Origin of the sequence: Vibrio kasasachensis, from assembly GCF_050337565.1 — a bacterium.
GTDB classification, from domain to species: Bacteria; Pseudomonadota; Gammaproteobacteria; order Enterobacterales; family Vibrionaceae; genus Vibrio; species Vibrio kasasachensis.
This window is the reverse complement of sequence record NZ_JAKJTB010000014.1, coordinates 112,697-170,367: the sequence shown is the minus strand read 5'-3', so window position 1 is coordinate 170,367 and position 57,671 is coordinate 112,697. Positions and strand designations below refer to the sequence as shown.

The window sequence follows — 57,671 nt, the reverse complement described above, 5'->3', positions numbered from 1 at the left end:
ATGCTTCGGCTGCTGGATCAAAAAGGCTCTCTGATACAGGGCGACCGGAAACTGCCTGCATGGTCAGCGGGGTAATGAACTCTTTTGCGGCGTTAGTCATGACAACTTGGACTTGGGCACCTCGCTCAATTAAACGACGAGTCAATTCAGCGCATTTATATGCGGCAATACCACCGCTAATGCCGAGTAAAATCTTTTTACCTGCGAGTGTTTGCATTGTTAATTCTCCAAAATATTGCGGCAGATAATATCATATACCCAAGAAACTTGAAGATGCAGGTAGGCGGCAAGTAAGAAAGTTCCCTGAGCATAAGCGAACTATGTGATTGGGGCGCACGAACACAGCCAACACAGCTGCAATTTATAGCCTGTCTTTGGATTAACTTTGCTTGCTCAGCAAGATATGAATCTCAATCAAATAAGTGAAGATTAATTGTATAAATGGAAGTTTGTCATTGTCGGTTGCTTTCTCTTTCTATCGAGGAATAGATAAGCCAATAAATAGGTGTATATAAAAAGAGCTATATAAAGAGGGATAGTTTGAGCTTGGCAAAACTTGATGAGTTTGACAGTTACATGGTGCTGTTAGGTTAAATGAAAAGTTCGAAAGTCGATTTCGGCTTTTGCTTTTTATTTTGTCCAATGATGAGGTTGTCTTTACTTGAGAGAAAAGTGCAATGGGTATAAAAAATTTACCTGATGCGGTGATGCCGAGAGAAAAGTTACTTTCTCATGGTCCTCAATCGTTGACTGATGTTGAACTACTGGCCATTTTCCTTCGCACTGGTACGCAAGGGAAGAATGTATTGGAACTTGCCGACCACTTGATGGCTGATTTTGGTTCGTTAAGAAAACTATTTGCGGCGTCTGAGATAGATTTTTGTACTCATAAGGGGCTTGGTAAAGCAAAGTATGTTCAATTACAAGCGTGTTTAGAGATGTCTCAGCGTTATTTAAGTGAAACTTTGCAGCGCGGAGAGGCATTAACCAGCCCTCAACAAACCAAGTTGTATTTATCGAGTTTGCTGCGCGATCGTCAGCGAGAAGCCTTCTATATACTATTTTTAGACAATCAGCACCGCGTTATTCATTCTGAAGTGATGTTTGAAGGCACCATCGACTCAGCTTCGGTTTACCCGAGGGAGGTAGTTAAACGCGCTTTAGAGCAGAATGCGGCTGCATTGATATTGGCACATAATCACCCTTCAGGTGTTGCAGAGCCTAGTCAGTCCGATCGGCGAATAACGCGACGTTTGTGCGATGCATTAGCATTAGTTGAGATAAGAATACTGGACCATTTTGTGGTTGGAGATGGCGAGGTAATTTCGTTTGCGGAGCGCGGTTGGATATGAATCACAATTTTAGTTGTGAGTTTGGCGAAATCTGAGTACAATCCTCCGACATTTTTTAGACTAAATTCAGCTCTGCTTAAAAAAAGATCACCGAAATCTGTAAAAAGGATCTGTTCGGGTCTTGAGCAATGCAATGCAAGTTAGTATAATACGCGACCTTTGATAGCCTTGTATAGACTTTCTATAGCGGCTCTTAACCTCTATCCTTCTGATTAGAAATAGAAGAGGTTCGGCCACCAAGGTTGATATCGAGCTGAAACGATTTTGGAGAAGACATTATATGTCACGAGTATGCCAAGTAACTGGTAAGCGTCCAGTAACGGGTAACAACCGTTCACACGCACGAAATGCTACTAAGCGTCGTTTTCTGCCGAACCTACAAACTCATCGTTTCTGGGTAGAGAGCGAAAAACGTTTTGTTAAACTACGCCTTACTGCAAAAGGTATGCGCATTATTGATAAGAAAGGCATCGATGCCGTTCTTGTTGACATTCGTGCACGTGGCGAAAACGTTTAAGAGGAAATAGGCAAATGGCAAAGAAAGGCGTTCGTGAGAAAATTCGTCTAGTATCTTCTGCAGATACTGGTCACTTCTACACAACTGACAAGAACAAACGTAACATGCCTGGTAAATTCGAGATCAAGAAATTTGATCCTGTAGTTCGCCAACACGTTATGTACAAAGAAGCTAAAATCAAGTAATTGATTTTTCTTTGTAGCTTCTTTAATAGAAGTTTGAATTGAAAACCCAACTTTCGAGTTGGGTTTTTTATTATCTGTACCAAAGTAACTCTAGAGTTTTGAGCTTAATAACACGCACTGAGCCAAGCATTTAAGGTTACTTATGCATCAAAACTCCAATATACTTCAGATTAGATGCCTAATTTAGGATTGAAGTATGCAATCGACCTCCCGTCGTCGTCGTTGGAACAACTACCTTATTCTTGGTGTGGTGGCTTTTATGCTGCTATTAAATCTACCAACTATCATAAAAAACTATCTTATTGATACGCCGGTAGAGACTGAGCACCCGTATCTACTCAATCCTAATCAACAGCTCAAAGCTTTGCATAGCAATCAGTGGTCGTTAACTTATGATCGGCAAGATTGGACACTCAGTATTCCTTCTTCTATTGCACCACAAGAACTGGCATTACGTTGGGACACTTTAGTGGGTACCGAAATTTCCGATCAACTGTATCAATCGCTTAAACCGAGTTTACAATCGCCAATTTCAATTGAGGTGTGGTATTTCGAGCAAGAAGAGCCGCAAAGGGTGACTTCTTATCAATTACCGCAGTTTTGGTTATTGAAAAACTGGCAGGATAAGTGGATTGCCGTCACCGTTGAACAAAACTATCTGTTTCCTGTCGTGAATGACTTCTCTAATGACCAATAACGGAGAGTAACATGCCTGAATTACCAGAAGTTGAAGTGAGCCGAATGGGAATTACGCCCCACTTAGTTGGGCAAACCGTTCAGACGTTGACTTTCCGCACGCCAAAATTGCGTTGGGATATTCCAAGTGAGCTAAAGAATCTGCAAGGGCAGGTAATACGCAGTATTCGACGTCGTGCCAAATACTTAGTGATAGAAACAGATGTGGGCTGTGCGATTGTTCATCTTGGTATGTCGGGTTCATTACGCGTATTGGATGCGGAAATTGCGCCGAGTAAACATGACCATGTCGATCTCAAACTAACAAATGGCAAAGTGCTGCGCTACAACGATCCACGTCGTTTTGGCGCTTGGCTGTGGAGTGAAGATGGCACTCATGCAGTTTTTGGGCATATTGGACCAGAACCACTGACCGAAGATTTTAATCCGCAGTATATGCTGGAAAAAGCCGCCAACAAGCGTGTAGCCATTAAGCAGTTTATTATGGATAACAAAATTGTTGTGGGTGTTGGTAACATCTACGCTAGTGAATCACTATTTTCTGCCAGAATTTATCCTACTCGCGCCGCTGGAAGCTTAACTTTTGATGAGTGGGACAAACTTGTAGCAGAAATTAAAACGGTTTTGGCGACAGCGATTAAGCAAGGCGGCACGACACTGAAAGATTTTTCCCAAGTCGATGGCAAGCCAGGATACTTTGCACAAGAGCTGCAAGTTTATGGTAAAGCTGGAGAAGCTTGCCCTAATTGTGATGAAGCGATTGAAGAGCAGAAAATTGGACAACGAAATACGTTTTTCTGCTCTGTGTGTCAAAAGTAATAGTATCAAAGGCAATCGTGGCTTAAATACTCAGCGAGTAGGGGGTTAAACCTTCGCCTTTTCTTTTAGTGCTTGCGCGACAATTTCTGGTACAAAACCTGCCACATCACCACCATGAATCGCGACTTCACGTACGATGGTAGAAGAAATAAAAGCATGCTCTTCTGCTGGAGTAAGGAATACACTTTCTAGCCCAGGCATTAAGCGGCGGTACATATTGGTAAGCCCAAATTCGTACTCAAAATCGCCAGTGGTTCTTAAGCCACGGATTAGCACGTTCGCTTTTTCTTGTTTAGCAAAATCGACCATTAAGCCAGTGAAGCCTTTTGAGGTAACGTTGTCGAGGTGGCTAGTGACTTGCTGGGCGAATTGAACTCGCTCTTCTAAGCTGAACATGGTGTTTTTGCTAGGGCTAGCAGCCACAGCAATAATCACTTCATCAAACATATCTGCTGAACGTTCGATTAAATCCAAATGACCGTTGGTAATTGGGTCAAATGTACCGGGGTAAATAACACGAGATAAATGTTTCTTGCTCACGACTCTACACTCAAAAAAGGTAACTCTTTATATAGTAACAAAAAGGCTGACGTTTACCCAACTTAGCCGTTATCATTGAAAAAGAGTGATTATTTAGGAAAAGGTAATGAAAAAGATACTGGTAGTTCGTAATGACAAAATTGGAGACTTCATGCTGGCTTGGCCCAGTTTTGCAATGCTAAAACAGTCGCTACCAGATTGCCATATCACTGCTTTAGTACCAAATTATACCGTAGCACTTGCGCAGCTTTGTCCATGGATTGATGAGGTCATTCTTGATCCGACTAAAAATGCCGATAAACAAACACAAGGTGAATTGATTGAGAGTTTAAAACAGCAACAGTTTGACGCATCGATTAATTTATTCTCAACAACTTACAATGCTAAGTTGGTTTGGAAAGCAAAAATCCCATATCGGCTCGCGCCTGCAACTAAGTTTGCACAGGTTTTCTATAACCGACGCATTAAGCAAAAGCGCTCTCAGTCAGCTAAGCCTGAATATCAGTACAATCTCGATTTAATTCGCGCATTTTTAAATGAAGCCAACGTCGAGGTGGTTGAACCTAATGCGCCTTATCTGACTTTCCCTGAAAATGAGCTTATTCAACAAAGAGAAAAACTCGCACAGCAGCTTGAACTAGACAGTGAAAAATCATGGATATTTGTTCATGCTGGTAGTGGTGGCTCGGCGAATAATCTCTCTTTAGCGCAATACACCGAATTGGTGTGCGGAATAGAAGGTAACTTCGAAGTGGTGCTGACCGCAGGACCGGGTGAAGAAGAAAAAGCAGCAGAATTACAGCAATTACTGGCTGTCCAAAATATTAATTCTGCGCTGTATGACAAAAATGATGGTTTGGTGGATTTTTCGCGCTCGATTGCGTGTGCGAGTTGTTTTATTGCAGGCTCAACCGGACCTCTGCATATCGCCGCAGCGATAGATGTACCTACGATAGGCTTTTTCCCAAGCAAACGCTCGGCGACGCCACTACGTTGGCTACCGATAAACTCTGAAGGGAATCATATTGCTTTCTGTCCGCCTCAAGCCACTGATAAATCGAGCCAAGAAGACATGACGAGAGTGGATATTAGGATGGTGCTTGAACAGCTCCAGCCATGGATTATACCACTGCTTAAATAGTGGGTTGGAACAGCTAGAAATAAAAAAGCAGCCAATTTGAGGCTGCTTTTTTGATCAAAATTTCGTTGGCATTTTCTCGGTTTCAGTTCGAATCCAAAGGTCTGCGTATTTAACAAAGGTGGAGTGCGCTGAAAGAACAGACAACAAGAAGCCCTGTTTTCCATCTAAGAAGCCAGCTTTCACAATGTACATTTTAATAAAGCAACTTAATGCATGCAGGATACCTTGAGAAATACTGCTTTTCTTGCCTTTTTTCTCGCGCTGCTCTGCCCACGCCTTTGCATAACCTGCTGATTTTACCAAGTAGTGGTTCATATCGTTGTAGGTGAAATGAATAAGATCACCTTTTAAGTTAGCCACTTGCATCTCTTTGCTCACTTCTACTTTTTCATGAACTAAAGAGTCATTATATTGAGTTAGTTTAGTTGGATATAAGCGCAGCACGCGATCTGGATACCAACCACAGTGTTTGATATAGCGGCCAAACACCCAGCTCAATCGCGCTGTTTGGTAAATAGTATTGGTAGAGTTGTTTGCAACAGCTTCTAAGATGCTCGCTTTTAATTCAGGAGTAACGCGTTCATCAGCATCTAGCCACAAAACATAATCAGACTCGACATAAGATTGAGCCAATTGGCGCTGAGGACCAAATCCCGGCCATTGAGGGTTTACATAGAATTTATCTGTGTAGCTGCGAGCAATCTCTTCGGTATTGTCAGTGCTGCCAGAATCCAACACTACAATCTCATCGACCCAGTCATGAACGGTATCTAGGCATGCTTTCAGATGTTGAGCTTCATTTTTGACAATAAGAGCAACGGCGATGGTCGGTTTACTCACTCCAATACCTCTAGGTTTAATTTGCTTAGTCTAAGTATAATTCAGTGATTACTTTATCAAACATAGTGATCACTTGCTGTGGTTTAATGCGTTGCATTGCTTCTTTATCTTTCACCCGTGCGCGCCAGTTAAGCTCGCTTGAAGGTTTGCCCGTTTCTGCAACGATAGCTTCTTCATAAGCAGAGACCACATATTGTCGATATTGATAAGGTCCGGTTCTTTGTGGGTTGTGATGAGCGTACAAGCCAATTACTGGTGTATTTACTGCGTTAGCCATATGTGCTGGTCCAGTGTCTGGTGCGATCACCAAATCGGCTTTATCCAACAGAGCTAGCATCTGTTTGAGTGAGCTTTTGCCAACCAAGTTGTTTACAGGCACTGATAGTTGCTCTTCAATATCAGCAGCCAAATCAATTTCGACTTGGGCTGGGCTTCCAGCCAATATAATATTCCAGCTTAAAGACTGAGCATGCTTAATTACTTCAGCATAGCCTTCGGCTGTCCAGTTTTTGTAGGCTTTGCTCGCTGCGGGCACTATAACGATGTTGCGCTTAGTGGCATCAAGTTGCTCTTGTGCCCATTGCGCCTCTTGCGGCGTGTAATCTATCTGCCAATGTGGCGACATGTCTGATACGCCAAGCGTACTGCCGAAGGCGAGTAAGCCATCAAGGACATGCATTGAATCTGGTGATGGCACTTTTACATTGGTGAATACGGTTTGAAAATCTTGGCTGCGAACGGAGTCAAAGCCCAGTTTGTATTTGGCTTTAATCCCTAATGTGGCAATACTTGCCCTGAAGGCATATTGCATATGAAGTAGCGCATCAAAATGATAGCTTTTTAATTCAGCCCAAAGCGCTTTATAGCCAGCCCAACCTTGTTTTTTATCAAAAACAATCACCTTGATGCCTTTAAGGTCACCAATTAACTGCGCCTCTAACTTACCAGTAATCCATACAATCTCCGTTGTTGACCACTGGTGCTGAATAGCCTGAACAGCCGCAACGGTGTTACATACATCGCCAATCGCAGATAAGCGTAGAATACAGATGGATTTTGGGGGATCAGTAAAAAGCGTCATAGTTTTTTCTTTTAACAAGCAATAGCGAAGATTATGCAGAGAGGTTCAATAAATGTAAAATAACAACTTGCATTGATTGAGAGAAAGCCGAGCATGAAGACTTTGCAGTTAGATAACCAGACCATTTGGTATGATGAAGCATTGCTAGAAGAAGACCCTCAGCATGTGTTTGACCCGGAATTCTGGCAAAGAACTGGTAAAGTCATTGGTAGTGCGCAAGGGCGTGGTATCACTTGGTTTGTACAGACGGAAACAATCGAAGCCGCTCTTCGTCATTATCGACGTGGTGGATTGTTTGGTAAATTGATTGAAGACAGTTACCGATTTTCTGGCTGGGATCAGACGCGCAGTTACCAAGAATTTCAGTTACTTAATTTACTCATTCAAGCAGGGGTTCATGTGCCAAGACCTATCGCTGCACGAGCGGTGAAGCAAGGTTTTAGCTACAAAGCAGATCTCTTGAGTGAAAAAATTCCCAATGCACGCGACCTAGTTTCCATCTTAGTTGAGCAACCACTAGCTGCCGAGATGTATAGGAAAATAGGTAAAGAGGTCAAGAAGATGCATGATTCTCAGGTTAACCATACCGACTTGAATATCCATAATATTTTGATTGATGATCAAGATACTGTATGGATTATTGACTTTGATAAATGCTTCCAACAATTAGGTAATAGCTGGAAGCAAGGTAATTTAGATAGACTAAAGCGTTCGTTTGAAAAGGAACAGGTAAAAAAGTCTATCAAATGGTCTGATTTAAATTGGGATTCACTGTTGTCGGGTTATTACGAATAACTATTCTAAAAAGAGAGCCAGCGAGTAGCTGGCTTTTTGATCAATGATGGAACTGTTTTCCATCCATATCACCAATCACTTTTGCTGGATTCCCGCCAAGAATGCTTTTAGGTGGATATGTTCCAACAACGACTGCACCACTAGCAATCACGCAGCTTCTTGCGACCTTTGAACCTTTGAGTACAGTGGCTTTCGCGCCAACCCACACTCTATCTTCAATGATTACATTAGCATCTGAGTTTAAGGTATTGCCATTTGAATCGGTAATTTTATGTAGATCTGAGTCCATAAATAAGGTCTGCCAAGAGACTAAGCACTCATTACCAAATGAAATAGATTTATTGCATATAATGGTGGCTTTGCCTGAAAAATTAACGCCAGTCCCGATGGTGATTCGTCCTTGATTGTGCAGTTTAGATCCGGTGCCAATTTTCACATTATTACCAAAGTGAATCTCTGACTTTTTGCTCATGTTCCAAATGAAACGAGAGTATTTGCTATCAGCAATCTGAACTCGACCAAAACCAAGTTTGAGTTTGCCAAATTTAGCGTTATCGGGAATGTGCACTCTTCCCCCTAGTTCAACAAACTTTGTTCGATGATTGACAAGAATAGGAACCTTGACCGCTTTACTAAAAGGTAAATAATAAAAATTAAAAAATAGTGTTTTTGGTACGCATCGAATGTAGTGATATAGTTTCGACATTTTTTTTAAGGACATAGGTAAATTTATTCCAAATAACCAATGGTTTTTTTGATAGCACCACGATTTTCATCGACAACTTGTTTTGCCGCTAATCCTTTCTGTTGGGATGCTTCTTTATCCATAAATAGGGTCTTTAACTCGGCAGCGAGTTCGCCTTCAGAGTTAACAATTTTACAAGCGCCAGCCGAAACTAGTTGGTTGGTAATGTCAGTGAAGTTGAAATAACTAGCGCCGGTAATAATCGGCTTAGCGAGAGCGGCAGGTTCTAGCATGTTGTGCCCTCCAACTTTATCCCCGAGCAGGCTACCCCCCATAAAGCATAAGTCAGCTGCAGCGATCAACGTCAACATCTCGCCCATGGTATCAGCGAGATAAACCTGAGTATTTTCATTACACTCTGCGTTAGCGGTTCTTCTGTTAGTGCTAAATGACGAACTACACAGTTGATAAACACTTTCAAAGCGTTCAGGGTGTCGAGGAACCAAAATGAGTAGCGCGTTAGGGTGCGCTTGAAGCAGATCTTTATGAGCAGCTAGTACAATCTCATCTTCGCCTTGGTGCGTGCTTGCTGCTATCCATACTGGTCTTTGGCTACAAAGCGCATCACGCAGTTGCTCACCGTTAGTCTGCACCTCTTCACTGATACTGATATCAAACTTAATAGATCCTGAAACGAACACTTTATCTTTAGCAATACCAAGTTTGATAAAGTTGTTAGCATCGTTGACGTGCTGGCAAATAACGCGCTCTAGGCATGGCATTATGATGTTTGTGACAAAGCGGAATTTGTTATAGCCGTTGTATGAATGATCAGACAAGCGAGCATTTACCACTGAGATAGGAATGCCAAGTTTATTGACTGTCGTTAAGGTGTTCGGCCACAGTTCAGTTTCAATAATTATCAGCTGTTTCGGCTTGATTACTTTAACAAATCGTTTGACCGCAAAAGTAAAATCAAGAGGCATATATCGATGCGTGACGTACTCAGAGAGTGTTTCTGCTTGCTTTGCCCCCGTTGGTGTTGTGGTTGTCAGTACAATAGTAGATTCAGGATTTTGCTGTTTGATTTTTTTAATTAGCGGTGTTGCTGCGATTGTTTCACCAACCGAAACCGCGTGAATCCAGATTACTGAACCAGTTGCTTTGGTTAGAGGTGGCGTAATGCCAAAGTGCTCTTTCCATCTTTTTTCCACAGATGGCTTGCCTACTTTTTTTCTATATAGACTAGGTAAGTAAAATGGCAGCGCTAAAACAAGCAATAGTGAGTAGATCAATCTGAACAAGAGAGTACCTATTTCAATCGATTGGGAACCAGTTACGAGCCACCGCTCTGAACACGACAGGTGACCTCGAAGGACTATATTATTTCAGGTTTCTGATTTAACAGATTAATGGCTGAAATGACTTTTTCTGGCATTAGCTGTTTCAGGCAGTTTAAGTGCCCATATGGACATTCACGTTTAAAACATGGACGACACTCAATATCGGTATGTACCATCGCCAATTTTTTAGTCAGTGGCGGCGTGTACCGAGGAGAGCTAGAACCGTAGATAGCGACGATGTTGCACCCAACAGCAGCAGATACATGCATCAAGCCAGAGTCGTTAGAGATAACTGTGTGACAAGCGGCTAGTAAATCAACGACTTCAACTAGCGAAGTTTTTCCTGCGAGATTAAAGCAGGATTTTTGCTGCTCTGTTGATAATGCAGACTTAATCTTATTTGTGACTTCTTGGTCTTTTGCTGACCCAAATAACCATACCTGATTGCCACTATCAATAAGCTGTTTTGCAACTTCAGCATAATGTTGTTCTGGCCATCGCTTTGCTGGACCAAACTCAGCGCCTGGGCAGATACCGACGATTGGTTTCTCTAAACTTAATCCTAATGTCGTACAAACTGAAGATTGCTGTTTGGTATCTACAGTGAGTTTTGGATGAGGGCAGTTCTCTAACTTAACAGAGGTGAGCATGGTGCTTTTATCAAAGGCTAAAGCGACATATCTTTCAACCATGTATTGAAAGACTTTTTTATTTGGTCTTAAGTCATTGAGCAAACCATAGCGAAATTCACCTTTCCAACCGGTTCGAGAAGGGATTCCCGCAAACCATGGAATTAAGGCTGATTTAGCTGAGTTAGGTAGTACATATGCATGAGTATAGTGATTAAGGGCTAATTGTTTGCCAAGCTCCCGACGGCCCAGAAAATTGAAATCACCATGACCTAAAGGCATTTCTATTGCTTGGTTGATTTCAGGCATTCTATCGAGAATAGGCTTGCACCAGGCTGGTGCTAGTACATCAATTTCTGCATCAGGATGTTGTTGTTTTAGTGTTGTATAGAGGCTTTGCGACATCACCATGTCGCCAACCCAAGATGGACCGATAATTAAGATTTTCATGATAGTTATTGTTCTTAGTCAGTATTATTCACTTAATAGGTCAACTCATGTTGCCATGTGACATCGCTCTGTACGACTTTAGCAGGATTACCCACAGCAATACAGTTCGCTTCTACTGACTTAGTTAAAGTGGAGTTGATGCCTAAAATTGAATGGTCACCAATATTTACACCCTTTAATATGGTGGCATTGTCGGCTAGCCAAACATGCTTTCCGATCACAATGTTTTTAGCGTGATTGATTCGCTGCTCATTTTTTATGATGTTGTGACCATCACTGGTCATTATTTTCACATTGCGAGAAAGCATACAATCTTCGCCTAACTCTAAGGTGATATTCTCTTCTCGTGCCGATAGATAGCAATCATGCCCAATGATGCAGTTCTTTTTAATATGAATATGACAACCAACGCCATCGATTTCAATTTGAGTACCACGAATGTTAACGCCATCTTCAATGGTTAAGCGATTACTTGTGCCTTTTATTGAAATTGTACATTGGCGTACCTTAGCTGTATCTGCGATATCGACACTATTGCCTTTTGAAACTCTCAGCTTGTTTCTTAAAGAGTGCTTAAATGACACGCTTTCATTACCACAATGGCTAAGCTTATTGAGATAGAATTGACGTAGCTTGTCTATATGAGCAGGCATCGAAAACTCAGTTTTTGCTCTTAGGTAAGCCAGGTTTTCGTTTTTCTTTTGTAATTCTATATTGTTTAAATAAGCGACGATCTGTACTGCAATTTCACTTGGTGCTAGGGGGTTACATAATAATGCAACAGGCTCTAAAATTTCCGGCAATGCGGCAGTATTCGCACCAACGATTGCTTTTTTAGCTGCCATCGCTTCGATTGCGGTTAAGCCAAACGCTTCATTATGGTTAGGTAAGCAGACGATATCCATCACTGTTAGCATTCTATTGGTATCTTGACGAAATCCTGCAAGGTGCACCCGATGAGTGAGCTTCAGCTCTGCTATTCTAGATTTGATTTGACTGACAAAGTGATTGTCTGAACCATCTGCAACATCTAACCCACCGACGAGCAACAGTTCGCTATTTGAGTGCGTATCACTAATTAATGCGAACGCTTCTAATAGCTCCATCTGCCCTTTGCCAGAGCAAAGTCTACCAACGTTACCAATGATTTTGCTTTCAGGGCTGAGCCCGAGTTCTTGTTTGATTGCTAAGATTTCATCTGCTGACTCAATTGGAGTTTCAGGGATATCAGTCCCTAACCAAAAGCGAGTAATTTTCTCAGCCGGTACCGGCAGGGCTTTCAAATTACGTTGATAAGTTTCATTGCTTATGGAGAAGACCTGATCGATATGTGAGTAAGCCCATTTGTGGTAAATATCGGTTTTAGGGCGAGTGACTCCCATATGTTCGGTAAAAAACGTCGCTCTTTTGCTTAATAAACTCAACAGTGCAGAGACAAGAATATCTCCCGACTTATGGCAATGAACGATATTGACATTGCGCTGCTTAAGCCATTTATTCAGTTTAGGAATTTGCGATAAAATTAGAGCCTGCTTACTTGATACTTCAAAAGTCTCAATACCAGCTTCGCGCATCCCTTTAGCTACTTGTGAACCAGCAATACATAAACCATATACATTGTTACCTTGATCTCGAAACTCTTTACCAACTCGTATTGGGTACATTTCTAATCCACCCCAACCAGGTGAAAGGCAGATGTGTAGTATGGTTGGTGTTGCTGTCGTTTTTGTCATAAGCCGCTACTTTGTTGGTTTAGTCTTTTTGTTCTGCTTGTTGGTAACCATCTAAGGCAATAATTTGATTGTTTTTTAAGGTTTCAGCAAAAAGATCTTGAGCGCGTTGTACACGAGTTAATTCTGGATGAATAGGGTGGAGTACTACAGCTTTATAAAAAATATTTTTGATTTTCATGCCATTTTTAACCAGACGATACTCAATGTCAGTATCTTCACCTACTCCAGGCACATCGTAGCGATTGTCAAAACCATTGACAGTTAACAGATCTTTTTTGAAGAGAGAGAAGTTGCAACCTACCACGCCTTTGCTCTTTCTATTAAGAAACTTAGAAAGTACAGAGTTTGTAATGCGTATGCCTTTCTCGACGTTTTTACCTTGTCCAGTCAAATATCGAAACAGTATTTCACCCAAGTTGCTGTTGAAAAAGTTAGCAGGGTTGGAAGAACTGTACAATTCTTCTTTAAATGATGCTGCTAAATCAACTCTTCGAGCATTTAAGATATAGCCATGTTCTCTATTCTTTATATGGTCAGAGACAAAGTGTTCCTGCGGGATGCAATCGCCGTCAATAATTATGATATATTCGCTCTTCGCTGCTTTTACGGCTTTGTTTAAAATGCGGTTCTTACGAAACCCCTCATCTTTCTGCCAGACGTGTGTAATCGACAACGTTGATTTATCAATTAATTGAGAGACGATTTCGACATTTTCTGGTTTTGAACCATCATCGGCTATGATCACTTCAAAGCTATCTTTTTGCGACTCAAGCGAGCGGACAATACACTTAAGTGCCTCAACGTTGTTGTAAAAGGAAACGATAACACTGGCGTCAAACGTAGACTTATTCATTGGATGCTGAGTCCTTAATTATTTGTGCGTAACATAAAGCGATCAAAGCCAAGAAAATAGTCAGTTGGAATTCTAAGCCACTAGTGTAAAACATACCTGTTACAGAGAAGGTTAATATCAAACACATACCAGCATATGCGGAGGAAGGGTGTGCCAGTCGATAGTCATAGAAGCTTTTAAATAAAATAAACAACGTGCTTATAAAAGTAATAAAGTAAATAAAACCAAGTTTGGCAAATAAGTCTAAATATGTGTTATGCATGTCAGTTAAAGAGAAATATCCATTTGTTTGCTTAAGCAGTGATGCCATGTCACTAGTGTTTTTAATATAGTTACCGTAATTTATATGTAACTCGGATATTCCAGAACCAAAAAGAAAAGAAACCAAATCATGCTGTGCATTATATATCATGAATTTAATACAATATTCCCACATAACAAGTCGAGCAATATTTGAGTAATTGTTTGATGTATTAAATATACTCGACGCTCTATCAGTTATAGCATTGATGACGATAGTGTCACGACCAAAAAATACGGCAAAAGCCAAGATTAGTATACAGGCAGTAGCGAACTTTGGTTGTCTTATTATAGAGTAAATACCAATCGATATTATTATTGCTACTAGAGGAGCCCTTCCGCCTGATAGTAGTAAGCAAAGCACGCATAAAATTAAAAGAAAAGTAAGTGATATTTTCTCACTGGGTTTGTGTTTTTTTTCAAATATATAAGGTACTAATAATGCAACGCAGTAGCCTAGAATTTCGCCCCATCGACCAATGTCCCAGAAGCTAGTGATGCGTTGCCCATTCCAGTGAAATATACCTAATGAATTCAAATGATATAGAGCAAAGCAAAGTGCCAACGTCAGACCTGCAGTTGCTGATATACTTGCTATCTTTACATTGTTACCTCTAGCGAGTTGTATTACGAGTAAAGGAAAAAGAAGAAGTAGAGCACATTTTCGGAAGTAGCCACTCATATCCATATAGTTGCTGTGAAATAGCATGTTTAACGTTATACCTAAGATAAATAATCCGATAGTTATCATGCTTGGCAAGAATAGATGCTCTTTGACAAGAGTGATTTGATGCCTATCTTTGTATAAAGTACACAACTGCAGCAGTAGTAGAAATGTCAAACTGATGTAGATACCTGCTTTAGATATGAACAAGGAAAAGAACAGTAAAACTATCACTGACGTTGAGAAAATATGGTGTGTTTTTGACATTTGGCTACTAAAGATCACGTCGATTAAATAGTGATAGGATTATAGCATGCACGATAAGAGCAGGCTATGCGAATGCTTGTTGAGAATAGAGTCAGATATTCATTCGGTTCAACGCTAATTTTTAGTAAAATAGTGTTGAATTCATAAGTATTAAAGTACTTGTGTGAATGCTTTCGGTGAGATGGCGCAATATATGGGGTAAGAAATGAAGTTGTTGATTACAGGTGGCGCGGGCTTTATTGGCTCAGCGGTGGTGCGCTATATTATTGAACACACTCAAGATGAATTGATTAATGTTGATAAGTTGACCTATGCTGGAAACTTAGAGTCTTTAACCGAAGTAGCAAAGAGTAAGCGCTATTCTTTTGAACAAGCAGATATTTGTGACGCCGCTGAAATGAAACGTTTGTTTGAGCTCTATCAACCAGATGCGGTAATGCACCTTGCTGCAGAGTCACATGTTGACCGTTCGATTGATGGCCCAGCCGCTTTTATTGAAACAAATATTATTGGTACTTATACGTTACTTGAAGCTGCGCGCAGTTATTGGAATCAACTGGACAATGAACGTAAATCGGCGTTTAGATTCCACCACATATCAACAGATGAAGTGTATGGGGATCTAGAAGGAACGGATGATCTTTTCACTGAAGAAACATCATATGAACCATCTAGCCCATACTCGGCCTCGAAAGCATCATCCGACCATCTTGCTAGAGCTTGGCAGCGAACTTATGGCTTGCCAACAATAGTAACCAACTGCTCCAATAATTATGGACCGTATCACTTCCCCGAGAAGCTTATTCCATTAATGATTTTAAATGCACTTGATGGAAAATCTTTGCCTGTCTATGGCGATGGGAAGCAGATTCGCGATTGGCTGTATGTTGAAGACCATGCAAGAGCACTTTATAAAGTAGTAACAGAAGGTAAGGTTGGCGAAACGTATAACATTGGTGGTCATAATGAAAAAACTAATATTGATGTCGTCAATATCATCTGTGAATTGTTAGAAGAGTTAGTACCTGTTAAACCATGTGGTATTACTAGCTATCAAGACTTGATCACCTATGTTAAGGATAGACCGGGGCATGATGTGCGCTATGCCATTGATGCGACCAAAATTGAACGTGACTTAGGCTGGAAGCCGGAAGAAACCTTCGAGTCAGGTATTCGTAAAACAGTCGAATGGTACTTGAGTAATCAACCGTGGTGGGCACGAGTATTAGATGGTTCTTATAATCGTGAGCGACTAGGTAGCCACTGAGGTAAGAACGTTCATTATTGAGTTTTCTCATTTTGAAGAGACTCTTAAATCGAGTATTAGGAATTTATAATGAAAGGTATCGTTTTAGCGGGAGGTTCGGGCACTCGCTTATACCCAATAACACGCGGTGTCTCAAAGCAGTTGCTACCAGTCTACGATAAGCCAATGATTTACTATCCGCTTTCAACATTAATGTTGGCGGGTATTCAAGATATTTTAATTATTACCACTCCCGAAGATAAAGATAGTTTTGTACGCCTGCTCGGAGACGGAAGCGATCTTGGTATTAATCTTCAATATGCCGTTCAACCAACACCAGATGGGCTCGCACAAGCATTTATTATTGGAGAATCATTTATTGGTGATGATTCTGTCTGTTTGGTGCTAGGAGATAATATCTTTTACGGTCAGTCATTTAGTCAAACTCTACGTGATGCAGTAAGTCGTGAAAATGGTGCTACCGTATTTGGTTATCAAGTTAAAGATCCAGAGCGTTTTGGTGTGGTTGAATTTGATGAGAATATGAAAGCAATTTCCATTGAAGAAAAGCCAATAAAACCAAAGTCACATTATGCCGTAACGGGTTTGTACTTCTATGACAACCGTGTGATTGAAATGGCAAAGCAGGTTAAACCATCTGCGCGAGGTGAATTGGAAATAACAGCTTTAAATGAAATGTATCTTCAAGCAGGAAATCTTAATGTTGAGCTGCTAGGCCGAGGCTTTGCATGGTTAGATACAGGCACGCATGAAAGCCTGCATCAGGCATCTTCATTCGTACAAACCATTGAAAATGTTCAAGGGCTAAAGGTTGCGTGTTTAGAAGAAGTCGCTTGGCGCAACGGTTGGTTAAGTGATCAGCAGCTAGAGCAACTTTCAGTACCTATGCTTAAAAATGATTATGGGCAGTACTTAATGTCATTATTGAAATAGTTAGGAGTAACAGTGAGAGTATTGATTACTGGCTGTAAAGGGCAGGTTGGTTACTGCTTAGTAGAAAGACTGGCAGGGGAAGTAGAGTTGCTAGCGTTAGATTCAGAGCAACTAGATATTGCCGATGCAGTTGCAGTTGATAAAACAGTGGCAGAGTTTAAGCCTGATTTTATACTCAATGCTGCAGCCTATACAGCAGTAGACCGCGCAGAAGAAGAGAAAGAATTAGCCTACGCAGTGAACTGTGAAGGACCTCGTAACTTAGCGAGATCGGCTCATCAACATGACTCAGTGTTACTTCATCTTTCTACAGATTATGTGTTTGATGGTGAGGGGGCGAATGCCTACCTTGAGGACCATACTCCCAACCCTCAAAGTGTGTATGGTGCAAGTAAGCTAGCTGGGGAAATCGCGGTTGCAGAAGAGTGCAATCAACACTTAATTGTGCGTACAGCTTGGGTGTTTGGTGAGCATGGCAATAACTTTGTCAAAACCATGTTGCGTTTAGGTTTAAGCCATAATCAACTAAGTATTGTAGGTGATCAGTATGGTTCTCCAACTTATGCTGGAGATATTGCCGATGCTCTCATTGCTATGATGTTACATGTGGCCAGTGGAAAACAAACCGCGTGGGGTGTTTTCCATTTCTCAGGTGCGCCTTATGTTAGTTGGTTCCAGTTTGCGCAAAGAATATTTGATGCAGCGAAGAGTAATGTAGTCCTAACTCAAGTACCAAGTTTGAAGTCTATAACAACAGCCGAATATCCGACGCCTGCTAAGCGACCTGCTAACTCTCGTTTAAATTGCGCAAAAGTTCAGTCACAATTTGGCATTAAACCAAGTGATTGGCAAAAAGCATTAACTAATATTTCTGCCTATAAGTGATCTGCATGAAAGTTATTGAAACTTACATCCCTGATGTAAAAATTATCGAACCAGTAGTGTTCGGAGATGAACGTGGTTTTTTCATGGAAACTTGGCAACAAGCTAAGTTTGAAGAGTTGGTAAGCGGTAAAGTGACTCACTTTGTTCAAGATAACCACTCTAAAAGTAAAAAAGGAATTTTACGTGGACTACATTACCAAACAGAAAACACACAAGGTAAGTTAGTTCGTGTTGTTTCTGGTGAAGTTTTTGATGTTGCCGTAGATGTTCGTAAAGACTCACCAACATTTGGTCAGTGGGTTGGTGTATGGCTTTCTGCGGAAAATAAACGCCAACTTTGGGTGCCTGAAGGTTTTGCTCATGGTTTCTATGTTACTAGCGAAGAAGCAGAATTTGTTTATAAGTGCACTAATTATTACAACCCAACCGCTGAACATTCGATTCTCTGGAATGATCCTGAGATTGGAATTGAGTGGCCATTGAAAGATGATGTTGAGGTACTTTTATCTGGTAAGGATGCGAACGCACAGACGTTAAAAGAATCTATCTGTCTTTAATTGGTAAGGTGACTTGAACTGATAATAAACAGGCATCGATACCGATGCCTGTTTAGTTAACTAAGGCTATTTGTTGATGATTTTCATATATTCAGCAACGCCTTCTGCGACCGTCTTGAACTCATGATCACAACCAGCGCCACGTAGTTTAGTGAGATCCGCTTGAGTGTATTCTTGATAGGCGCCTTTAAGGTGCTCAGGGAACGGAATTGTCTCCACTTCCCCTTTATTGTGATGTTTAATCACCGCTTTAGCGACTTCTTCAAATGACTCTGAATTACCAGTTCCTAAGTTAAAAATGCCAGATATACTGTTTTCTAAAAACCATAAGTTAACTGCTGCGACATCACCAACATAAACAAAATCACGCTTAAACTGTTCACTACCTTCAAATAATTTAGGGTTTTCGCCAGCATTCATTTGGTTGTTTAAATGGAATGCTACTGATGCCATCGAGCCTTTATGCTGTTCACGAGGGCCGTAAACGTTAAAGTAGCGGAACCCAGTAATTTGAGATAGCTTTTCACCGTGCAGCTCTGCATCCTGCCAAATGCGACGAACATAGTTATCAAACTGTTGCTTGGAATAACCATAGACATTTAGAGCACCTTCATATTGCTTTTCTTCAATGAAGGTATCAGTTTCACCATAAGTCGCCGCTGATGATGCGTAAAGGAATGGAATTTCACGCTCCAAGCAGTAATGCAGAAGCTCTTTAGAATATTCGTAGTTATTGAGCATCACGTACTTGCCATCCCACTCGGTGGTTGCTGAGCATGCGCCTTCATGGAAAATAGCTTCGATAGGACCGAAGTTCTCACCAGACATGATTTGAACAAGGAAATCATCACGATCCATGTAATCGGCGATATCTAAATCAACAAGGTTTTGAAACTTCTTACCATTCTTTAGATTATCTACCACAAGAATGTCATTGATGCCTTTCTCATTTAAAGCCTTGATAATATTGCTGCCAATCATGCCAGCGCCGCCAGTTACGATGATCATAAAGAATTCCTATAAAAATGAAGCCAATATCGGACTCAAGTATATCATGCCACTGTCAGCCCGGACAGTTGTTGGGCGCGTATACTTTCTGGAGTTCCAAAAGAGTGTGGGTGAAAAGTCAATTGAATTAAAATAGTTGATTTTAGCAGGCAGGCTATAGATTGATGTTTTAGTTCTAACTTAAGGAAGGAAGGAAGTATTATCTAACCTCGCCCTCTTTACTATTGTTCGATATACTTGTCAGCCGCAGACGATCTAGTTGGATGGATTGTTTAAAACTAATTTATGGTTACGTAGAACTATCATGAGTTTAGTCGACTCTTGATGTGTCAAAATATCATTATTCATTGAATAAAAGTCAGACCTTGTTGTGGCTAGTATGACTTTTTATTGCATTCTGAATAGTTTAGAAGAAGGCTTATATGATTGACAGTAGAAAGATTCGAATAGCGGTTGTTGGTTGCGGACGTATATCAAAAAACCACTTTGGTTCAATTGAGCAGTTGAGCTCTGAGTATGAGTTGGTAGCGATATGTGACAATGACCCTCGCGTTTTAGAAGAGCACATTCAGCAATATAATGTACCTGGATATCTTTCTATTGACGAACTGCTCGCTTCTGAATCGATTGATGTCGTTACGCTTTGTACGCCAAGCGGTCTCCACGCTTCTCAAGCGATTAAAGCCTCCAAAGCAAAAGTACATGTCATAACTGAAAAGCCGATGGCGACTAAATGGCAAGATGGACTAGACATGGTCCGTGCTTGTGATGAAGCAGGGGTTCGTCTTTTTGTGGTTAAGCAAAACCGTCGAAACTCAACCTTACAGTTATTAAAACGTGCGGTAACGGACAAGCGTTTTGGCCAAATTCATATGGTGCACCTAAATGTTTTCTGGACGAGACCGCAAGAATATTATAGTCGCGCTACTTGGTCTGGTACGTGGGATATGGATGGCGGTGCTTTTATGAACCAAGCCACGCACTATGTTGATTTGATGCACTGGTTGATTGGCCCTGTTGAAAAAATTCACGCAATGACCTCTACACATCGAGATATTGAAGTTGAGGATACTGGTGTTGTTAATATTAAGTGGCGCAATGGTGCATTAGGTTCGATGGCCGTAACTATGTGCACATACCCAAGTAACCTTGAGGGTTCAATTACGATTCTTGGTGAAAAAGGTACGGTGCGCATAGGTGGTGTTGCCGTTAATGACATTCAAGAGTGGACGTTCTTCGAAGAGCGAGATTACGACGCTGAAGTTGCCAATGCAAATTATCAGACAACCTCTGTATATGGTTTTGGTCACCCGCCATATTTCCAAAATGTTGCTGACGTGCTCCGTGGAAAAGCTGAACCTGAAACGGATGGGCGTGAGGGATTAAAGTCCCTTGAACTATTGATCAGTACTTATCGCTCTGCACGCGATAACAAAGAAATCGGTTTACCACTGAATTTATAATTATTTCGGATATAAAGAATGAAATTGGATAGTCTCAATATCGGTATTGTTGGTCTAGGTTATGTAGGTTTGCCTCTTGCTGTTGAATTTGGCAAAGAATACCCAACGGTTGGCTTTGATATTAATGCATCTCGAGTCCGTGAGCTTGAATCAGGGAAAGATTCAACACTTGAGTGTACTTCAGAAGAATTGAAAACCGCGACTTATCTGAATTATACCCATCAGTTGGAAAATATTCGAAACTGTAATTTCTATATTGTTACTGTCCCAACGCCGATAACAGATGACAACATACCAGATTTAACGCCGCTTAAAAAAGCTTCAGAAGCTATCGCTCAAGTCATTACGACCGGAGATATTGTTGTTTTTGAATCAACGGTATACCCAGGTGCGACAGAAGAAGTTTGTATTCCAATTATCGAAAAACGCTCTGGTTTGGTTTTCAACCAAGACTTTTTTGCTGGTTATAGCCCTGAGCGCATTAACCCCGGCGATAAGGTAAACAAGCTAACAACTATCACTAAAATCACTTCTGGTTCAACCGAAGCAATTGCTGACTTTGTTGATTCGGTGTACGCATCAATTGTTACAGCCGGTACACATAAAGCTTCTTCAATCAAAGTCGCGGAAGCGGCGAAGGTGATTGAAAATACGCAACGTGATCTAAATATCGCCATCATCAATGAATTTGCCAAAATATTTAATAGATTGGATATAGATACCGAAGAGGTGCTGAAAGCCGCTAGTACAAAGTGGAATTTCTTGCCATTTAAGCCGGGCTTGGTTGGCGGTCACTGTATTAGTGTTGACCCTTACTACTTAACTCATAAAGCGCAAGAGGTGGGCTATAGACCAGAAGTGATTTTGGCTGGTCGCCGAATCAATGACGGTATGGGAGAATACGTTGCTACGCAACTTGTTAAGAAACTGGCGAGTAAAAAAATCCATATCGATGAGGCTAAGGTGTTGATTTTGGGCTTTACCTTCAAAGGAGATTGCCCAGACGTTCGCAACACTAAAATAATTGATATTGTTCGAGAGCTTAAAGACTTTAATATGTCAGTGGATGTCTATGATAGCTGGGCATCAAAAGACGAAGTTCGTTATGAGTACGGTTTAGAGCTTATTGATGAACTGAAAGAAGGACAATATGACGGTATTGTGTTGGCTGTAGACCATAGTGAGACGAAAGCGATGGGTGTTGAAGCTCTGCGTCGCTTAGGAAAAGAGCATCATGTTTTATATGATGTAAAACATGTATTGAGTGTTGGCGAAGCTGACATCCGTCTTTAAGCATTAAGGGGGCTAAGGCTCCCTTAAACCATTTGGAGTGGCTATGAGCTTCTTTCAACATGAAACGGCTATTATTGATGCTGGTGCTGTTATAGGTAAAGATTGTAGAGTTTGGCACTGGGCACATATTTGCTCAGGTGCAAAAATTGGTAATGGTGTTTCTCTAGGGCAGAATGTGTTTGTCGGCAATAAAGTCACTATCGGCGAGCATTGTAAAATTCAAAATAACGTCTCGGTTTATGACAACGTTCACCTAGAAGAAGGGGTCTTCTGCGGTCCCAGCATGGTTTTCACTAACGTCTACAATCCTCGTTCGTTAATAGAACGAAAAGACCAGTACCGTGACACACTAGTTAAGAAAGGCGCTACGTTAGGGGCTAACTGTACCATTGTTTGTGGTATCACGATTGGTGAGTACGCATTTATTGGTGCTGGTACCGTAGTTAATAAAGACGTTAAGCCATTTGCTTTAATGGTGGGTGTTCCCGCTAAGCAAATTGGTTGGATGAGCCAATATGGTGAGCAACTTGATTTGCCATTAGAAGGTCACCAAAGAATAACCTGCCCTTACACGCCAACTGTTTATCAGCTTGAAGGCTCTACATTAACTGTCGTTGAAGAGTGATAATGACAATGAAATTTATAGATTTAGCCGCTCAATATCAGCATCTCAAAACTAAAATTGATGCTCGAATTCACAAAGTTTTAGACCATGGTCACTACATTATGGGACCGGAAGTCTTTGAGCTCGAAGAAAAACTCGCTGAATATGTAGGCGTAAAACACGCAATTACCTGTGCAAATGGTACGGATGCATTAACGTTAGCTATGATGGTGCTTGATATTAAAGAAGGCGATGCGGTTTTTTGCCCGACGTTTACTTTTTTTGCAACAGCCGAGACGATAGCCTTTGCGAATGCCACCCCAGTCTTTGTTGATTCAGAAGAAACCACATTCAATATTTGTCCGATAGATCTTGAAAAACGCATTCAACAAGTGATTGCGGAAGGTAAGTTAGTCCCGAAAGCGATTGTATCGGTAGACTTGTTTGGTTTGCCTGCTAACTACATTGAAATAGAAGCGATTGCCAATACGCATAATTTGAAGTTGATTGAAGATGCAGCTCAAGGCTTTGGTGGTTCTCTTAATGGCAAGATGGCAGGCGCGTTTGGTGATATTGCTACCACGAGCTTCTTCCCAGCGAAACCTCTCGGTTGCTACGGTGATGGCGGTGCTATTTTTACCAATAGCGATGAATATGCAGAGTTACTTCGCTCATTAAGAATCCACGGTAAAGGTTTGGACAAGTACGATAATGTTCGAATTGGTGTAAATAGTCGGCTAGATACCATTCAGGCAGCGGTTTTACTTGAAAAGTTAGCTGAGTTTCCGGTTGAGCTAGACGCTAGAAACCAGTTGGCGGATTCCTATGCAGCGCAGTACGCTAGTCAATTTATTGTCCCTGTATTACCTCAAGGGTATACCAGTTCATGGGCTCAATATACTGTGCGTTCTGAAAATAGAGAAGATGCAATAAAAGGTTTTGAAGAGCAAGCTATCCCAACAATGGTTTACTACCGTACTTGTATGCATCAACAGACGGCGTTTTCTCACTTAGGTTATGGTACGGGTGACTTCCCCGTAGCAGAGATGTTATCAAAGCAGGTGTTTAGTCTGCCTATGCATGGTTATTTTGAGGCAACGTGATGAAGAAAAAAGTACTGACAGTTTTTGGCACGCGTCCAGAGGCTATAAAAATGGCACCGTTAGTCCATGCCTTGAATGCAGACAACCGCTTTGATGCTAGATGTTGTGTAACAGCGCAACACAGAGAAATGCTTGATCAGGTATTGGATCTTTTTGAGATCGTCCCAGACTATGATCTGAATTTGATGAAAGCAGGACAAACTTTAAACGATATTACGGCTCAAATATTATTGGAACTAAAACCTGTGTTGCAAGACTTTAAGCCGGATGTTGTACTTGTTCATGGTGACACTGCGACTACATTCGCGGCAAGTTTAGCTGCATATTATGAGCAAATTGATGTTGGACATGTTGAAGCGGGTCTTCGAACTGGTGATATTTATTCGCCGTGGCCGGAAGAAGCAAATAGACGTCTAACAGGAGTGCTTTCTAGGTACCATTTTGCACCGACAGATACTTCTAAGAACAATTTAGTTAAAGAAAACTTTAATCCTAAGCATATTTCAGTGACAGGAAATACGGTTATCGATGCCTTGTTGATGATTAAAGGAAAAATTGAAAACAATACAGATCTAAGTGCTGAACTAGCTAGTCATTTTTCGTTTTTAGAGAAAGATAAAAAGCTAATCTTGGTAACGGGACATCGACGTGAAAGCTTTGGAGAGGGATTTGAACGTATTTGTAAGGCTTTGGCTAGAATTGCCAAAGAACATTCAGATGTACAAATTGTCTATCCAATGCATTTGAACCCTAATGTTAGAGAGCCTGTAAATAGAATTCTTGGAGAAGTAGGTAATGTCCTGCTTATTGAGCCTCAGCAATATCTTCCTTTTATATACTTAATGACTAAAGCGCATATTATTCTTACTGACTCGGGGGGCATTCAAGAAGAAGCTCCTTCTTTAGGCAAACCTGTGTTAGTCATGCGGGATACAACAGAACGCCCAGAAGCTGTTGCCGCTGGTACGGTTAAACTAGTAGGGACGGACGTTGATAAAATATGTACTGAACTTGAACATCTGCTTAGCGATCCAAATGCATATAAAGCTATGAGTTTTGCACATAACCCATATGGTGATGGGAAGGCGTGTTTGCGAATACTAGAAGAACTAGCAAAATAATGACTACGAGGAAAAATAATGTCGTTTGATGTAATTTCGGTTATTGGCTTGGGCTATATTGGTCTACCTACTGCTGCTATGTTTGCTTCACGTAAGAAAAAAGTGATTGGCGTTGATATCAACCAGAATGCGGTAGATACCATTAACCGTGGCGCTATTCATATTGTAGAACCTGATCTAGATATGATGGTTCATGCTGCAGTTAGTGAGGGTTACCTAAGAGCCACAACGAAAGCAGAGCCAGCTGATGCATTTCTAATAGCAGTACCGACCCCATTTTTGCCTGCTACTGATGATCAATTGCCTACGCCTGACTTGTCATATATACAATCTGCTGCCGAATCAATTGCTCCAGTGCTGAAAAAAGGAGATCTCATTGTGCTTGAGTCAACCTCCCCTGTGGGCGCGACAGAACAGTTATCAGAGTGGCTTGCTGACCTGCGACGTGATTTGGTTTTTCCTCATGTTGACCAAAACTGTGATATTCATATTGCACACTGTCCGGAAAGGGTTTTACCAGGGCAGGTTGTAAGAGAATTAGTTGAAAACGATAGAGTAATTGGCGGCATAACTAAGCGTTGTTCAGAAAAATCGATAGATTTGTATAAGATTTTTGTTAAAGGAGAATGTATTGTCACTAATGCTCGAACAGCAGAAATGGCAAAATTGACAGAAAATAGTTGTCGAGATGTACAGATCGCGTTTGCTAATGAACTCTCAGTAATATGTGATGAACTGAGCATTGATGTTTGGGAACTGATCAACCTCGCTAATCGACATCCTCGAGTCAACATTCTTCAGCCAGGTCCAGGTGTTGGGGGGCATTGTATCGCAGTTGATCCCTGGTTTATTGTTTCAAAAACACCTGATAGCGCTCGATTGATTCATCAGGCGCGGATTGTTAATGATAGTAAGCCAAATTGGGTAATAGAAAAGATAAAAAGTGCGGCATTTGATTTACTAAAAGAACGACCTGAATGTAAAAACCAGAGTATTGACATCAATTGTTATGGATTAACATTTAAACCTAATATTGATGATGTACGTGAAAGTCCAGCAATCGAAATAGTAAAACGCTTAGCTAGTTGTGGTTTTGATAAAATTCGAGTTATTGATCCGATGATAGAGTCACTACCAAGAGAGCTTGAAGGCTTTAAGAATGTCGAGTGGGTTGAGTATTTGCTAGCTCCTCAAAAAGAAGATTTAAATGTCATGCTTGTTAAGCATGACTGTTTTAGTGAACTTGATCATGAGAGAATGATCAGTTTTTGTGGGTATTAGAGTCGGAGATTTGAAATGAAAACAGTTTATATAGGGATGGCTGCGGACTTACTGCATGAGGGGCATATAAATATTTTAAAAACAGGCGCTGAGTATGGTGATGTTACCGTCGGTGTTTTAACGGATAAAGCGATAGCATCATATAAACGTCTTCCATATATGTCGTTTGAGAGTCGTAAAGCAGTAGTTTCAGGGGTAAAGGGTGTTACTAGAGTAGTTGCACAAGAAACCTTGGATTATGTTGATAATCTACGTAAATACAAGCCTGATTATGTAGTGCATGGGACAGATTGGCAAACAGGTGTTCAATCTAAGGTTCGTGATCGTGTGATTGAAGTGCTATCGGAGTGGGGAGGTCAGTTAATTGAGCCTGTTTACACCGCAGGAATTTCATCTACGTTACTAAATCAGGCAGTAAAAGAAGTAGGTACAACACCGAATCTTCGTCTTCGTAGACTTAGAAGACTTATTGATGCTAAAAATATCGTACGTATTCTCGAAGTTCACAATGGTCTATCTGGTTTGATCGCAGAGAAGACTGTAGTTGAAAAAGATGGTCAGTCGTACGAGTTTGACGGTATGTGGTCTTCTAGTCTTACCGATTCAACGTCTAGAGGTAAGCCTGATATTGAAGCTGTTGACCTTTCGTCACGCCTTCAAAATGTCAATGATGTTTTTGAAGTAACAACTAAGCCAATGATTTATGACGGTGATACTGGTGGTAAGCTAGAGCACTTTCCATTTATGGTGCGTTCGTTAGAGAGGTTAGGAGTTTCAGCTGTAATCATTGAAGATAAAACAGGGTTAAAGCGTAACTCACTGTTTGGTAACGATGTAGAGCAAACACAAGATACAATTGAAGATTTTTGTGCAAAAATTTCTGCAGGTAAAAAAGCTCAAGTTACAGAAGAGTTTATGGTCATCGCTCGTATTGAAAGTCTAATCCTCGATCGTGGTATTGAAGATGCGTTGACTCGAGCAAAAGCTTATGTAGAAGCTGGTGCAGATGGTGTAATGATACACAGCCGTCAGAAGGAACCAGCTGAAATAATAGAGTTCTGTAATAAGTTTAGAGCGACTCATCCTGACACACCAATTGTCGCAGTTCCAAGCAGTTATAATGCAATATTTGAGAAAGAGCTTGCAGATGTCGGTGTTAATGTCGTTATTTATGCAAACCATATGCTTAGATCTGCGTACCCTGCAATGCAAACAGTAGCGCAAAGCATACTGACACACGGTCGTTCATTAGAAGCTGATGATATGTGTCTGTCTATTAAGAAGATTCTGACTCTTATTCCAGAAGGGCAATAATGTTTAAAGGTATTGTAGTTAAAATATGTCATGGGCGCTTTGAGAATGAATTAACAGATGCTTTAAATAGAGTAACTGCCAAGCGAGTATTTGTTGTATGTGGAAAGAAATCCTTTCTGGCATCTGGAGCAAAAGGCAGACTTGCTGAGTTAGAAAACTGTTTTGAAGTGACAATGTTTAGTGATTTTTCTGAAAATCCTACGGCTGAAGAAGTTTCTAGGGCTTATCAAGAATGCCTTTCCATGAATGCTGACGCCGTGATAGCAATTGGTGGAGGTAGTGCGATTGATATAGCAAAAGGGATCATAGGCTTATGGGCTACGAAAACAACCATAGACACTTTACTCGAAGGAAGTTTTCAGATTGTTAGCGATTACCCATATTTTATTGCAATACCCACAACCTCTGGTTCAGGTAGTGAATCGACACATTTTGCAGTAGTTTACAAAGGCGATGCGAAATTTTCAGTAGCTAACGAAGCCCTTTTGCCTCAACAAGCTTTGATTGATGGTTCTTTAACTTTTTCAATGTCAAAGAAGCAAGCCGCGTGTTCTGGTCTTGATGCTTTTTGCCAAGCGATAGAGTCGTTTTGGGCAAAAAGTGCGACTAAAGAAAGTAAAACAAATGCCCTTACTTCATTAAAAATTTTGCACGAGCATTTAGTGTCATCAGTGAATAATCAAAATCGAGGCTCTCGCGAGAAATGTATTGAGGCTGCAAATTATGCAGGTCAAGCAATTAATGTAACGAAAACAACCGCTCCACATGCTTTCTCATACCACTTAACTAAAAAATACGATATCCCACATGGTTTAGCTGTGGCGTTATCGATGAGTGTTGTTCTTAGAGCGTCCTTAAAAAATCCAGTAGAGTATGATGCAGTTCTGTCTGAAGTGTATGAGGTGCTAAAGATCGGTAGCTTAAGTGGATTGGTAGATTTAATTGAGTCAATGTTAAAAAGCTTTAGCTTACCATTTTCTTTATGTCAAATTGGCTGTACGGGGAAATCCAACATTAATGCTTATATTTCAGGGGTTAATTTGGAGCGTTTGAATAATCATCCTGTTAAAATTGATGTTAAATTATTAATGAGAGTCATAGAAGGTTAACCGATGAATGTTGAGCTGTTTTTCAATGCATTAAGAAATAATGAAATTGAATTTTTTTCTGGAGTGCCTGATTCACTTTTAAAGAGTTTTTGTGCTTATTTAAACGATGCGAAATTTAAACATAATTACACTACTGCTTGTGAAGGTGGCGCTATGGCTATGGCCATCGGCTATCATCTTCAAACAAACAATATTCCTTGTGTTTTTATGCAAAACTCAGGACTAGGTAATATTGTAAATCCACTTTTGTCGTTGGCTGATGACAAAGTATATTCAATTCCTATGCTAATGGTTATCGGTTGGCGAGGAGAGATTTCCGCTTCTGGTGAACAAGTTAAAGATGAACCTCAGCACAAAAAACAAGGTCTAGTAACCTTAGATCTACTAGAAGCTATGGGAGTTGAATATAAGCTTATAGAAGCTGATACAGAGAATGTGAACGATTTGCTATCGGACTTAGTTACCTTAGCGCAGTCTACAAGCAGACCAGTGGCTATAGTCGTGCGAAAAGATACATTTGAGGCGTACAAAGAAAAAAAACCTAACACAAATAAGTATTTGTTAAAGCGAGAAGATGCGATTGCGACGATAATCGACAATATAGATCCAACAAGTAAATTTGTAGCCACGACGGGAATGATATCTCGGGAATTATTTGAATTGAGAGTTAAGAATAACGAGGATCACTCTCGCGATTTCTTGACTGTTGGTGGTATGGGTTTTGCCTCGCAAATTGCAGCAGGTATTGCATCAAATGCACCACATCAACCGATATATTGTCTTGATGGTGACGGAGCATTTCTAATGCACATGGGTTCATTAGTTCTAAACTCGGGCTTTGATATGACCCATATTGTTTTGAACAATGAAGCTCATGATTCAGTTGGTGGACAAGCCACAAAGATTAGCTCTGTGAACATACCAGGTGTGGCTTTAGCTTGTGGTTACACCTTTGCAAAAACGGTATTAACGAAGGAATCTCTTAAACTAGCTCTAGAAGAATCTAAGGATTACAAGGGCGCTAGGATAATTGAAGTTAAGGTTGCTATGGGCGCGCGATCAGATTTAGGTAGACCAACGCTTTCAAGTAAAGAAATGAAAGCATTGTTTATGTCATCAATTGATGCGGAATAAATATGGAAAAGCCAATTCGGAAAAAATTTAGACAAGAAACAGTCATCCATAGTTTTATCGTTAGACCTTTGGCGCAAGAAATAGTTTTGTTGCTGTGGAATACTAATATTACTGCAAACCAAATCACTTTTTTCCGTGTAATACTAAATGCTATTGCTTTAATAATGTTTGCATATGGAAGTGCCATATCTGTTTGTTTGGGGGTTATACTATTCCAGTGTCATGAGGTCATAGACCATGCTGATGGTGAATATGCAAGAGCAAAAAAACAAAGCTCAAGAGTTGGTCAGTACTATGAGACTGTTTTTGATAATCTTCTTTCGTCATCATTTGGGCTATTTGGTTTGTCAATAGCTATTGGTGCATTTAATTATAGTGGAAATGCACTATATCTAGTTTTCTTTTTATTAACTGCAATCACGGCGAGTATGTATTTTGTCTTATATGGAGAGATCTCCAAGTCGTTAGAGAGTAGTTCATTTGCTGCTGTCGAACATGATAAAGAAGAAATGCTAGCTCTCTGGGGAGTCCCTCTTAAAGTTGCAGTGAAAAATTTATTTAGGACTGTAATAAAGTGGCACAACCAACTGTTGTTATTTGGTATTATTTTACTTTACACTCTGGGAATAAATTGGTTTTTACTGCTTAGCAGTGCTCTTATTATTTGTATTTATATATCTTATTTGATCAAATGCATAGTAACTGGTTATCGCGTAGCTAAAGAACTAGATGGAAATGTTAATAAATAAAGGTAAATAACAGTGTGTGGGATTTTTGCATTATTTAATAAAAACAATACTAGCCTATCAAGTGATACATTGCAGTCGATTAGCAGCTCAATAAGACATAGAGGACCCGATGATGAGGGTTTTTTATTAATTGATAATGGTCATTATAGAGCTCTCGGTGGTAAGGACACCCCAAAAAATGTTTATGATTCCTCAGTTATTTATTGTCCCAAGGAAGGTATAGAGGTTAATAACGTCATTGATTCGGAGGTTGTTCTACTACATAGGCGTTTGTCTATTGTAGATTTATCCGAACTAGGTCATCAACCACTTTGTGATAAATCTGGTCGTTACTGGATGATTTATAATGGCGAAATTTATAACTATGTAGAAATTAAAGAAGAGCTCCAACAACTGGGCTATGAATTTGCAACAGAAAGTGATAGCGAAGTCCTGTTATTCGCATATATACATTGGGGTGAGGAGTGTCAAAATCGCTTTAATGGTATGTGGAGTGCCATCATCTTTGACACTGACAATAGAACATATTGGGTGTCGAGAGACCGATTGGGAGTGAAGCCACTTTATGTTTTTGAGGATGATAATTTTCTGATTTTCGTTTCTGAAATTAAGTCATTATTGCCACTGCGAGATAATGGGTATATTGAATTAAAACCGAATGAAGAAATAGTCAAAAAAAACCTGGTGACCACCGCATCAACTTCTGGAAAATACACAGAATTTCTGAATGTATCTAGATTTCCTGCAGCGAGTTGGGGCTTGTTTAAATATCAAACATTTGATGCCAGTTTGATAAATAGTTATTGGCAAATCCCTTATGCTAATCAAGATTCGTATAGCGTTGAGTTTGACAAAGAGCGAGCAGCTACTTTAGCTAATGAGTATTACGAACTGCTTAAAGACGCAGTTAGAGTTAGATTGAGGGGGGATGTAGCAATTGGTTCTGCGTTATCTGGCGGGTTGGATAGCTCGTCATTGGTATATTTAGTAAATGAAATTCAAGCAGAAGAAGGATTAACTAATCAACAGCATACATTCTCTAACGTTTACAGTGGTGACTTATCATTTATGGATGAAAGTGAAAGCATCAAGGTGCTTGCTGAGTCTTTAAATGTTGAAAGTCATCGCTCTAGCCCTGATGCAAAGGCTTTCAAGTCGCAGTATGTGGATAGAGTCTTTCATCGAGAGCGTTCCTCATTGGAAGCTTCTTTGCAAGGGGCAGTTACATATTCAATGCCTCGTGTGAATGGTGTGACTATAACTTTAGATGGACAAGGAGCGGATGAACAGCTTGGGGGTTATTCTGGATATTGGCGGAACTATGCGTACACGCATCCTCGTCAGGGTTTTAAAGAATTGAATAAGACACGACATCTAAGTCGCGTGTCACTTCTTTCTGTGGTGGTAGCTAGATTCCTAGTACCGAACAGATTGATAGATAGATTCATTCGTTTTGTTAAAACCAGGAAAGCTATCAAATGTATAGCGAAAGCAAATATAGTGCTTGGCAAAGAAGCATGTTTAAGCCAGATGCATGTAGTTCCTACTTCTCTTTCTCTTTCAGATAGCTTACGTTCTTCAATTGACAATGGTTTGAAGACATTGCTCTGGGAAGATGACATAGATGGAATGTCATACTCTGTTGAATCGAGACAGCCTTATATTGACTATCGGTTGGTTGAGTTTTTAGCAAAGCTTCCAGATTGCTATAAAATGCACGACGGATATACGAAATATATAGCGAGATTGGCATTTGATGACAAGCTTCCAAATCAAATTGTATGGTCAAAAGATAAGCAAGGCTTTCCAGGTCCAGTAGAGTATTGGATAAAAAATAATGTTGAAGGTATTGGTGATTGGGCGGATTCAAAAATTTTGAGTCATACACAATTCTATAATATTAAAAGCCTTAATGAACTTCAGGTGATTAAAGGCTCAGATATAGATTTCTATGTTAGATTGTTGGTGACTAGTATTTGGTATTCAGAATATTTTGTTAATAGGTCGGCGAAATTTGTTTAAGGCAGTAATATCAAATTCTTTAGTGACTCTGGTTGTATTTGCAGCAAGTTTTTTGTTTAAAGCATACCTTACTCATAAAGTTGCGCCTAGCGCTCTAATTTCATTTTACGTGTTTTCTGACTTTATTGCATTGGTAATGAGAGGGTTTGTAGGATATAAAGACTGCTTGGTAAAACTAAAGCAAAATAACGATGAGGAAGAAGTCGATTTATTCTTTATACAGTTTAAGTTGTCTGTTGTTATTATAACGGCACTTGTTTTGTTACCAATATATCACTTGTTTTTTAGCAACGAGCTCTCGAGTCATGTTTCATATTTTTATACTGCGCCAGCGGCTATCTCTACTATCATTGGAGCTTATTTTTTAGTGAGGGTGACAATAGAAGGGGAGTATCTAATTATGACTATATCTGAGGTCGTTAAGTTTTTAACTTATGCAGTTTTTTTATTTTCTCTTTTGTACGTTCTAGAAGACTTAGATGCAATGTACGTAGCATTTACTCTTTCAAATTTAGCCGTCATTGCCTTTGTATTCATTAAGTCAAAACATGTAGATTGGTCAAATATGAATCGATCTTTCAATAAAAATGTTATGTTTCGAATGAGAAATATTAGGTATTATAAGCAGATATTTTCCTCATCGTTACCATATTTCATTCAAGGTTTATTTTTATTTCTTCCTGTTTATTTTTTGGTTAACTTTGGTGAAAAAGAGGAGTTGGCAAATTACCAAGTAGTAGTGCGGTCCTTTTATTTTGCTATGTTAGCAGTATTTGTTTACCCATTAAATAGAATATTACTCCAAGAAGTGTTTAAATTTTTTAACAACAAAGATTGGGCTATGATAATTGATGCTGGGCGTAAAGTAATGTTGGCAGCCTTAATTATTTTGGTTTTTGGCTCGCCAGTTTGCTACTATATTTTACCACTTATAATTCCATTGTTATTTGATGTGTACTATAATCAATCGGCGTTAATTATCACGGTCGTATTTTTTGCCATCCCAATGCAATTAATTGCCGGGTATACCACTACATTAATTAAAGCCATGGTAGGTTTCAATGTTGTCAGCTATATTTACCTTGTTGGAATAGCAAGCATGTTGATATTTGCGTTAATTTTACATCCTTTAAAATATTGGGTTCATTACTCTTTCTTGATATCAAACTTTGTCTTGTTAGTTACCTCGGTGGTTGTGTGTATACACTACTTTAATAAAAGTATGAAGTGTTAAATATTAAATAATTTAGATCGTTAATAAGTAAGGTTTTTCGATTAGCCATCTCGTAAGCTTTAATTTGATTTGTTATTGTATCGACATCTATGATGATTTTTACCATCATTAGTAATCTATACCAGACATTATGATTGTATTGCTCGTAATATGGATTTTATGGTGGTGTTGTGGATATTTAATCGATTGGTAGTTGCTCTTATTGTTGACCAATAGCTATACATGATAGCTATTATAATGTCGTCAGTAATCGATTCCATCTTGTTAAAGTGCATGAGCGAGAATAGTTTGAATAATATTGGGTGTGATATATTGTGATTTGCATTAGGGAACTTTTTTAATATTTAACTCCGTAAATGTAACAATATATTTAACATTGCTTTCTTTGATTTAACCTTCGTTGGTTGTGCGCTAAGTGTAATGGATGTGTTGCGTAAATGTTTGTTTGTGGTTTGTGAAATGACGAAATTCGTCAAGTTGAATTGATTAATTAGGTTGGATATATGAAAAATAATAAAACAGCACGCCAATTGTACCAAGTATATGCCGGAACTAAGTTTTTTATAAAAAGACCAAGGCTATTTTATTCTTCATTTAAGCAAATGTTCAGTAATGATACGATCTCAACAATAGAAAGTATGAATCTTTCTATAAAGTGGTTACTACTGTCTCAAGAACGTACTTCGGACCAAGGCTATTCAAGAGGTTACTATTTTGGCAAGAACTGGGATAAGAGCTATATAGAAACAACAGGCTACATTATCAGTACAATGTTAGAGTTTGGGGAAAAATATAATAGACAAGACTGTATAGACTCAGCGCTAAGAGCTGGTAAATGGCTTCTGTCTCAACAACTAGAAAGCGGTGCATTTCCTGACATTGATAAGGGAAAACCGTTGGCGTTCGATACAGGGCAGGTATTGTATGGTCTCAATTCTTTGTCTACCTCTAAATACGTGAATGAAATAGATAGAAATAAATATCTGGTCGCAGCAGAAAGGGCAGCCAATTGGCTTTCAATGAGCTTAGATGAAGATGGTTCCTGGTCGTCTGTCGGCTTCAATAATATGGCTCATACTTATTACTCTCGCGTGGCATATGCAATGGCGAGTACAGGCTGTATTCTTGATAGAGAAGACCTAAAAGCTTCAGCTAGAAGAAATATTGAATGGGTTTTAACATCACAACTAGACAATGGATTTTACTCCAATCTAAAAATGATGGATGGTATTGAAGCTACCTTACACCCAATTGTATACGTATTGGAAGGGTTGTTAGATTACTATGAGCTTACTAAAGAGCAGGATGTCTTAGATTCCTTGCTTGTAAATGCGAGTAGATTAAAAGATATTAATCTAACAAGAGATATAATCTTGGGCTCTCAATATGATGAATCATTTAATTGTACAAATGATGAGAAATGCATGACAGGTCTCGCTCAATGGGCGGGTATATGTATGAGGCTTTACAAGCTTACCTCTGTCGAGGGATACCTTACTTGTGCTAGAAAAACCCTTTATTTTCTTAATGCTAAACAGTTTAAAAAAGGTAAAGATATTAAAGGAGCATTTCCTGGGAGCCTACCGTTTTGGGGAGTGTATAGCCCTTACAGCTGGAATAATTGGCCCGTCAAGTTCTATGTTGATGCTTTAATGCTCTATATAGATTATGAAATGGATTATAAAGAAGAATCTATGAATTGGACGCAAGAGTGCTTCTCATTTTGTCCCAATACAGTCATGCCTGACTTTTCATATGTTTCTGAAAGAATATATTCTTATTTAGAAGCGGCACTAAATTCTAACTGTAAGGTATTAGACTTAGGTTGCGGCGAAGGTAAATACGTTAGAAGGTTGAATAGTGCAGGCTTCAATGTTCAGGGGGTTGATCCTTGCTTTTTTAGTGAAGAAGATAATATCAGTTTAGGATCTTGTTACAACATTCCTGCTTGCAGCGATACTTATGACAAGATTTACATATCAGAGACCATGCAGCATGTGAAATATATCGATTCAGCACTCTATGAGGTTAGTAGAGTACTCAAGTCTGGAGGTGAGCTGATAATCATTGATAGAAACCCTATTAGTGTGTATGGAATATTAAAACCGTATAAAGAAATTATGAATAAGTGGATGTATCCTGCATACTCACCATTTTCTGAAAAATGGCACAAACATGATAAATGGTTTGATATTTTAGAGAAATCAGGGTTTGACTTTTTGGAATATGTTTCCATTACTAACAAAGATAGTAGCAAATACTCTTGGTTTTCAAAGTATCATATAATTAGGGTGAAAAAAGTTAATTAGCCTTATAAAGGTTACTTTTCGGACGTTAATTTTTTATATAAATTGGTATCAACTCGCGTCTTGGATTTGCCATTGATTAATCTTGCCGATAGTTGAGGTTTTAAGCACCTATCGCTCTTGGTAAGAGTTAATTACTGAAATTTCATTACAATTGCATGCCCATTTTTATAAATATACTTGTTGTCAATTGATGATTTTTTGACATATTGTGCAGCTGACTTGGTGGTTAAATTGAAATTCTTATAATTTGCTTTTTATGAGAACAATGCAATTACTGATTCGCTCAAATCTGAACGGTTAAAGCAAGATATCCATTTTATCTACGGATATTATTCTCTAGATGCTAAGATAGATTCATGCCCTAATGTAAGTAGGTTGCAAGGAAGAATAATTGAAATTTCTATAGATGATGTCGAAGAGAAGCATCTGCATATCAAGTCGTTTTTGTCTGGTTGGATTGAATTATATGATTAAGAGAAAAATATATTTTTTTACAAGAAGTTATACCCCAGAGTATTGTGGTGGAGGCGCTATCGTACGAGAGCAAACGGTAACTCTGTTGCGAGAAAAAGGCTATGATGTGACAGTTGTTCTTTTTACCACTAACCCAATAATGTGGAGAGAAATCGAAAATGTTATACCTATTGAGGTAACTCATAATTTACTTAGACCTTCTCTTATACTTGAGCACTTAGGCCTTATGTCTGATTATTTAAGTCCTTGGGTAGAAAATGCGGTAAAATATCTGGTAAAGCAAATTAAGAAGGATGATATTTTACTCGCCACATCCGGAGGTGAGTTGGGTTGTATCGAGTTAGCTGCAAAAATAAAGCGTATCACCGGTGCTAAATTATTAGTTAACTTACATGACCCGATTAATCATTCTAAAGTTTTAGGAATTAAAATACCCACTCGATTTCATGTGGATAGAACTAAAAAAGCTTATAAGGTGTTAGCAGAGGCTAATGCAATCATTACATCATCAAAATTATATGCGAATGAACTAAAAAATAAAATACCTAGTAATATTATAGTTGATCACTGGTACTTTGGTTTTTCGGGTGAACCAGGAAGTATAAAAGCCTCTAATGAAATCAGTAATGGATTTAACCTAGTGTATGCGGGCAATATGAATAATATGCAAAAGCCACAAGTTCTACTAGAAAGTCTGATTGGTAAACCAATATTTGATTCTATTAACTTTCACTTTTTTGGTTCTGGTATAAATTCGGAAATAATTAAGAGTTATGGTGAGATACATCCAAATGTTTATTTTCATGGTCAGAAAAGTCAAGATTATATTCATGACTTCTATGCTAATAATGCTCAGGCTGGATTTATTTCGTTAATCGGTGATTACTTTAAACCATTCGTTCCATCAAAGTTATATGACTATATAAGGTTTGGTTTACCGGTAGTTGCTTATTTGCCAGATGGTGATGCATGCAATCTGATAAACATGCATGGCTTAGGTGTAGTTGGTAGTGATTTGGTTGATTTAGAGAAGAATTTGACAAAGATGATAGAAGACCAAGAGTTATATGAAAAAATAAGGCGTGACGTAACTTATAATGTAAGCGACTGGTCTATAAAGCATACATCTAAAGCATTGTTTGATGTTATAGATAAGATTCAGGATTGAATTATTAATAACAAGGTGTTTTCTCGCTTGTTATTAACAAAGATAATAAATTGTTCTCCGGAAGATAAATGTTCTAAATAACAAATTAAGAAGTTTGTTCTGGAATGTTAAAGAAAACCAAACATTTAAATCTAGACTATATTACTAAGCTATTGTCTCATGTCGCGATATATAGGGGTTAAAGCAGCATTGTTAAAGTGCGGAATTGGTTTCTTATTCTGTAGATAGTATGGTGTAGGGGGCGGTTGAACCTTTAGATAAATCTAAAGGTTCTTATCCGAAGACAGTTCTTAGAAAGCACAACCGGGGATATTCTAATTTGTGTATTATAAGATCATGCTTAAAATCAAAGAGTAGGGTGTTGTTGCTTATGATATGATGGAGTATAAATTATCAGGAAAACTATAATATAATTCAATTTTTACAGAGAGTTAAGCTTATGCTTGACATGGAGTTAGAGGATGGTTCCCAAGCTATTTTGCTACGAGTTCGAAAAGCAGTTACAAGTTAAAGGCAGTTTTCCACGTTTAGTCATGCCCCTAAAGATATTAAGCGAACTTGCCTTGAAAAACTTAGAGCATGTATGTGCTACAACCACAGCATTGAATATGAACGATATTTTAATTAGAAGTTAGTATGAAGATTTGTCATTTATCTACTGTTCATTGCTATAACGATGTTCGAATCTTACAAAAGGAATGCACTAGCTTGAAAGCCGCGGGCTATGACGTTTCTTTCATTGTGCCTCACGAGAGGGATGAGTCTCTAGCGGGCGTGAAAATTTACGCTATTGCTCGTAATATGTCCAAATTCTCAAGGTTATTTGTCCAGCCAGTGCGCTTGCTCAGGAAGGCAATGAAAGTAGAAGTGGATCTTTACCACTTTCATGATTTTGAACTTTGGCCAATCGCTGTTGTACTGCGATTTATGGGTTACAAGGTTATTGCAGATGTACATGAAGATGTCCCAGCACAATTAAGGCAAAGGAAGTGGATTCCTAGATTGTTGAAACCGTTATTGTCTTCGTCTTCTGCGTTTATAGAAAACAATTTAAGCCGCTTCATGACTGGAATTGTTGTTGCGGATAAGAATCTTGAAAAAAGATTTGCGCGTTATAACAAAAATGTTGTCACACTGAATAATTATCCTTTGTTATTTGAGTTGCCTGCTCGCCGATATAACGAGCAATTTCGAGTGGTCAGTGTTGGCGGTGTTTTTGATGAACGTTGTGCTGACCTGATTATTGAAGCTGCAAAAGATTTAAAAGATGTGTCCTTTGCTATCGGTGGAGGGGTCGTAGGTACTTATCAAGGGTTAGAGTGGCAGACCGATAATTGTAAGTATTTAGGTCGCTTGTCTTTTGAGCAAGTTCAGCAAGAATATAGTGATGCAGATTTGATTATTGTTATGTTCAGTAATGCTGACAATCATAGAGATATCAAGTCTAATCGTTTTTTTGAATCTATGTATGCAGCCAAACCAGTTTTGGTTTCGAACATGCCTAATTGGGTTGAATTTATTAACCAGTATAAGTGTGGTCTAGCAGTTGATTTAAATTTACCTCATGCACTAGCAGATTCCATCGATAAGTTACGAGTAGATAGGGTCTTAGCCGGGGAAATGGGTGAGAAAGGTCGCGCTGCTGTGCTTAGTTCATTTAGTTGGAGTTCAGAAGAAACCAAGTTGCTAGCTTTCTATTCCGATATCAAAATGACTTTAAAGTAGACTCGCCATGAACATTATCTTAATCAATCACTATGCTGGTAGTCCTGAAATGGGCATGCCCCTACTCTTGCCTGATATTCCAGTTAATAATACAGCATCATTGGTTGATTTTTGTGCAATGCCGAAGAGTTATAGTAAAAGCAAGTATATCAGATGCATTATTTAAACCTGAACTTGCGTGTGAAGGTGGTTATTTACGATTCTGAATCGAAGATATGTAGAACTTAATCATGATTATAAAACTAATACTACTATTAAGATCATGGGAAAATTTTATAAGTTAAATTTGGATTAAAGCAGAGTTGGGTTGATTGATGAAAGGTGTGCAAAATGTGTTGGTCCTCGCTCCTCATACAGATGATGGCGAATTGGGTGCTGGGGGGTTCATCAGTAAACTGATAGAACAAGGTGTGATTGTTTGGTACATGGCTTTCTCAACAGCTGAAGAATCAGTACCCGACCATCTTCCCAAAACGATTTTAAGAGATGAGGTTAGGAATGCCACATCAAAATTGGGGATTCCTGAAGAACAGTTAATTATAAAGAATTACGCGGTAAGGAAGCTAAACTACGTTCGTCAAGATATCTTAGAAGATTTAATTGAAATCAGAATGAAGCAAAGCTTTGACTTAGTATTATTGCCTTCAAGAAATGATATTCATCAAGATCATAGTGTTGTAGCGACTGAAGGTGTACGTGCATTTAAAGGAACAAGTATCCTTGGGTACGAATTAATTTGGAATAATTTATCTTTTGACTCAACATGTTTTGTTACTTTAGAGGAAAGACATGTTCGTGCAAAATGCACGGCTTTGTATGAGTATAAGTCGCAAAGAAATCGATCTTATATGAAGGAGGACTTTATATACTCTCTTGCAAAAACAAGAGGAGTTCAATCAGGTAACGAGTATGCAGAGTGCTTTGAGGTAGTAAGATGGGTTATAAATTAATAAAAAGTATAGGTTTAGATGAGTTACTGTCTGGTATTGGTGTATCTTTTAAACCAACAAATGCGGTAATTAATTCAATCTCTGGGTTATCTGATGCGGTTCATGGCTCATTACTCTTTGCATCAAAATTGGTCGACCCAGTTAAGGAAGGCGTTGTTTTTTGTCTAGAGGGGCAAGACGCAGAGCTCCCCATTGTTGTAGAAAAACCTCGTTTAGCATTTTGTCGTGCACTTAATTTTCTGCTAGATAACAACTATCTTTGTCGACGCTCAATTTGGGGAGATGGGTTAGTTGACAACTCTTCTCATATTGCTACTTCTGCCGTTATAGAGCCGCATGTTATTATTGGTAAGAACTGTGTTATTGAACATAATGTAGTTATTCATTCCGGTTCTATTCTTGGTGATAACGTGATCATTCGTAGTGGGAGTATTATTGGTTCCCAAGGGTTTGGATTCGAAAAAGCAGATGATGGAAGTTATATTCGTTTTCCACATTTGGGGCGAGTCTTCATTGGCGACAACGTTGAGATAGGTGCTCTTAATTCAATTTGTATTGGAGGATTATCTGACACTGTGATTGAATCTGACGTGAAGACTGATAATCTAGTTCACATTGCTCATAATTGCAGAGTTGGCAAGAATGCTATTCTAACTGCATGTGTAGAGCTTAGTGGTAGTGTCGTTATTGGTGATAATGTGTGGCTTGGACCTAATAGTAGTGTATTACAGAAAGTGACTATAGGCGCAGATTCAGTTGTAGGTATAGGCTCTGTTGTAAGAAAAAATGTAGATAGTGGTTGTACCGTTGCGGGTAACCCAGCAAGAAGAATAAAATGAATATCTTATTGATTAATCATTATGCAGGCTCTCCTCAATTAGGTATGGAGTACCGCCCTTTCTACATGGCCAAAAGTCTTGCGGAACAAGAGCATGAAATGTTCATTTTAGCTGCAGATAATAGCCATTTGAGAAATGTAAAACCTCTACCTAAGCGCGAAGTTATTGAGGACGTTGAGTACTGGTGGTTGAAATCATATCCATACTCTGGAAACGGGATTTCTCGCGTTATTAATATCTTTTCTTTTCTTTATGAAGCAATAAAGAAAGCAGATGATATTATTCAGTGGTCTACACCCGATGTTATCATAGCTTCTTCAACATACCCTTTAGATAATTATCTTGCTCATTATTTGGCAAAGAAATGCGGGGCTAAAGTCGTATATGAAGTGCATGACTTGTGGCCTTTATCACCGATGGAGATAGGTGGCTTATCCAAATACCACCCTTTTATCTTGCTTTTACAGATATCTGAAAACTACGCATATAGAAATTGTCATCAAGTAATATCTATGCTTCCTAATACCATTGGACATATGCTGGAGCACGGATTAAGTGAGCGGAAATATAACTACATTCCAAATGGTGTATATATAGAAAATATTCAATCGCAGGATCTGCCAAGCGAGCATACTGAAGCTTTATATAGGATCAAGTCGAAAGAAAATCCGATAGTTGGCTATGCCGGAGGGCATGCGAAATCAAATGCACTTCACTTTCTGCTCGAAGCTGCACAAAAGTTACCACACATCGAGTTTGTTCTCGTTGGTGATGGTGAGCAAAAGGAAAAGTTAGTTCGTCAAGCTTTGGGGTTAGATAATGTGACTTTTCTCCCTACAATTAGTAAGTTAGCTGTTCCGTCTTTTTTAGCCCATTGCGATATATTAACTTTGGTCTGTAATGATTCTAGCTTGTACCGTTTTGGGGTCAGCCCTAATAAAATATTCGACTATATGTTAGCGAAAAAGCCTATAGTTCAGTTATTAAACACCGAATTTGAACCAGTATCCATGGCAAATGCAGGGTTTACCGCTCCGAATCTTGATGAGTATATGCTTGCTTTGAAAAGGATTGCAGGAATGCCTTTCGAGCAACAAGAAATCTTTGGTAAAAATGGTTACAGCTATGTACTGGAGCATCATGAGTACAGTAAACTTGCAGCAAAATTCATAGAAGTGTGTGAAAAATAATGGCGTTCATCCCTTATTCTCGTCCTGTACTAGATGAAGAAGAAATAAACGAAGTAGTGAGCACTCTACGCTCTGGTTGGTTAACGACGGGACCAAAGGTTGCCCAGTTTGAATCTGACTTTGCTCAGTTTGTTAGTGCTGATTATGCACTTGCAGTTAACTCTGCTACGGCAGGTTTGCATCTTGCACTTGAAGCGATTGGTGTTGGGACGGGAGATAAGGTTGTTACGACAGTTCATACCTTTACTGCAACCGCAGAGGTTATTCGCTATTTAGGTGCTGAGCCTATTTTTGTCGATATTCAGCCAGATAGCTACAATATCGATCCTGAATTGGTCGAGAAAGCGTTACTATCACATGACAATATTAAAGCGATCATTCCTGTGCACTATGCAGGTCAAGCTGCTGATATGACAGCGTTAATGGCTCTTGCAGTGGAATATAACGTTAAGGTCATTGAGGATGCTGCGCATGCGCTACCTACAACACACAATGCTCAGTTAGTTGGTACGATTGGTCACATAACGGTGTTTAGTTTTTACGCTAATAAAACTATTACCACTGGTGAAGGTGGTATGGTGGTAACGAATGATGAGAGCATCGCTAAGCGCATAAAGACCATGCGTTTGCACGGTATTAACCGTGATGTTTTTGATCGTTTTACATCAAACAAACCAAACTGGTACTACGAAATTGTCGCACCAGGCTACAAGTACAACATGATGGATATGTGTGCAGCAATCGGCATTCATCAGTTAAGAAAAGCGGATAAGTTTCAGCAGGCGAGAGATGCGATAGCGCGTCGCTACTCTGAAGCTTTTTCTGAACTACCGGTAGTAGTTCCTATGAAGGTGAATGAGTCAGATACTCACGCTTGGCATATATATTCAATTCAGCTTGAACTAGAGAAATTGAATATTACTCGAGACCAATTTATTGAGAAAATGAGTGAGCATGGCGTAGGGACTTCAGTTCACTATATTCCATTGCATAGAATGCCTTATTGGAAAGAAACCTATGATCTTAGAGATCAACAGTTTCCAATATCTAGTCATATATCAGATAGGCATGTAAGCTTGCCTAACTTTGCTTCTATGACGGATGAAGATGTAAGTCGAGTCATTGAAGCGGTGGCTAACATTTTGAATGAGGCAATAGACGTTGCTTAAGAGATTTTTTGATATAACCAGTTCTTTTATTGGATTGGTTTTGTTAGCGCCGTTATTTATTTTTATCGCATTATGGATAAAAATTACAAGCGTTGGACCGATACTCTTTTGTCAGACCCGAGTGGGATTAAATGGAAAGCGATTTTCTATTTTTAAATTCAGAACCATGGTGGTAGATGCTGAGAGTAAAGGGCTAAAGGTCACAGTAGGAAGAGATCCTAGAATTACTTTTTGTGGTCATTTTTTACGCCGTTACAAGCTTGATGAGCTTCCGCAACTTACCAATGTACTAATGGGCAGCATGAGTGTTGTTGGTCCAAGACCAGAGGTTCCTGAGTACATGGATGAGTATACGGATGATGTCAGAAAAAAAATACTCTCTGTTAGACCAGGAATTACCGATAAAGCATCTATCGAGTTCACGAATGAGGCTGAAATTTTAGCTTCATCTTCAGACCCTAGAGCTAGTTATATTAATGATATTATGCCGGTCAAGGCTAAGTACTATACTGAATATGTTGAAAATTATTCATTTGGTACGGATATATTAATTATTTTGCAAACACTGAAAAAGATTATTTCTTGATATGAGTCCAATCAGTTTTATTTGGAACGCTCCTCGATTTCTTAAAAGGGCGATTAGTGTAACCCTTGATATGGTTTTTATTACAGTCGCTTACTGGGGGGCATACTGGACTCGACTGGGTGAAAGTGGCTTAGTTGAGCTAGATAGTGGACATCAACTTTCTTACGTGATTGCTTTGTTTTCAACATTGTTTCTTTTTATTCAAGTTGGCTTGTATAGAGCAATTTTGCGTTATATGAACACCAAAGCCCTACTGACTATCTTATCTAGCTGTGGTTTGTCAGCTCTGTTTGTCATCTTAGCCTCATACTATACGCATACACCACTCCCAAGATCCATTCCAATTATTTATGTAGCGTATCTTACTTTGCTGTGCGGCGGAGCAAGACTATTGGCTAGAACAATGATCAATCGTACTGGTCGTAAGCAAAAAACAAATGTAATCATTTACGGTGCTGGTGCTGCTGGTAGGCAATTGGCTAATTTGCTTCACCAAGGGTCGGAGTATCATCCAGTATGTTTTATTGATGATAATACTCGCCTATGTAAAAGTGCCGTTCACGGGTTGAATATTTATCAAAAGAGCTTCTTACCAAGTCTCGTTCATAAGTATAACGTCGAGAAGGTCTTGCTGGCTTTACCATCAGCGACGCGAACCCAAAGAAAACGGATCATTTCATCATTGGTATCATATAATGTTGAGGTGCTTTCAATCCCTCCGTTAGCTGATATCGTCAATGGTGAGCTTAAAATTGATCAATTAAAAGAGGTCGCGATTGAAGATTTACTTGGTCGGGATTCTGTTAGTCCTAACCAGAGATTGCTAGATAAAAATATTAAAAACAAAGTAGTGATGGTGACTGGTGCTGGCGGCTCTATTGGTTCTGAGCTTTGTCGACAAATTGCTCGTAATAAACCATCGAAACTAATTTTGTTTGAATTATCCGAGTTTGCTCTCTACCAAATTGAACGTGAACTGAACGCATTGATAGATGCAGAACAGCTTGCTGTTGAGATCGTCCCGTTATTAGGGTCAGTTCAGCGAATTAATCGTTTGGCCACGGTAATGAAAAGCTTCGGTGTTCAGACTGTTTATCATGCGGCTGCATATAAGCACGTCCCACTGGTTGAATATAATGTAGTTGAAGGGGTGAGAAATAATGTCTTTGGTACATTCTATTCAGCGACGGCAGCAGTAGAGGCCTGTGTAGAGTCGTTTGTTCTGATTTCTACCGATAAAGCCGTGCGCCCAACCAATGTAATGGGTACGACCAAACGTATGGCAGAACTGGGTTTACAAGCGTTAGCAGAGCAAGAAAATGCTAAAGCTAAAGGTACTCGTTTCTGTATGGTGCGTTTTGGCAATGTATTAGGCTCATCTGGCTCAGTGATACCTGTATTTAAAAAGCAGATTGCTTTAGGTGGACCTGTAACTGTAACTCACCCTGATATTATTCGCTATTTCATGACCATTCCTGAAGCGGCGCAGCTTGTGATTCAAGCGGGTGCAATGGGTAAAGGTGGTGATGTGTTTGTACTTGATATGGGTGAACCGGTTAAAATTACCGACTTGGCTGCGAACCTTATCCACCTTTCCGGATTGGAAGTGAAAAATGAGGACAATCCACACGGTGATATTGAGATACTGTTCTCAGGTCTTCGTCCTGGTGAAAAACTATTTGAAGAATTGCTGATTGGCGACAATGTCGAAGGAACGGCGCATGAGCGCATCATGGCGGCGAAGGAAAGGTTCTTACCTATAGATGAGTACCAAGTTTTACTTTCCGCGCTTGATGAGGCTTGCCATAACTTTGAACATGAAAAGATTAGGCAGTTATTGCTAGATGCACCAACTGACTTTATGCCCACTGATGGTATTGGTGATCTGGTGTGGCAGCAGAGCCGGAAAGATTTAGAAAAAGAAAAATTGCATTAATAAAAAAAAGCGCCTCGGCGCTTTTTTTATTTGTTTGAACTAAAGAATCTGCTTCAAAACTCTATCCGCTTTTACGCGGGTGACTTTACGCATCAATCTTTGTACTGCTTCTGGGTAATCTTCTAGCTTCTCTAATTGTTTGTAGGTACAAACTAATTGAGAGTGCTGAAGAATATTATCCACTTCATGTTCGAATTTTTCAGTTAGGTGGTCGTAGTCATCTTGAATCAACAGAGCATTTTCTAGATCCAGCTTCCATGCGCGTGGGTTAAGATTATTACCCGTGACCAACATATAGCGTTTATCAACCCAAATGCCTTTAAGGTGAAAGCTGTTGGCTTCGTGTTTCCATAAATGGATAGAAAGCTGACGGCTGGCAATATTCGCTTCATTGGCTTTGGCAAATTGGCGTAGGTTGCGCTCATACAGGTAAGGCAAGCCACCAATCGTCTTAAAATCTTGGTCGGGTGAGATAAAGAAGTCGTTTGCTGTCTTATCGCCCACCACTATCGTTACTTTTACGCCACGCTTTATTGCTCGCTTAATTTGCTTGGCAACACTACGCGGGAAGTTGAAGTATGGCGTGCAGATGAAAATTTCATCCTTTGCCAGTGCTAATAAATGGTTGATGCTTTGATTTAGCTTGTTGCGTTTTTTACCTACGCCAACCAAAGGCGTAACGGCAACTTGCTCATTCGTTGGGGCTTGATGAGTGAACTTGTATGACGCTTTAGCCAGTGATGCTCGAAGTTGGCGAATGCTAGCTTTGATTTCTTTAGTTTCAGGCTTTTTAGGGCAAGCAAGGTTATTAACTGCTGGATGAGCAACCAATTCTTGTTGTATAAACTTGACCATGGAATTGGCTAATTCCGGGTTTGTTAGTGCATGGTATCGGTCGAAACGATACTTATCTTGGTAATTAAGATAGATGTTGTTCAGGCTAGCGCCACTGTAAATTACCGTATCATCAATGATGAAGCCTTTTAGATGCAGAACGCCAAACACTTCTCTGCCACGTACGGGGACGCCATATACAGGCACTTTGTGCTCATATTGATCGGAAAAAGACTTATACATACTGGCATTAGTTTTGGTCGCCTCTGCGCCAATCAAACCACGTTGTGCTCGGTGCCAGTCAACACATACGTTGATGTCTAAACCTGGATTTCTTTGTTTTGCTTGATAAAGTTCACTTAAGATTTCGCGACCAGCTTCATCATCTTCTAAGTAAAGTGCAACAAGGTAGATACGTTTGCTCGCCTCGCGAATCGCTTTGATCAAACGAGTGCGAAAATCTTGTGCAGAATACAAAACATCAAAATGAGCGGGATCTTGTGCAAGTGTAGGCAGATGCTGCAAAGAATACCTGTTAGCGATCATATCGAAAGATTAACCTCAAAAATGGCGACAAAAAGTGTCTGCCAAAAAAAGCAGAAGACGGATATTACCAAATCTCAATAACCGTTTACCAGAAATGGTGCAAACTTCATAACAAATTTGCCAGATATGCTTGAGTGACTTCTAGATACAAAGCTTCCAGAGGGTGAGTTTGCTGGATTAGTAACTCGTTAGTGGAACACACTAGATTGTTTACCACAAACCTAACTACTCTCGCTGAACGCTCATCTCGCGGTTACTTGGGTATAATGCATCGGAATGAGACATTTCCCACTTCCAGTGTAGCGTGAAAACAATTGATTTAGACTATTTGGCAATTGTTCAGGCAGACATGTCACAAAACCATGCTGTTGATAGAAAGCTTCTAAGTGTGGGTAAGCAAAACAATATGTATTACTGCTACACACCGAATCTTGGCAATGTACGAGTAGTTGATGCCCCAGCCCTAAACCGCGATGTTCGGGAACCACTAACATACCCGTTAGTAGTTGGTATTGCTCAATTGGGCGAAAGCGTACTACAGCAGAGAGTTGGTTTTCTATGTAGCCAACAATGGTGAGTTCATTTTTTTTGGCTTTGCCAGAGGGGTAGTGTGCTTTATATAAACGCGATACCAGTGGCAGTTTTATTGGATCCAGCGTTTCTATTCTTAGTTCGCGCATTCTCTATCTACTCATATCTATGTAGAATGGTGGCAGTGTAAATGAACTAACTTGCCTGATGCAATCAAATCCCATGCAAATACAAACCAATGCCAGCTTGTGCCAATACCATACATTTTCAATTGAACAATCTTGTGATGTGCTCACGCACGTTACTTCAGTTGAAGAAATCCAGCATGTCTATCAAAACATAGAATGGCAAACGCTCCCTAAGTTAATGCTAGGTAAAGGCAGTAATATGTTGTTTACCGAACATTTTTGTGGCGTGGTGGTGATAAACCAACTGCAAGGCATTGAGGTAACAGAAAGTGATTCTGCTTGGCATTTGTATGTGGCCGGTGGTGAAGATTGGCCGAATTTTGTCGAATGGTCAGTAAATCAAGGTTATTTTGGCTTAGAGAATCTGGCTTTGATCCCTGGCTGTGTGGGTTCTTCGCCAATCCAAAACATTGGTGCTTACGGCAAAGAGCTTCAAGACGTGTGCGAATACGTTGATGTACTTGATCTGCAAACATTTGCCATTAAGCGAATGAATGCTACTGAGTGTCAATTTGGCTATCGCGATTCCATTTTCAAGCATGAGCTGTTTGAAAAAGTGATTATTGTCGCGGTAGGCATTAAATTAGACAAAGCGTGGCAACCCCATATTGAATATGGACCGCTCAAGGCATTTAGTGCCGAAAGTGTTACTGCCAAGCAGATCTTCGACCAAGTCTGTTCTGTTCGTATGGAAAAATTACCAAACCCACAAGTCACGGGCAATGCGGGTAGTTTTTTCAAAAACCCAGTCATTACTAAGCAGCAATACCAATCACTAATAGCACAACATCCAGATCTCGTTGCTTATGCTGTCGATGAAGGTATGAAAGTTGCGGCGGGTTGGTTAATCGACAATTGTGGATTAAAGGGTTTTCAACAAGGTGGCGCGCAAGTGCACCCAAACCAAGCTTTAGTTCTGATTAACAGAAACAATGCAACTGCGGAAGATATCGTATTGCTGGCTGACCATGTCCGCCTAGCTGTTTGGCAAAAATACTCAGTAGAACTTGAACATGAAGTGCGTTTTATGGGTAAGCAGCACGAGACCAATTTACTCGAACTGAGAGGTGCACTGAAATGAAAGAACATGCAATTAAGCTATCAATCCTAAACATGCTTTGTGATGGTCGCTTTCATTCAGGTGAAGGCTTAGGTGAACAACTTGGTATTTCACGTGCAGCGGTGAGTAAACATGTAAAAGGCATTCAAGCATGGGGCGTGGATGTTTTCAGCGTGCAAGGTAAAGGCTATAAGCTCGCTGAGCCAATGCAGTTATTAAACCAAGAATTATTGCAATCATTGGTTAGCGTTCCACTCGAACTTATCCCAGTGATTAACTCTACCAATCAGCATTTACTTGAACGCATTAATATTCTTAAATCGGGTGCTGTTTGTTTAGCTGAGTATCAAAGTAAAGGGCGTGGACGTCGCGGTAGAGAGTGGGTGTCGCCATTTGGCTGTAACCTTTACCTTTCCATGTATTGGCGCTTAGAGACCGGTATGGCTGGTGCAATGGGCTTGAGTTTAGTGGTTGGTGTTGCGATTGTTGAAGCGTTAGAAAAATTGGGCATTTCAGGTATCAAACTTAAATGGCCAAACGATCTCTATTACCAAGATAAGAAACTCGCGGGCATTTTGGTTGAGATGTCAGGGCAAGCCGGTTCTGCTGCCCACCTTGTGATTGGTATGGGTATGAATTTGGTTATGTCGGGCAATACGCAAGGCATTACTATTACTCAACCGTGGACCTGTTTATCTGACGTTACGGAACAAGCGGTTGATCGTAATCAGCTTGCTGCGACGCTGATCAACACGTTGCAAGATGCATTAAATGATTATGAAATGACGGGTATGCAAGGGTTTGTTGAGCGTTGGAATCGGCTCGATAACTTTTTAGATCGCGATATTCGGCTCATCATGGGCAACCGAGAGGTGGTGGGTGTTTCTCGTGGGATTAATGAACAAGGCGCGGTTTTAATCCAAACAAACAATGGGTTAGAGACTTTCATTGGCGGTGAGGTTTCTTTAAGAGGTATCTAGTCTCAATTATGAGACAGTTTGTTAGCTCAATATTCCTTCATATGAACTAGGCTCAATATTAAATAGAGACAGTTTATGTGAGGGTGTGATGAACCTACCAGCCCAACAATTGCCATCATTTGATGAGTTAGTAAAGCTTGTGCAAGAAGACGAAGCGGCATTTGAGCAACTTAAGCAAGAAAAGTGTCAAGAGCTGATCCAATCAGCTTCACAAGATATGCAGCCTAGGCTTTTGGCTCAGCAAAGTCATATAGATCGTTTGGTCGGTCACTGCAAGAACCCCAACCATGTCAATGTCGTGTTAATGCAAGAGCTGCGTAAGCAAGTGCAGAAATTTCAAAGCAGCTTGCAAGGCAGTCCACAAGACAGTGGAATTTCAAATGATAGTGCTGCAAATAACGATAGATTAAATGTGGTCAACATCTCAGAACGCTTCCCCGATTGGCGATAAGCATCAACTGAATAATAAAAAGGGCTCTTAGGAGTCCTTTTTGTCGCATTTATCACAAAAATTTCCAGGTATCCCCTTGGTATTGCTTCTCATGCCCATATATCGTAATCACAAGGCTTTAATCTATCTTTTAAAGCATTATCAAATCATATAGACATTTTCAGGAGAGACGACCGATGAACATTCGTCCATTACATGACCGAGTTATCGTAGAGCGCCAAGAAGTTGAATCTAAGTCAGCTGGCGGTATTGTACTTACTGGTTCTGCTGCAGAAAAATCAACTCGCGGTGTTATTCTCGCTGTAGGTAAAGGCCGCATCCTAGAAAACGGTACAGTTCTACCTTTGGACGTTAAAGTTGGTGATAGCGTGATCTTTGCAGAAGGTTACGGTACAAAGACTGAAAAAATTGACGGTAAAGAAGTTCTAATCATGTCTGAAAACGACATCATGGCAATCGTTGAGTAATGAATACTCTGATTCAAAAACGATAGAAATAACGAATAGAGAAAGGAATAAAAGATGGCTGCTAAAGACGTTAAATTTGGTAATGATGCTCGTGTAAAAATGCTAGAAGGTGTGAACATCCTAGCTGACGCAGTAAAAGTAACATTGGGTCCTAAAGGTCGTAATGTCGTTATCGATAAATCTTTCGGCGCACCAATTATTACTAAAGATGGTGTATCCGTAGCGCGTGAAATCGAACTTGAAGATAAGTTCCAAAACATGGGCGCGCAAATGGTTAAAGAAGTAGCGTCTCAAGCAAACGACGCTGCTGGTGATGGTACGACTACAGCCACTGTTCTTGCTCAATCTATCGTGAATGAAGGTCTAAAAGCTGTTGCTGCGGGTATGAATCCAATGGATCTTAAGCGTGGTATCGATAAAGCAGTAATCGCTGCAGTAGAAGAGCTAAAAGCACTCTCTGTTCCATGTGAAGATACTAAAGCTATCGCACAGGTTGGTACTATCTCTGCAAACTCAGATTTAACTGTCGGCAATATTATTGCAGAAGCGATGGAAAAAGTAGGTCGCGACGGTGTTATCACTGTTGAAGAAGGTCAAGCACTTCACGATGAGCTAGATGTTGTGGAAGGTATGCAGTTTGACCGCGGTTACCTATCACCATATTTCATCAATAACCAAGAAGCTGGTTCTGTTGATCTAGAAAGCCCATTCATCCTTCTAGTTGACAAAAAAATCTCAAACATCCGTGAACTACTACCACCGCTAGAAGCTGTCGCTAAAGCCTCTCGTCCACTTCTTATCATCGCTGAAGATGTAGAAGGCGAAGCACTAGCGACACTTGTTGTGAACAATATGCGTGGTATCGTGAAAGTTGCAGCAGTAAAAGCGCCTGGTTTTGGTGATCGCCGTAAAGCGATGCTGCAAGATATCGCGACGCTAACGGGTGGTACGGTTATCTCTGAAGAGATCGGTCTTGAACTAGAGAAAGTTACTCTTGACGATCTTGGTCAAGCGAAGCGCGTAACGATTACGAAAGAAAACACGACAATTATCGACGGTGCGGGTGAAGAAGCGATGATTCAAGGTCGCGTTACTCAAATTCGTCAACAAATCGAAGATGCAACATCAGACTACGACAAAGAGAAACTGCAAGAGCGTGTTGCTAAATTGGCTGGTGGTGTTGCAGTCATTAAAGTTGGCGCAGCAACTGAAGTTGAAATGAAAGAGAAAAAAGACCGCGTAGAAGATGCATTGCATGCAACTCGCGCTGCGGTTGAAGAAGGTGTGGTTGCTGGTGGTGGTGTTGCACTAATCCGCGCAGCGTCTAAAGTGGCTAACCTTGAAGGTGATAACGAAGAGCAAAACGTTGGTATTCGTGTTTTACTACGTGCAATGGAAGCACCTATTCGTCAAATTACTAAGAATGCTGGTGATGAAGAATCAGTGGTTGCTAACAACGTTCGTGCTGGTGAAGGTAACTACGGTTATAACGCTGCAACGGGTGAATACGGTGACATGATCGCAATGGGTATCCTAGATCCAACTAAAGTTACTCGCTCAGCACTACAGTTCGCAGCATCTATTGCAGGCCTAATGATCACCACGGAAGCTATGGTGACCGATCTACCACAAAAAGATAGCGGTGGTATGCCTGATATGGGTGGCATGGGCGGTATGGGTGGTATGGGCGGCATGATGTAATCACCCTCTCTCACTTTGTGATAGTTGCGTTTATAAAGTTATTGAATGGGTTGGTGAGTAACTATACACTCCGCTCACTGAGTTAACGTAACTCATCCTGTGCTGAATAAGAAAAAGCCGAAGCAATGCTTCGGCTTTTTTGCTGTCCAAGAACAAAAATAGGTACGGATTTTGTTCTGTATCCCATAAGCCCAACAGAGACTATGGGGGATAGATTAGTGTTTTGATGAGTATATAAATATTTGAGTGATAACAAGTGATTACCGACGATGAGATAGGATATAAACGGCTATTTGTAGGGGTCACTGCAACTTGTTTACTGATTTTCGTTTGTTTAATTCTGGATTCTGCAGAAGATTCAAAACAAAAATATGATAATCAAATGCGACGAGTTGAGCGCCTTCTCGAAGACTCTAGTCAAGTAATTAATGCGTTAGAGTATAGTATTACATCGTTGTACCCGTTACAAAATGACCGATATGTATTGCCACACACCATTACATTCAACGGGAATGTCTGCAATTTTGGTGGCAAGTCCCATAAAGGTAAAGATTACGACTTTATGTTTGCCGGTCCTAAAGAGATGTGTGACACCGAGTCACCTCTATATGAAGAGGCTTATAAACGTCTTTTTCTTGCGCCATCAATGGCTTATTTCGCCAAAAGCATTAGCCAGATATCATCGATTTATTTCATTTCGAAGAGTAAGTTTATTATCTCATCACCTAAAGAATTTGCTCAATCGATTGAAGGGGATGCATTTGATAAGGTGATCTCGAAGAGACCTTATTGGGTTAGAACATTAAACAGCACTTCAAGTCATGAACATGAAAACATTATTTATACTGGTGGGTATATTGATTACATGACGGGAAAGAGGGTTGTAACCATTACACGTGCGATTTATGTGGATGATGAATTTAAAGGCGTATTGGCAATTGATAGTGATTTAAATGATTTGATTGATGATTATGTTGCAGGGTATAGATTCACTGAAGAGCAAGGACTTAATAGTTCAGATGTATTCAGTTTTACGTATTCACAACCAGTAAAAATTGCTGGTCAAGAAACCGGTCTCTATCTAACGGTAAATGAGCCTAAAGGGCTTCATTTAACACATATATTTGAGGCGGAAAAACAACGAGCGATTGCAATAATCTCATTCTATATCTTGGCTATTTGTATTTTTTGGTTTCGCTATACTCAAATGACACACCTACGCCTTAAAGAATTGGCGATGTTAGATCCGATGACGAACCTACAAAATCGCCGTGGGTTTGCGCATAAGTTGAAGGGGTTAGAGCCAGCGAAATATATCGCAATCGCGGTATTTGATATTGATGATTTTAAAGCCATTAATGATAGTCATGGTCATCAAGCGGGTGATGAAGTCATTTGCCAAATAGCCAAGCAACTTAACAATAGCTTGCGTCAAGCTGATCTGGTTGCTCGATTTGGCGGGGAAGAATTTGTTGTTGCGATCAGTAGTGAATCTATTGCGGTGGTTCAAGCAATACTCAAACGCGTACAGAATGATATCAGCATACCTGAAATTCATCTATCTAATGGGCACGTTATGCCAGTAACCGCGTCTGGTGGCGCGGTTATTTATCGTTGGAGTCAGTTTGATGACATTACTCAATTTTGGCAAAACAACGGTATAGGAAAAGCAGATACTTTACTTTATCAAGCGAAGACAACCGGTAAAAACCGTATCATTATTGCGCAAGATTGGTAGTGGGACTTGATTTAGTTGAGGCTGACAGGTGTAAAAAAGGATGGCAAAGCCATCCTTTTTTGTTTCTTGTAATCACAATGTGATTACAGAATAAAATCGCGTACTTCAGGGTCTTTACGCTCTAGATAGTGCGTTGACTTAATGCGGCGAATTGTACGGCAACGGCCACGTATCAGTAGTGTTTCGGTGGTTGCAATATTACCTTGGCGAGTAATGCCTTCTAGCAGGTCACCTTTAGTAATACCAGTGGCTGAAAAGACAACGTTATCACTGCGTGCCATGTCTTCCATTTTTAGTACGACACCCGCTTCTACGCCCATCTCTTTACAACGAGCAAGTTCAGCCGCGCCATAGATACGGTTTTCTTCGGTGTCGCCTTTTACTTCGTGGCGTGGCATGAGACGAGCATTCATATCACCGTCTAATGCGCGGATAACCGCGGCAGAAACTACGCCTTCTGGAGCGCCGCCGATGCAGTACATTGCGTCCACTTCGCTATCAGGCATACAAGTTAGGATTGAAGCCGCTACATCACCATCTGGCACAGCGAAAACACGTACGCCCATCGCTTGCATTTCTGCGATGGTTTGATCATGGCGTGGCTTTGCAAGAGTGATAACAACAAGAGTATCTAACGTTTTGTTTAACGCTTTAGCGACATTCTCTAAGTTCTCTCTGAGTGGTTTGTGCAGGTCGATACAGCCTTTTGCGCCTGGACCAACAACCAGTTTTTCCATGTACATGTCAGGTGCTTTTAAGAAGCTACCTTTTTCACCAGCAGCGAGCACGGCTAACGCATTTGACTGACCCATTGCCGTCATGCGAGTGCCTTCAATTGGGTCTACTGCGATATCAACCTCATCGCCGCCAGTACCAACATGCTCACCAATGTACAGCATTGGTGCATCATCGATTTCGCCTTCACCAATAACAATTTCACCGCTTATTTCGGTTTTATTGAGAAGGATGCGCATGACTTCTACTGCGGCACCGTCGGCTGCGTTTTTATCGCCACGCCCAAGCCATTTATAGCCGGCGAGAGCAGCGCCTTCAGTGACTCGAGAAAATGCCATTGCTAAATCGCGTTTCATGATGACTCCAAATAGGTTTTATGGAAGGAAGTAAATTTGGCGAGATTCTATCATACCGAAAAGGAAACGTTTGCTTTTTTGCGGTTGGAGATTGAATTTGATTAACAAAGCGAAGTAAAGTAGCTAGTAAAGGCGTTATCAAGCGGTTAACGTTAGGTAAATGTCAGTAACTGCTGTTTTTTTGCGCGAATGGTGCACAATATCAAATATAGGGCGTGTGTCTATGGGCTCTGCTAAGTAGAATGAAGGCAATACGTGAAGCGAACTTCACTTCAACCGAATAGAACAAGGTAGGCTAAGATGTCTTTTGAAGTATTAGAAAAACTAGAAGCAAAAATTCAAACTGCAGTAGATACAATCGCACTGCTTCAAATGGAAGTGGAAGAGCTGAAAGAAGACAAAGAGAAGCTAACTGTAGAAGCAAATGATCTGCGCACTAGCCGTGCAGATCTAGAGCAAAAATCTGAGCAAATGCAGCAAGAGCATGCAGTATGGCAAGATCGCATCCGTAACCTACTAGGTAAAATGGATGATGTAGAATAATTTATTCTATACCCTTCATACTTGAAGTTGCAGCGGTGTTGGCTGTGTTCGTGCGCCCCAATCACATAGTTCACCTATGCTCAGGGGACTTTCTTACTTGCCGCCTACCTGCATCTTCAAGTTTCTTGGGTGTATTCTACTGATATTTGTGTAATGGGCTGACCGGAAGGTCGGTCTTTTTTATGTTTGCTTGATGGAAAAAGGTTGGCGATGAGCCAACCTTTTAAATCTGCTTTAGTAGCGCGTTAACGAACAGCTATTATTCTTGAGGACGCACACCCAATGTATGGCAAAGCGCGTAAGTCATTTCTGCGCGGTTCAGCGTATAAAAGTGGAAATCCTTGACACCTTCACGACCTAGAATTCGGACCATATCGATAGCTTGGCTAGCGCCCACTAGCTGGCGGGTGGTAGGATCATCATCCAAACCTTCAAATTGTTTTGCCATCCATCCCGGTACTTTGACATTGTTTTGCGCAGCAAAGCGAGCAGCTTGATTAAAATTGGATACGGGTAGAATCCCAGGCACGATTTCAACATCAATACCAGCGGCAACGCAGCGATCACGAAAGCGTAAATAGCTTTCCACATCAAAGAAGAATTGCGTGATAGCGCGGTTTGCCCCCGCTTCAACTTTGCGTTTTAAGTTGAGTAGATCAGCTTGGGAGCTTTTCGCTTCGGGGTGGACTTCAGGGAAAGCCGCCACCGAGATATCAAAATCATGGCGTGACTTAAGTAATTTAACAAGATCAGAGGCATACATGTCGGGCGCGCCGCCACCTGGTGGAATATCACCGCGCAGCGCAACAATACTTTCAATACCATTTGACCAGTAATCGTCTGCGATTTGGATCAGCTCTTCACGAGAGGCGTCAATGCAAGTCAAATGAGGCGCGGCAATTAAGCCAGTTGAGGACTTGATCTCTTTAATGATTGAGTGAGTGCGATCTCGCTCGCCAGAGTTTGCGCCGTAAGTAACAGAAACAAATTTAGGCTTAAGCGTTTTTAAACGGTGTACCGAATTCCATAGTGTTTCTTCCATTTTTTCGCTGCTTGGTGGAAAAAACTCAAATGACACATTGATATTGTCTGATAGCTCAGCAATATTCTGATTTAAAGCGTCGATATGACCGGCGTGCGTGTATCCCATCTTGCTCTCCCTGTGGCCATCATGCCACCCTCAATAATCAAATCCTTTGATGACGTTTAGACGTCTATATGTCTACAG

General features: G+C 40.1%; 54 protein-coding genes and 1 pseudogene (1 of these 55 cut by a window edge). 39 read left to right on the top strand and 16 right to left on the bottom strand.

The annotated features are described in order from the left end of the window. A protein-coding gene (gene coaBC, locus L4C38_RS12660; protein WP_428797914.1) for a bifunctional phosphopantothenoylcysteine decarboxylase/phosphopantothenate--cysteine ligase CoaBC crosses the window boundary here: on the bottom strand, window positions 1-217 show its 5' end (the start). It extends 983 nt beyond the left edge of the window; the window shows 217 of its 1,200 coding nt (coding positions 1-217); the start codon lies at window positions 215-217; the stop codon falls past the left edge of the window. Window positions 218-677: 460 nt separating this feature from the next. Here coaBC and radC point away from each other — a divergent pair, with 460 nt between their 5' ends. The 5 genes from radC to mutM all read left to right on the top strand — a co-directional run bounded on the left by radC (window position 678) and on the right by mutM (window position 3,569). Then, window positions 678-1,352, top strand: coding sequence for a RadC family protein (gene radC / locus L4C38_RS12655; RefSeq protein ID WP_428797913.1), 675 nt, complete (start codon window positions 678-680; stop codon window positions 1,350-1,352). 280 nt (window positions 1,353-1,632) lie between these two features. Beyond that, window positions 1,633-1,869, top strand: coding sequence for a 50S ribosomal protein L28 (gene rpmB, locus L4C38_RS12650; RefSeq protein ID WP_004728407.1), 237 nt, complete (start codon window positions 1,633-1,635; stop codon window positions 1,867-1,869). A gap of 14 nt (window positions 1,870-1,883) precedes the next feature. Beyond that, window positions 1,884-2,054, top strand: a complete 171-nt coding sequence (gene rpmG / locus L4C38_RS12645; protein WP_182108846.1) for a 50S ribosomal protein L33 — start codon at window positions 1,884-1,886, stop codon at window positions 2,052-2,054. 196 nt (window positions 2,055-2,250) lie between these two features. Then, window positions 2,251-2,751: a hypothetical protein gene (locus L4C38_RS12640; protein ID WP_428797912.1), complete on the top strand. Its 501-nt coding sequence runs from the start codon at window positions 2,251-2,253 to the stop codon at window positions 2,749-2,751. A gap of 11 nt (window positions 2,752-2,762) precedes the next feature. Next, window positions 2,763-3,569, top strand: coding sequence for a bifunctional DNA-formamidopyrimidine glycosylase/DNA-(apurinic or apyrimidinic site) lyase (gene mutM / locus L4C38_RS12635; protein ID WP_428797911.1), 807 nt, complete (start codon window positions 2,763-2,765; stop codon window positions 3,567-3,569). A 45-nt stretch (window positions 3,570-3,614) separates the two neighbouring features. On the opposite strand, the gene coaD is transcribed toward mutM, so the two are convergent. Beyond that, window positions 3,615-4,109 (bottom strand): pantetheine-phosphate adenylyltransferase, encoded by a 495-nt coding sequence (gene coaD, locus L4C38_RS12630; protein ID WP_428797910.1) that lies wholly within the window; start codon window positions 4,107-4,109, stop codon window positions 3,615-3,617. Window positions 4,110-4,215: 106 nt separating this feature from the next. Here coaD and L4C38_RS12625 point away from each other — a divergent pair, with 106 nt between their 5' ends. Continuing rightward, a complete protein-coding gene (locus L4C38_RS12625; protein ID WP_428797909.1) occupies window positions 4,216-5,250 on the top strand; it encodes a glycosyltransferase family 9 protein in 1,035 nt (344 codons plus the stop codon). A gap of 54 nt (window positions 5,251-5,304) precedes the next feature. Here the strand turns inward: L4C38_RS12625 and L4C38_RS12620 are convergent, their stop codons facing one another. Both L4C38_RS12620 and L4C38_RS12615 read right to left on the bottom strand, forming a co-directional pair. Then, complete coding sequence (locus tag L4C38_RS12620; protein WP_428797937.1) at window positions 5,305-6,096, bottom strand: glycosyltransferase family 2 protein; 792 nt, start codon at window positions 6,094-6,096, stop codon at window positions 5,305-5,307. Between the two features lie 19 nt (window positions 6,097-6,115). Beyond that, complete coding sequence (locus L4C38_RS12615; protein WP_428797908.1) at window positions 6,116-7,171, bottom strand: glycosyltransferase family 9 protein; 1,056 nt, start codon at window positions 7,169-7,171, stop codon at window positions 6,116-6,118. A 93-nt stretch (window positions 7,172-7,264) separates the two neighbouring features. Between L4C38_RS12615 and L4C38_RS12610 the strand changes: the two genes are divergently transcribed. After that, the gene (locus L4C38_RS12610) at window positions 7,265-7,966 is read left to right on the top strand and encodes a 3-deoxy-D-manno-octulosonic acid kinase (RefSeq protein ID WP_428797907.1); all 702 of its coding nucleotides are present in this window, start codon (window positions 7,265-7,267) and stop codon (window positions 7,964-7,966) included. 40 nt (window positions 7,967-8,006) lie between these two features. Here L4C38_RS12610 and L4C38_RS12605 read toward each other — a convergent pair whose 3' ends face one another. The 7 genes and pseudogenes from L4C38_RS12605 to L4C38_RS12575 all read right to left on the bottom strand — a co-directional run bounded on the left by L4C38_RS12605 (window position 8,007) and on the right by L4C38_RS12575 (window position 14,890). Further along, a complete protein-coding gene (locus tag L4C38_RS12605; RefSeq protein WP_428797906.1) occupies window positions 8,007-8,534 on the bottom strand; it encodes an acyltransferase in 528 nt (175 codons plus the stop codon). 161 nt (window positions 8,535-8,695) lie between these two features. Then, window positions 8,696-9,967 carry a lipid IV(A) 3-deoxy-D-manno-octulosonic acid transferase gene (waaA, locus tag L4C38_RS12600; RefSeq protein WP_428797936.1) on the bottom strand — a complete coding sequence of 424 codons (1,272 nt, stop codon included), beginning with the start codon at window positions 9,965-9,967 and terminating at the stop codon, window positions 8,696-8,698. 62 nt (window positions 9,968-10,029) lie between these two features. Continuing rightward, entirely contained in the window at window positions 10,030-11,073 is a 1,044-nt protein-coding gene (gene waaF, locus L4C38_RS12595) for a lipopolysaccharide heptosyltransferase II (RefSeq protein ID WP_428797905.1), read from the bottom strand. Window positions 11,074-11,105: 32 nt separating this feature from the next. Then, entirely contained in the window at window positions 11,106-11,657 is a 552-nt protein-coding gene (locus L4C38_RS12590) for an acyltransferase (protein WP_428797935.1), read from the bottom strand. Between the two features lie 120 nt (window positions 11,658-11,777). After that, a pseudogene (locus L4C38_RS12585) lies at window positions 11,778-12,806 on the bottom strand (glycosyltransferase family 4 protein); the annotation flags it as partial. A 19-nt stretch (window positions 12,807-12,825) separates the two neighbouring features. Continuing rightward, window positions 12,826-13,659 (bottom strand): glycosyltransferase, encoded by an 834-nt coding sequence (locus tag L4C38_RS12580; protein ID WP_428797904.1) that lies wholly within the window; start codon window positions 13,657-13,659, stop codon window positions 12,826-12,828. Next, complete coding sequence (locus L4C38_RS12575; protein ID WP_428797903.1) at window positions 13,652-14,890, bottom strand: O-antigen ligase family protein; 1,239 nt, start codon at window positions 14,888-14,890, stop codon at window positions 13,652-13,654. Before L4C38_RS12575 ends, L4C38_RS12580 begins: the two co-directional genes overlap by 8 nt. A 205-nt stretch (window positions 14,891-15,095) precedes the next feature. Here L4C38_RS12575 and rfbB point away from each other — a divergent pair, with 205 nt between their 5' ends. The 4 genes from rfbB (at window position 15,096) to rfbC (ending at window position 18,532) form a co-directional block, all read left to right on the top strand. Next, a complete protein-coding gene (rfbB, locus tag L4C38_RS12570) occupies window positions 15,096-16,157 on the top strand; it encodes a dTDP-glucose 4,6-dehydratase (protein ID WP_428797902.1) in 1,062 nt (353 codons plus the stop codon). A 69-nt stretch (window positions 16,158-16,226) separates the two neighbouring features. Continuing rightward, the gene (gene rfbA, locus L4C38_RS12565) at window positions 16,227-17,090 is read left to right on the top strand and encodes a glucose-1-phosphate thymidylyltransferase RfbA (protein WP_428797901.1); all 864 of its coding nucleotides are present in this window, start codon (window positions 16,227-16,229) and stop codon (window positions 17,088-17,090) included. A 12-nt stretch (window positions 17,091-17,102) separates the two neighbouring features. Next, window positions 17,103-17,975, top strand: coding sequence for a dTDP-4-dehydrorhamnose reductase (gene rfbD / locus L4C38_RS12560; protein WP_428797900.1), 873 nt, complete (start codon window positions 17,103-17,105; stop codon window positions 17,973-17,975). Window positions 17,976-17,980: 5 nt separating this feature from the next. Continuing rightward, complete coding sequence (gene rfbC / locus L4C38_RS12555) at window positions 17,981-18,532, top strand: dTDP-4-dehydrorhamnose 3,5-epimerase (protein WP_428797899.1); 552 nt, start codon at window positions 17,981-17,983, stop codon at window positions 18,530-18,532. A 66-nt stretch (window positions 18,533-18,598) separates the two neighbouring features. On the opposite strand, the gene rfaD is transcribed toward rfbC, so the two are convergent. After that, on the bottom strand, window positions 18,599-19,540 hold the full coding sequence (rfaD, locus tag L4C38_RS12550) for an ADP-glyceromanno-heptose 6-epimerase (RefSeq protein WP_428797898.1): 942 nt from the start codon (window positions 19,538-19,540) through the stop codon (window positions 18,599-18,601). Window positions 19,541-19,962: 422 nt separating this feature from the next. On the opposite strand from rfaD, the gene L4C38_RS12545 reads away from it, so the two are divergent. The 21 genes from L4C38_RS12545 to L4C38_RS12445 all read left to right on the top strand — a co-directional run bounded on the left by L4C38_RS12545 (window position 19,963) and on the right by L4C38_RS12445 (window position 46,313). Further along, window positions 19,963-21,003: a Gfo/Idh/MocA family protein gene (locus L4C38_RS12545; protein ID WP_428797897.1), complete on the top strand. Its 1,041-nt coding sequence runs from the start codon at window positions 19,963-19,965 to the stop codon at window positions 21,001-21,003. Window positions 21,004-21,021: 18 nt separating this feature from the next. Beyond that, a complete protein-coding gene (gene tviB, locus L4C38_RS12540) occupies window positions 21,022-22,296 on the top strand; it encodes a Vi polysaccharide biosynthesis UDP-N-acetylglucosamine C-6 dehydrogenase TviB (RefSeq protein WP_428797896.1) in 1,275 nt (424 codons plus the stop codon). A gap of 43 nt (window positions 22,297-22,339) precedes the next feature. After that, a complete protein-coding gene (locus L4C38_RS12535; RefSeq protein WP_428797895.1) occupies window positions 22,340-22,921 on the top strand; it encodes an acyltransferase in 582 nt (193 codons plus the stop codon). Window positions 22,922-22,929: 8 nt separating this feature from the next. Beyond that, complete coding sequence (locus tag L4C38_RS12530) at window positions 22,930-24,003, top strand: DegT/DnrJ/EryC1/StrS family aminotransferase (protein ID WP_428797934.1); 1,074 nt, start codon at window positions 22,930-22,932, stop codon at window positions 24,001-24,003. Beyond that, window positions 24,000-25,124: a non-hydrolyzing UDP-N-acetylglucosamine 2-epimerase gene (gene wecB, locus L4C38_RS12525; RefSeq protein WP_428797894.1), complete on the top strand. Its 1,125-nt coding sequence runs from the start codon at window positions 24,000-24,002 to the stop codon at window positions 25,122-25,124. The genes L4C38_RS12530 and wecB overlap by 4 nt, the downstream gene beginning before the upstream one ends. Before the next feature lie 18 nt (window positions 25,125-25,142). Next, complete coding sequence (gene wecC, locus L4C38_RS12520) at window positions 25,143-26,405, top strand: UDP-N-acetyl-D-mannosamine dehydrogenase (protein WP_428797893.1); 1,263 nt, start codon at window positions 25,143-25,145, stop codon at window positions 26,403-26,405. Between the two features lie 15 nt (window positions 26,406-26,420). Next, window positions 26,421-27,719, top strand: coding sequence for a phosphoenolpyruvate mutase (gene aepX, locus L4C38_RS12515; protein WP_428797892.1), 1,299 nt, complete (start codon window positions 26,421-26,423; stop codon window positions 27,717-27,719). Continuing rightward, entirely contained in the window at window positions 27,719-28,828 is a 1,110-nt protein-coding gene (locus tag L4C38_RS12510; RefSeq protein ID WP_428797891.1) for a phosphonoacetaldehyde reductase, read from the top strand. The genes aepX and L4C38_RS12510 overlap by 1 nt, the downstream gene beginning before the upstream one ends. A 3-nt stretch (window positions 28,829-28,831) precedes the next feature. After that, a complete protein-coding gene (gene aepY, locus L4C38_RS12505) occupies window positions 28,832-29,962 on the top strand; it encodes a phosphonopyruvate decarboxylase (protein ID WP_428797890.1) in 1,131 nt (376 codons plus the stop codon). A 2-nt stretch (window positions 29,963-29,964) separates the two neighbouring features. Then, on the top strand, window positions 29,965-30,711 hold the full coding sequence (locus tag L4C38_RS12500; RefSeq protein WP_428797889.1) for a CDP-alcohol phosphatidyltransferase family protein: 747 nt from the start codon (window positions 29,965-29,967) through the stop codon (window positions 30,709-30,711). 12 nt (window positions 30,712-30,723) lie between these two features. Further along, window positions 30,724-32,733, top strand: a complete 2,010-nt coding sequence (asnB, locus tag L4C38_RS12495; RefSeq protein ID WP_428797888.1) for an asparagine synthase (glutamine-hydrolyzing) — start codon at window positions 30,724-30,726, stop codon at window positions 32,731-32,733. Continuing rightward, a complete protein-coding gene (locus L4C38_RS12490; protein ID WP_428797887.1) occupies window positions 32,726-33,967 on the top strand; it encodes a polysaccharide biosynthesis protein in 1,242 nt (413 codons plus the stop codon). Before asnB ends, L4C38_RS12490 begins: the two co-directional genes overlap by 8 nt. A 503-nt stretch (window positions 33,968-34,470) precedes the next feature. Beyond that, on the top strand, window positions 34,471-36,276 hold the full coding sequence (locus L4C38_RS12485; RefSeq protein ID WP_428797886.1) for a methyltransferase domain-containing protein: 1,806 nt from the start codon (window positions 34,471-34,473) through the stop codon (window positions 36,274-36,276). Window positions 36,277-36,742: 466 nt separating this feature from the next. Next, window positions 36,743-37,918 carry a glycosyltransferase family protein gene (locus L4C38_RS12480; RefSeq protein ID WP_428797885.1) on the top strand — a complete coding sequence of 392 codons (1,176 nt, stop codon included), beginning with the start codon at window positions 36,743-36,745 and terminating at the stop codon, window positions 37,916-37,918. 708 nt (window positions 37,919-38,626) lie between these two features. Further along, complete coding sequence (locus tag L4C38_RS12475) at window positions 38,627-39,643, top strand: glycosyltransferase family 4 protein (protein WP_428797884.1); 1,017 nt, start codon at window positions 38,627-38,629, stop codon at window positions 39,641-39,643. A 314-nt stretch (window positions 39,644-39,957) separates the two neighbouring features. After that, window positions 39,958-40,593, top strand: a complete 636-nt coding sequence (locus L4C38_RS12470) for a PIG-L deacetylase family protein (RefSeq protein ID WP_428797883.1) — start codon at window positions 39,958-39,960, stop codon at window positions 40,591-40,593. Next, window positions 40,578-41,432: a hypothetical protein gene (locus tag L4C38_RS12465; RefSeq protein ID WP_428797882.1), complete on the top strand. Its 855-nt coding sequence runs from the start codon at window positions 40,578-40,580 to the stop codon at window positions 41,430-41,432. Before L4C38_RS12470 ends, L4C38_RS12465 begins: the two co-directional genes overlap by 16 nt. Then, on the top strand, window positions 41,429-42,622 hold the full coding sequence (locus tag L4C38_RS12460; protein ID WP_428797881.1) for a glycosyltransferase family 4 protein: 1,194 nt from the start codon (window positions 41,429-41,431) through the stop codon (window positions 42,620-42,622). The genes L4C38_RS12465 and L4C38_RS12460 overlap by 4 nt, the downstream gene beginning before the upstream one ends. After that, on the top strand, window positions 42,622-43,791 hold the full coding sequence (locus L4C38_RS12455) for a DegT/DnrJ/EryC1/StrS family aminotransferase (RefSeq protein ID WP_428797880.1): 1,170 nt from the start codon (window positions 42,622-42,624) through the stop codon (window positions 43,789-43,791). Before L4C38_RS12460 ends, L4C38_RS12455 begins: the two co-directional genes overlap by 1 nt. Further along, window positions 43,784-44,377 (top strand): sugar transferase, encoded by a 594-nt coding sequence (locus L4C38_RS12450; RefSeq protein ID WP_428797879.1) that lies wholly within the window; start codon window positions 43,784-43,786, stop codon window positions 44,375-44,377. Before L4C38_RS12455 ends, L4C38_RS12450 begins: the two co-directional genes overlap by 8 nt. Before the next feature lies 1 nt (window position 44,378). After that, window positions 44,379-46,313 (top strand): polysaccharide biosynthesis protein, encoded by a 1,935-nt coding sequence (locus L4C38_RS12445; protein ID WP_428797878.1) that lies wholly within the window; start codon window positions 44,379-44,381, stop codon window positions 46,311-46,313. A 39-nt stretch (window positions 46,314-46,352) separates the two neighbouring features. Here the strand turns inward: L4C38_RS12445 and pssA are convergent, their stop codons facing one another. Then, complete coding sequence (gene pssA / locus L4C38_RS12440) at window positions 46,353-47,693, bottom strand: CDP-diacylglycerol--serine O-phosphatidyltransferase (protein WP_428797877.1); 1,341 nt, start codon at window positions 47,691-47,693, stop codon at window positions 46,353-46,355. 242 nt (window positions 47,694-47,935) lie between these two features. Next, the gene (locus L4C38_RS12435; protein ID WP_428797876.1) at window positions 47,936-48,373 is read right to left on the bottom strand and encodes a GNAT family N-acetyltransferase; all 438 of its coding nucleotides are present in this window, start codon (window positions 48,371-48,373) and stop codon (window positions 47,936-47,938) included. Window positions 48,374-48,446: 73 nt separating this feature from the next. Between L4C38_RS12435 and murB the strand changes: the two genes are divergently transcribed. The 6 genes from murB (at window position 48,447) to L4C38_RS12405 (ending at window position 54,809) form a co-directional block, all read left to right on the top strand. Then, entirely contained in the window at window positions 48,447-49,493 is a 1,047-nt protein-coding gene (gene murB, locus L4C38_RS12430) for a UDP-N-acetylmuramate dehydrogenase (protein WP_428797875.1), read from the top strand. Further along, window positions 49,490-50,452, top strand: a complete 963-nt coding sequence (gene birA / locus L4C38_RS12425) for a bifunctional biotin--[acetyl-CoA-carboxylase] ligase/biotin operon repressor BirA (RefSeq protein ID WP_428797874.1) — start codon at window positions 49,490-49,492, stop codon at window positions 50,450-50,452. Before murB ends, birA begins: the two co-directional genes overlap by 4 nt. Window positions 50,453-50,540: 88 nt before the next feature. Then, window positions 50,541-50,903: a DUF3135 domain-containing protein gene (locus L4C38_RS12420; protein ID WP_428797873.1), complete on the top strand. Its 363-nt coding sequence runs from the start codon at window positions 50,541-50,543 to the stop codon at window positions 50,901-50,903. Between the two features lie 176 nt (window positions 50,904-51,079). Continuing rightward, window positions 51,080-51,370, top strand: a complete 291-nt coding sequence (locus L4C38_RS12415) for a co-chaperone GroES (RefSeq protein WP_120030423.1) — start codon at window positions 51,080-51,082, stop codon at window positions 51,368-51,370. Between the two features lie 54 nt (window positions 51,371-51,424). Beyond that, on the top strand, window positions 51,425-53,071 hold the full coding sequence (gene groL, locus L4C38_RS12410; RefSeq protein ID WP_428797872.1) for a chaperonin GroEL: 1,647 nt from the start codon (window positions 51,425-51,427) through the stop codon (window positions 53,069-53,071). Window positions 53,072-53,453: 382 nt separating this feature from the next. Continuing rightward, the gene (locus L4C38_RS12405; RefSeq protein ID WP_428797871.1) at window positions 53,454-54,809 is read left to right on the top strand and encodes a sensor domain-containing diguanylate cyclase; all 1,356 of its coding nucleotides are present in this window, start codon (window positions 53,454-53,456) and stop codon (window positions 54,807-54,809) included. 83 nt (window positions 54,810-54,892) lie between these two features. Here the strand turns inward: L4C38_RS12405 and glpX are convergent, their stop codons facing one another. After that, window positions 54,893-55,900, bottom strand: coding sequence for a class II fructose-bisphosphatase (glpX, locus tag L4C38_RS12400; protein ID WP_428797870.1), 1,008 nt, complete (start codon window positions 55,898-55,900; stop codon window positions 54,893-54,895). A 300-nt stretch (window positions 55,901-56,200) separates the two neighbouring features. Here glpX and zapB point away from each other — a divergent pair, with 300 nt between their 5' ends. Then, window positions 56,201-56,443 (top strand): cell division protein ZapB, encoded by a 243-nt coding sequence (zapB, locus tag L4C38_RS12395; RefSeq protein WP_428797869.1) that lies wholly within the window; start codon window positions 56,201-56,203, stop codon window positions 56,441-56,443. A 259-nt stretch (window positions 56,444-56,702) separates the two neighbouring features. On the opposite strand, the gene metF is transcribed toward zapB, so the two are convergent. Beyond that, a complete protein-coding gene (gene metF, locus L4C38_RS12390) occupies window positions 56,703-57,593 on the bottom strand; it encodes a methylenetetrahydrofolate reductase (protein WP_428797868.1) in 891 nt (296 codons plus the stop codon). Between the last annotated feature and the right edge of the window lie 78 nt (window positions 57,594-57,671).

What these genes read in the sequence shown, in the direction of transcription:
- radC (WP_428797913.1), top strand. Translation starts at nt 678, where the DNA reads ATGGGTATAAAAAATTTACCTGATGCGGTGATGCCGAGAGAAAAGTTA.
- rpmB (WP_004728407.1), top strand. Translation starts at nt 1,633, where the DNA reads ATGTCACGAGTATGCCAAGTAACTGGTAAGCGTCCAGTAACGGGTAAC.
- rpmG (WP_182108846.1), top strand. Translation starts at nt 1,884, where the DNA reads ATGGCAAAGAAAGGCGTTCGTGAGAAAATTCGTCTAGTATCTTCTGCA.
- L4C38_RS12640 (WP_428797912.1), top strand. Translation starts at nt 2,251, where the DNA reads ATGCAATCGACCTCCCGTCGTCGTCGTTGGAACAACTACCTTATTCTT.
- mutM (WP_428797911.1), top strand. Translation starts at nt 2,763, where the DNA reads ATGCCTGAATTACCAGAAGTTGAAGTGAGCCGAATGGGAATTACGCCC.
- L4C38_RS12625 (WP_428797909.1), top strand. Translation starts at nt 4,216, where the DNA reads ATGAAAAAGATACTGGTAGTTCGTAATGACAAAATTGGAGACTTCATG.
- L4C38_RS12615 (WP_428797908.1), bottom strand. Translation starts at nt 7,171, where the DNA reads ATGACGCTTTTTACTGATCCCCCAAAATCCATCTGTATTCTACGCTTA.
- L4C38_RS12610 (WP_428797907.1), top strand. Translation starts at nt 7,265, where the DNA reads ATGAAGACTTTGCAGTTAGATAACCAGACCATTTGGTATGATGAAGCA.
- waaF (WP_428797905.1), bottom strand. Translation starts at nt 11,073, where the DNA reads ATGAAAATCTTAATTATCGGTCCATCTTGGGTTGGCGACATGGTGATG.
- L4C38_RS12580 (WP_428797904.1), bottom strand. Translation starts at nt 13,659, where the DNA reads ATGAATAAGTCTACGTTTGACGCCAGTGTTATCGTTTCCTTTTACAAC.
- L4C38_RS12575 (WP_428797903.1), bottom strand. Translation starts at nt 14,890, where the DNA reads ATGTCAAAAACACACCATATTTTCTCAACGTCAGTGATAGTTTTACTG.
- rfbB (WP_428797902.1), top strand. Translation starts at nt 15,096, where the DNA reads ATGAAGTTGTTGATTACAGGTGGCGCGGGCTTTATTGGCTCAGCGGTG.
- rfbA (WP_428797901.1), top strand. Translation starts at nt 16,227, where the DNA reads ATGAAAGGTATCGTTTTAGCGGGAGGTTCGGGCACTCGCTTATACCCA.
- rfbC (WP_428797899.1), top strand. Translation starts at nt 17,981, where the DNA reads ATGAAAGTTATTGAAACTTACATCCCTGATGTAAAAATTATCGAACCA.
- rfaD (WP_428797898.1), bottom strand. Translation starts at nt 19,540, where the DNA reads ATGATCATCGTAACTGGCGGCGCTGGCATGATTGGCAGCAATATTATC.
- L4C38_RS12545 (WP_428797897.1), top strand. Translation starts at nt 19,963, where the DNA reads ATGATTGACAGTAGAAAGATTCGAATAGCGGTTGTTGGTTGCGGACGT.
- tviB (WP_428797896.1), top strand. Translation starts at nt 21,022, where the DNA reads ATGAAATTGGATAGTCTCAATATCGGTATTGTTGGTCTAGGTTATGTA.
- L4C38_RS12535 (WP_428797895.1), top strand. Translation starts at nt 22,340, where the DNA reads ATGAGCTTCTTTCAACATGAAACGGCTATTATTGATGCTGGTGCTGTT.
- L4C38_RS12530 (WP_428797934.1), top strand. Translation starts at nt 22,930, where the DNA reads ATGAAATTTATAGATTTAGCCGCTCAATATCAGCATCTCAAAACTAAA.
- wecC (WP_428797893.1), top strand. Translation starts at nt 25,143, where the DNA reads ATGTCGTTTGATGTAATTTCGGTTATTGGCTTGGGCTATATTGGTCTA.
- aepX (WP_428797892.1), top strand. Translation starts at nt 26,421, where the DNA reads ATGAAAACAGTTTATATAGGGATGGCTGCGGACTTACTGCATGAGGGG.
- L4C38_RS12510 (WP_428797891.1), top strand. Translation starts at nt 27,719, where the DNA reads ATGTTTAAAGGTATTGTAGTTAAAATATGTCATGGGCGCTTTGAGAAT.
- aepY (WP_428797890.1), top strand. Translation starts at nt 28,832, where the DNA reads ATGAATGTTGAGCTGTTTTTCAATGCATTAAGAAATAATGAAATTGAA.
- L4C38_RS12500 (WP_428797889.1), top strand. Translation starts at nt 29,965, where the DNA reads ATGGAAAAGCCAATTCGGAAAAAATTTAGACAAGAAACAGTCATCCAT.
- L4C38_RS12485 (WP_428797886.1), top strand. Translation starts at nt 34,471, where the DNA reads ATGAAAAATAATAAAACAGCACGCCAATTGTACCAAGTATATGCCGGA.
- L4C38_RS12480 (WP_428797885.1), top strand. Translation starts at nt 36,743, where the DNA reads ATGATTAAGAGAAAAATATATTTTTTTACAAGAAGTTATACCCCAGAG.
- L4C38_RS12470 (WP_428797883.1), top strand. Translation starts at nt 39,958, where the DNA reads ATGAAAGGTGTGCAAAATGTGTTGGTCCTCGCTCCTCATACAGATGAT.
- L4C38_RS12465 (WP_428797882.1), top strand. Translation starts at nt 40,578, where the DNA reads ATGGGTTATAAATTAATAAAAAGTATAGGTTTAGATGAGTTACTGTCT.
- L4C38_RS12460 (WP_428797881.1), top strand. Translation starts at nt 41,429, where the DNA reads ATGAATATCTTATTGATTAATCATTATGCAGGCTCTCCTCAATTAGGT.
- L4C38_RS12455 (WP_428797880.1), top strand. Translation starts at nt 42,622, where the DNA reads ATGGCGTTCATCCCTTATTCTCGTCCTGTACTAGATGAAGAAGAAATA.
- L4C38_RS12445 (WP_428797878.1), top strand. Translation starts at nt 44,379, where the DNA reads ATGAGTCCAATCAGTTTTATTTGGAACGCTCCTCGATTTCTTAAAAGG.
- pssA (WP_428797877.1), bottom strand. Translation starts at nt 47,693, where the DNA reads ATGATCGCTAACAGGTATTCTTTGCAGCATCTGCCTACACTTGCACAA.
- L4C38_RS12435 (WP_428797876.1), bottom strand. Translation starts at nt 48,373, where the DNA reads ATGCGCGAACTAAGAATAGAAACGCTGGATCCAATAAAACTGCCACTG.
- murB (WP_428797875.1), top strand. Translation starts at nt 48,447, where the DNA reads ATGCAAATACAAACCAATGCCAGCTTGTGCCAATACCATACATTTTCA.
- birA (WP_428797874.1), top strand. Translation starts at nt 49,490, where the DNA reads ATGAAAGAACATGCAATTAAGCTATCAATCCTAAACATGCTTTGTGAT.
- L4C38_RS12420 (WP_428797873.1), top strand. Translation starts at nt 50,541, where the DNA reads ATGAACCTACCAGCCCAACAATTGCCATCATTTGATGAGTTAGTAAAG.
- L4C38_RS12415 (WP_120030423.1), top strand. Translation starts at nt 51,080, where the DNA reads ATGAACATTCGTCCATTACATGACCGAGTTATCGTAGAGCGCCAAGAA.
- groL (WP_428797872.1), top strand. Translation starts at nt 51,425, where the DNA reads ATGGCTGCTAAAGACGTTAAATTTGGTAATGATGCTCGTGTAAAAATG.
- L4C38_RS12405 (WP_428797871.1), top strand. Translation starts at nt 53,454, where the DNA reads ATGCGACGAGTTGAGCGCCTTCTCGAAGACTCTAGTCAAGTAATTAAT.
- glpX (WP_428797870.1), bottom strand. Translation starts at nt 55,900, where the DNA reads ATGAAACGCGATTTAGCAATGGCATTTTCTCGAGTCACTGAAGGCGCT.
- zapB (WP_428797869.1), top strand. Translation starts at nt 56,201, where the DNA reads ATGTCTTTTGAAGTATTAGAAAAACTAGAAGCAAAAATTCAAACTGCA.
- metF (WP_428797868.1), bottom strand. Translation starts at nt 57,593, where the DNA reads ATGGGATACACGCACGCCGGTCATATCGACGCTTTAAATCAGAATATT.